Origin of the sequence: Bradyrhizobium sp. AUGA SZCCT0176 (assembly GCF_018130145.1) — a bacterium.
Lineage (GTDB): Bacteria > Pseudomonadota > Alphaproteobacteria > Rhizobiales > Xanthobacteraceae > Bradyrhizobium.
The window spans coordinates 1-57,671 of the sequence record NZ_JAFCMB010000005.1 but is presented as its reverse complement, the minus strand read 5'-3'; the positions used below and the strand labels follow the sequence as shown (position 1 = coordinate 57,671).

50 protein-coding genes (1 of these 50 running past the window's edge) are annotated in these 57,671 nt (G+C 63.0%); 22 read left to right on the top strand and 28 right to left on the bottom strand.

Annotated features, from left to right (window positions below; translation table 11 throughout):
• The 4 genes from JQ600_RS14155 to JQ600_RS14140 all read right to left on the bottom strand — a co-directional run.
• Positions 1–253, bottom strand: partial view of a wax ester/triacylglycerol synthase family O-acyltransferase gene (locus JQ600_RS14155; RefSeq protein ID WP_212385792.1) — the beginning only. Its footprint begins 1,295 nt before the window's first position; the window shows 253 of its 1,548 coding nt (coding positions 1–253); the start codon lies at positions 251–253; the stop codon falls past the left edge of the window.
• Positions 254–355: 102 nt separating this feature from the next.
• A complete protein-coding gene (locus tag JQ600_RS14150) occupies positions 356–1,153 on the bottom strand; it encodes a triacylglycerol lipase (RefSeq protein ID WP_212268439.1) in 798 nt (265 codons plus the stop codon).
• A complete protein-coding gene (locus JQ600_RS14145) occupies positions 1,153–1,407 on the bottom strand; it encodes a DUF6489 family protein (protein WP_209843454.1) in 255 nt (84 codons plus the stop codon). Before JQ600_RS14145 ends, JQ600_RS14150 begins: the two co-directional genes overlap by 1 nt.
• Positions 1,408–1,506: 99 nt before the next feature.
• The gene (locus tag JQ600_RS14140; RefSeq protein ID WP_212385793.1) at positions 1,507–2,760 is read right to left on the bottom strand and encodes an FAD-binding oxidoreductase; all 1,254 of its coding nucleotides are present in this window, start codon (positions 2,758–2,760) and stop codon (positions 1,507–1,509) included.
• Between the two features lie 194 nt (positions 2,761–2,954).
• Here JQ600_RS14140 and JQ600_RS14135 point away from each other — a divergent pair, with 194 nt between their 5' ends.
• The 12 genes from JQ600_RS14135 to JQ600_RS14080 all read left to right on the top strand — a co-directional run bounded on the left by JQ600_RS14135 (position 2,955) and on the right by JQ600_RS14080 (position 16,919).
• Positions 2,955–4,550, top strand: a complete 1,596-nt coding sequence (locus JQ600_RS14135; protein WP_212385794.1) for an ABC transporter substrate-binding protein — start codon at positions 2,955–2,957, stop codon at positions 4,548–4,550.
• A gap of 105 nt (positions 4,551–4,655) precedes the next feature.
• A complete protein-coding gene (locus JQ600_RS14130; RefSeq protein ID WP_212268443.1) occupies positions 4,656–5,636 on the top strand; it encodes an ABC transporter permease in 981 nt (326 codons plus the stop codon).
• Between the two features lie 14 nt (positions 5,637–5,650).
• Complete coding sequence (locus JQ600_RS14125; RefSeq protein ID WP_212268444.1) at positions 5,651–6,622, top strand: ABC transporter permease; 972 nt, start codon at positions 5,651–5,653, stop codon at positions 6,620–6,622.
• Positions 6,619–7,617 carry an ABC transporter ATP-binding protein gene (locus tag JQ600_RS14120; protein ID WP_212385795.1) on the top strand — a complete coding sequence of 333 codons (999 nt, stop codon included), beginning with the start codon at positions 6,619–6,621 and terminating at the stop codon, positions 7,615–7,617. Before JQ600_RS14125 ends, JQ600_RS14120 begins: the two co-directional genes overlap by 4 nt.
• Positions 7,614–8,612, top strand: a complete 999-nt coding sequence (locus tag JQ600_RS14115; RefSeq protein WP_212385796.1) for an ABC transporter ATP-binding protein — start codon at positions 7,614–7,616, stop codon at positions 8,610–8,612. The genes JQ600_RS14120 and JQ600_RS14115 overlap by 4 nt, the downstream gene beginning before the upstream one ends.
• Positions 8,613–8,700: 88 nt before the next feature.
• Positions 8,701–10,506 (top strand): gamma-glutamyltransferase family protein, encoded by a 1,806-nt coding sequence (locus JQ600_RS14110; protein WP_212385797.1) that lies wholly within the window; start codon positions 8,701–8,703, stop codon positions 10,504–10,506.
• A 28-nt stretch (positions 10,507–10,534) separates the two neighbouring features.
• Positions 10,535–11,257, top strand: a complete 723-nt coding sequence (locus JQ600_RS14105; protein ID WP_212385798.1) for a DUF1028 domain-containing protein — start codon at positions 10,535–10,537, stop codon at positions 11,255–11,257.
• Positions 11,254–12,306, top strand: coding sequence for an ABC transporter ATP-binding protein (locus JQ600_RS14100; RefSeq protein WP_249135892.1), 1,053 nt, complete (start codon positions 11,254–11,256; stop codon positions 12,304–12,306). Before JQ600_RS14105 ends, JQ600_RS14100 begins: the two co-directional genes overlap by 4 nt.
• Positions 12,303–13,394: an ABC transporter ATP-binding protein gene (locus JQ600_RS14095; protein WP_212385799.1), complete on the top strand. Its 1,092-nt coding sequence runs from the start codon at positions 12,303–12,305 to the stop codon at positions 13,392–13,394. The genes JQ600_RS14100 and JQ600_RS14095 overlap by 4 nt, the downstream gene beginning before the upstream one ends.
• 32 nt (positions 13,395–13,426) lie before the next feature.
• Complete coding sequence (locus tag JQ600_RS14090; protein WP_212268451.1) at positions 13,427–14,938, top strand: ABC transporter substrate-binding protein; 1,512 nt, start codon at positions 13,427–13,429, stop codon at positions 14,936–14,938.
• A 148-nt stretch (positions 14,939–15,086) separates the two neighbouring features.
• Complete coding sequence (locus JQ600_RS14085; protein ID WP_192737237.1) at positions 15,087–16,028, top strand: ABC transporter permease; 942 nt, start codon at positions 15,087–15,089, stop codon at positions 16,026–16,028.
• Positions 16,029–16,031: 3 nt separating this feature from the next.
• Positions 16,032–16,919 (top strand): ABC transporter permease, encoded by an 888-nt coding sequence (locus JQ600_RS14080; protein WP_212385800.1) that lies wholly within the window; start codon positions 16,032–16,034, stop codon positions 16,917–16,919.
• 141 nt (positions 16,920–17,060) lie between these two features.
• Here JQ600_RS14080 and JQ600_RS14075 read toward each other — a convergent pair whose 3' ends face one another.
• The 7 genes from JQ600_RS14075 to JQ600_RS14045 all read right to left on the bottom strand — a co-directional run bounded on the left by JQ600_RS14075 (position 17,061) and on the right by JQ600_RS14045 (position 27,313).
• Positions 17,061–17,804 carry a hypothetical protein gene (locus JQ600_RS14075; RefSeq protein ID WP_212385801.1) on the bottom strand — a complete coding sequence of 248 codons (744 nt, stop codon included), beginning with the start codon at positions 17,802–17,804 and terminating at the stop codon, positions 17,061–17,063.
• A gap of 19 nt (positions 17,805–17,823) precedes the next feature.
• The gene (locus JQ600_RS14070) at positions 17,824–19,074 is read right to left on the bottom strand and encodes an adenylate/guanylate cyclase domain-containing protein (RefSeq protein WP_212385802.1); all 1,251 of its coding nucleotides are present in this window, start codon (positions 19,072–19,074) and stop codon (positions 17,824–17,826) included.
• The gene (locus JQ600_RS14065; protein WP_212268458.1) at positions 19,071–19,460 is read right to left on the bottom strand and encodes a response regulator; all 390 of its coding nucleotides are present in this window, start codon (positions 19,458–19,460) and stop codon (positions 19,071–19,073) included. The genes JQ600_RS14070 and JQ600_RS14065 overlap by 4 nt, the downstream gene beginning before the upstream one ends.
• Positions 19,461–19,520: 60 nt before the next feature.
• Positions 19,521–22,103, bottom strand: a complete 2,583-nt coding sequence (locus tag JQ600_RS14060) for an ATP-binding protein (RefSeq protein WP_212385803.1) — start codon at positions 22,101–22,103, stop codon at positions 19,521–19,523.
• A 121-nt stretch (positions 22,104–22,224) separates the two neighbouring features.
• On the bottom strand, positions 22,225–25,320 hold the full coding sequence (locus tag JQ600_RS14055; protein WP_212268463.1) for a MexW/MexI family multidrug efflux RND transporter permease subunit: 3,096 nt from the start codon (positions 25,318–25,320) through the stop codon (positions 22,225–22,227).
• A gap of 96 nt (positions 25,321–25,416) precedes the next feature.
• Entirely contained in the window at positions 25,417–26,610 is a 1,194-nt protein-coding gene (locus tag JQ600_RS14050) for an efflux RND transporter periplasmic adaptor subunit (protein WP_212268481.1), read from the bottom strand.
• Position 26,611: 1 nt separating this feature from the next.
• Positions 26,612–27,313: a TetR/AcrR family transcriptional regulator gene (locus JQ600_RS14045; protein ID WP_212268483.1), complete on the bottom strand. Its 702-nt coding sequence runs from the start codon at positions 27,311–27,313 to the stop codon at positions 26,612–26,614.
• Between the two features lie 336 nt (positions 27,314–27,649).
• Here JQ600_RS14045 and JQ600_RS14040 point away from each other — a divergent pair, with 336 nt between their 5' ends.
• Positions 27,650–28,888 (top strand): cytochrome P450, encoded by a 1,239-nt coding sequence (locus JQ600_RS14040; protein ID WP_212385804.1) that lies wholly within the window; start codon positions 27,650–27,652, stop codon positions 28,886–28,888.
• Between the two features lie 12 nt (positions 28,889–28,900).
• On the opposite strand, the gene JQ600_RS14035 is transcribed toward JQ600_RS14040, so the two are convergent.
• Positions 28,901–29,092 carry a hypothetical protein gene (locus tag JQ600_RS14035; protein ID WP_211997564.1) on the bottom strand — a complete coding sequence of 64 codons (192 nt, stop codon included), beginning with the start codon at positions 29,090–29,092 and terminating at the stop codon, positions 28,901–28,903.
• A gap of 190 nt (positions 29,093–29,282) precedes the next feature.
• Between JQ600_RS14035 and JQ600_RS14030 the strand changes: the two genes are divergently transcribed.
• A complete protein-coding gene (locus JQ600_RS14030) occupies positions 29,283–29,420 on the top strand; it encodes a hypothetical protein (RefSeq protein WP_192737226.1) in 138 nt (45 codons plus the stop codon).
• Between the two features lie 194 nt (positions 29,421–29,614).
• Complete coding sequence (locus JQ600_RS14025; protein WP_212268487.1) at positions 29,615–30,103, top strand: hypothetical protein; 489 nt, start codon at positions 29,615–29,617, stop codon at positions 30,101–30,103.
• A 143-nt stretch (positions 30,104–30,246) separates the two neighbouring features.
• On the opposite strand, the gene JQ600_RS14020 is transcribed toward JQ600_RS14025, so the two are convergent.
• The 9 genes from JQ600_RS14020 to JQ600_RS13980 all read right to left on the bottom strand — a co-directional run bounded on the left by JQ600_RS14020 (position 30,247) and on the right by JQ600_RS13980 (position 40,394).
• Positions 30,247–31,110, bottom strand: a complete 864-nt coding sequence (locus tag JQ600_RS14020) for a sugar phosphate isomerase/epimerase (protein ID WP_212268489.1) — start codon at positions 31,108–31,110, stop codon at positions 30,247–30,249.
• Positions 31,110–32,303 (bottom strand): dihydrodipicolinate synthase family protein, encoded by a 1,194-nt coding sequence (locus JQ600_RS14015; RefSeq protein WP_212385805.1) that lies wholly within the window; start codon positions 32,301–32,303, stop codon positions 31,110–31,112. The genes JQ600_RS14020 and JQ600_RS14015 overlap by 1 nt, the downstream gene beginning before the upstream one ends.
• 9 nt (positions 32,304–32,312) lie before the next feature.
• Complete coding sequence (locus JQ600_RS14010) at positions 32,313–33,464, bottom strand: Gfo/Idh/MocA family protein (RefSeq protein ID WP_212385806.1); 1,152 nt, start codon at positions 33,462–33,464, stop codon at positions 32,313–32,315.
• Positions 33,461–34,864 carry a hypothetical protein gene (locus JQ600_RS14005; RefSeq protein WP_212385807.1) on the bottom strand — a complete coding sequence of 468 codons (1,404 nt, stop codon included), beginning with the start codon at positions 34,862–34,864 and terminating at the stop codon, positions 33,461–33,463. The genes JQ600_RS14010 and JQ600_RS14005 overlap by 4 nt, the downstream gene beginning before the upstream one ends.
• 9 nt (positions 34,865–34,873) lie before the next feature.
• A complete protein-coding gene (locus tag JQ600_RS14000) occupies positions 34,874–35,722 on the bottom strand; it encodes an ABC transporter ATP-binding protein (RefSeq protein ID WP_212385808.1) in 849 nt (282 codons plus the stop codon).
• A gap of 174 nt (positions 35,723–35,896) precedes the next feature.
• The gene (locus tag JQ600_RS13995) at positions 35,897–36,892 is read right to left on the bottom strand and encodes an ABC transporter substrate-binding protein (RefSeq protein WP_192737219.1); all 996 of its coding nucleotides are present in this window, start codon (positions 36,890–36,892) and stop codon (positions 35,897–35,899) included.
• 63 nt (positions 36,893–36,955) lie between these two features.
• The gene (locus JQ600_RS13990) at positions 36,956–37,765 is read right to left on the bottom strand and encodes an ABC transporter permease (RefSeq protein ID WP_212268505.1); all 810 of its coding nucleotides are present in this window, start codon (positions 37,763–37,765) and stop codon (positions 36,956–36,958) included.
• A gap of 871 nt (positions 37,766–38,636) precedes the next feature.
• On the bottom strand, positions 38,637–39,344 hold the full coding sequence (locus tag JQ600_RS13985; protein ID WP_212392379.1) for a TetR/AcrR family transcriptional regulator: 708 nt from the start codon (positions 39,342–39,344) through the stop codon (positions 38,637–38,639).
• 171 nt (positions 39,345–39,515) lie between these two features.
• On the bottom strand, positions 39,516–40,394 hold the full coding sequence (locus tag JQ600_RS13980) for a VOC family protein (protein WP_212392380.1): 879 nt from the start codon (positions 40,392–40,394) through the stop codon (positions 39,516–39,518).
• Between the two features lie 245 nt (positions 40,395–40,639).
• Between JQ600_RS13980 and JQ600_RS13975 the strand changes: the two genes are divergently transcribed.
• Positions 40,640–41,533, top strand: a complete 894-nt coding sequence (locus tag JQ600_RS13975) for a sugar kinase (RefSeq protein WP_212392381.1) — start codon at positions 40,640–40,642, stop codon at positions 41,531–41,533.
• A gap of 20 nt (positions 41,534–41,553) precedes the next feature.
• Positions 41,554–42,462, top strand: coding sequence for a ribokinase (gene rbsK / locus JQ600_RS13970; protein ID WP_212392382.1), 909 nt, complete (start codon positions 41,554–41,556; stop codon positions 42,460–42,462).
• Positions 42,463–42,506: 44 nt separating this feature from the next.
• Here rbsK and JQ600_RS13965 read toward each other — a convergent pair whose 3' ends face one another.
• A complete protein-coding gene (locus JQ600_RS13965) occupies positions 42,507–43,493 on the bottom strand; it encodes a sialic acid TRAP transporter substrate-binding protein SiaP (RefSeq protein WP_212392383.1) in 987 nt (328 codons plus the stop codon).
• A 97-nt stretch (positions 43,494–43,590) separates the two neighbouring features.
• Entirely contained in the window at positions 43,591–44,826 is a 1,236-nt protein-coding gene (locus tag JQ600_RS13960) for an NAD(P)/FAD-dependent oxidoreductase (RefSeq protein WP_212392384.1), read from the bottom strand.
• A gap of 269 nt (positions 44,827–45,095) precedes the next feature.
• On the opposite strand from JQ600_RS13960, the gene JQ600_RS13955 reads away from it, so the two are divergent.
• Positions 45,096–45,899: an enoyl-CoA hydratase/isomerase family protein gene (locus tag JQ600_RS13955; protein ID WP_212392385.1), complete on the top strand. Its 804-nt coding sequence runs from the start codon at positions 45,096–45,098 to the stop codon at positions 45,897–45,899.
• 16 nt (positions 45,900–45,915) lie between these two features.
• Here JQ600_RS13955 and JQ600_RS13950 read toward each other — a convergent pair whose 3' ends face one another.
• Positions 45,916–47,625, bottom strand: a complete 1,710-nt coding sequence (locus JQ600_RS13950; RefSeq protein WP_212392386.1) for an IlvD/Edd family dehydratase — start codon at positions 47,623–47,625, stop codon at positions 45,916–45,918.
• Between the two features lie 169 nt (positions 47,626–47,794).
• On the opposite strand from JQ600_RS13950, the gene JQ600_RS13945 reads away from it, so the two are divergent.
• Both JQ600_RS13945 and JQ600_RS13940 read left to right on the top strand, forming a co-directional pair.
• The gene (locus JQ600_RS13945) at positions 47,795–48,802 is read left to right on the top strand and encodes a Gfo/Idh/MocA family protein (protein ID WP_212392387.1); all 1,008 of its coding nucleotides are present in this window, start codon (positions 47,795–47,797) and stop codon (positions 48,800–48,802) included.
• The gene (locus tag JQ600_RS13940; protein WP_212392388.1) at positions 48,799–49,491 is read left to right on the top strand and encodes a GntR family transcriptional regulator; all 693 of its coding nucleotides are present in this window, start codon (positions 48,799–48,801) and stop codon (positions 49,489–49,491) included. Before JQ600_RS13945 ends, JQ600_RS13940 begins: the two co-directional genes overlap by 4 nt.
• Positions 49,492–49,625: 134 nt before the next feature.
• On the opposite strand, the gene JQ600_RS13935 is transcribed toward JQ600_RS13940, so the two are convergent.
• On the bottom strand, positions 49,626–50,444 hold the full coding sequence (locus JQ600_RS13935) for an NAD(P)-dependent oxidoreductase (protein WP_212392389.1): 819 nt from the start codon (positions 50,442–50,444) through the stop codon (positions 49,626–49,628).
• A gap of 106 nt (positions 50,445–50,550) precedes the next feature.
• Between JQ600_RS13935 and JQ600_RS13930 the strand changes: the two genes are divergently transcribed.
• The gene (locus tag JQ600_RS13930) at positions 50,551–51,516 is read left to right on the top strand and encodes an SMP-30/gluconolactonase/LRE family protein (RefSeq protein WP_212392390.1); all 966 of its coding nucleotides are present in this window, start codon (positions 50,551–50,553) and stop codon (positions 51,514–51,516) included.
• A gap of 27 nt (positions 51,517–51,543) precedes the next feature.
• Here the strand turns inward: JQ600_RS13930 and bla are convergent, their stop codons facing one another.
• The 3 genes from bla to JQ600_RS13915 form a co-directional block, all read right to left on the bottom strand.
• Positions 51,544–52,434: a subclass B3 metallo-beta-lactamase gene (gene bla, locus JQ600_RS13925; RefSeq protein WP_212265012.1), complete on the bottom strand. Its 891-nt coding sequence runs from the start codon at positions 52,432–52,434 to the stop codon at positions 51,544–51,546.
• A 155-nt stretch (positions 52,435–52,589) separates the two neighbouring features.
• Entirely contained in the window at positions 52,590–54,020 is a 1,431-nt protein-coding gene (locus JQ600_RS13920; RefSeq protein WP_212489956.1) for an aldehyde dehydrogenase family protein, read from the bottom strand.
• Between the two features lie 287 nt (positions 54,021–54,307).
• The gene (locus tag JQ600_RS13915) at positions 54,308–56,674 is read right to left on the bottom strand and encodes a transketolase (protein WP_212392392.1); all 2,367 of its coding nucleotides are present in this window, start codon (positions 56,672–56,674) and stop codon (positions 54,308–54,310) included.
• A gap of 138 nt (positions 56,675–56,812) precedes the next feature.
• On the opposite strand from JQ600_RS13915, the gene JQ600_RS13910 reads away from it, so the two are divergent.
• Entirely contained in the window at positions 56,813–57,274 is a 462-nt protein-coding gene (locus tag JQ600_RS13910) for an Lrp/AsnC family transcriptional regulator (protein ID WP_212392393.1), read from the top strand.
• Positions 57,275–57,671 lie beyond the last annotated feature (397 nt).

The window sequence follows — 57,671 nt, the reverse complement described above, 5'->3', positions numbered from 1 at the left end:
CGATGTCGAACTGGTCGTCCTCGACCCAGGACGGATGATCGATGTCGAGCGGCGCCTTTTCCAGGCGCGCTTTCAGGATCGGCGCAAGATGCAGCCGCGAGCCGATCATCGCCTTGAACTCTTCGAAGAAGTTGCCGTTGTAATTCTCGGGCAGGCGGAAGATCGCCATGCTTCCGACATGCATCGGCATTTCCGGCGTTTCCAGATACAGAAACGACGCGTCCATCGAGGACAGTTTCTTGGCGTCAGTCATGTTTTCCTCCCGCAGAGATCACGCGACGCCTTGATGGCGCTTCTGGCGTTCAGATGGTCCTGAATACGGGGGTTGGGTGTCCCCGGTCTTCAACGACATTGGTCAGGATAGTGCATTTTCCGGGGCCCCATATGCAATGGCAAACGGCCCCGATCGGTCAAATTGCTTAAATTCGCCTTCCGGCTGCGCCAGGCGGTCGGCCACCGCCCACAAGGCGGCCGGGTTGACGCCAAGGCCGATATGGCTTGCGAGATGCACCTCGATATTTTCGGCCTTGCTGGAGGGGCGCAGCAGGCTGGTACGCCAGTTCACGATGCCATCGGTGCGGGAATAGATCGAGGTCGCGGGCACCGGCAGGTCGCCGGCGATCGCTTCCCGGATCTCTGGATTGTCGTTGATGCCTTCCCCCGACAGCGCTTCGTACAGTCGCGTCGCATTGGTCGCGGTGATGTCGTTGGCGAACGGGCTGCCGAGCGTGATCACCGATCGCACCAGGTCCGGCAGTTGCAGCGCGAGATCGCGTGCGTAGATGCCGCCGAGACTCCAGCCAATGATGCTGACCTTTCGTCCCGCGGTCTCGTGGATTCGCCTGACGAGGTCGCGTAACGCACCGCGCTTGCTGGCGACGCCGCCGAAATTGCGGCCCATGTTCCAGGCATAGGTGTCGTAGCCGAGTTCTTTCAGGTAGCGCCGCATCGGCGCCATCGACAGGTCGCTGGCGAGAAATCCCGGCAGCGTCAGCACCGGATGACCGTCGCCCTTCGGGGCGCGCATCAACAGCGGCGACAGCAGCAGACTCGAATTCAGTTCGAACACGCTTCTGGCTTCGGCGAGCATCAGGAACAGGCTCGGCGGACGAAGCTTGCGTTCTGCCGCCGGCGAGTCCTCCGCGACGGCCACTATTTCTTGTCCTTCTTGGCCATGCCGCCGAGACCGGCCATGGTCACGAACATGTCCTGAAAGCGTTCAGCGATCTTGGGGTCGAAGGTGAACCAGGACTGCATCAGCGATTCCGGCGAGACCTTGTCGATGTTGGCCATCATCTGCTGCTGCAACTTGTCCATGACCGCGGTCTGCATCGGCTGAACGTCCGGAAGTCCGAAAAACTGCCGGGCCTCGAGCGGCGTGCAATCAATTTCGACGTTTACCTTCATGGCCGCTCCTTCATTAATGGCTTGCCGCAGTATCACCGTGACTGGCTGAGTCACGCAAGGACAAGACCGCCTTCCGGGGCCCCCATTCGCCCCCTATGGTCAACCAAAACGTTCGACAGCAAAAGGGGTAGTATCGGCAAACGGGGTCTCGCCGGTCATCATTTCCGCCAGCAGCCGGCCGGTTGCGGGTCCGAGCGTCAAGCCGTGGTGCTGGTGGCCGAAATCGAACCACAAACCGGGATGGCGGGGCGCCTTCCCGATCACCGGCAGCATATCCGGCAAACAGGGCCGCGCCCCCTTCCATGGCTGGGCGTCGACCGGCTCCCCCAGGGGAAACAACTTATGCGCCTTTGGCATGGCCCGTTCGACCTGGACCGGGGTCGGCGGCGCATCGCGGCGGGCCATCTCGGCGCCGGTGGTCAGGCGAATGCCGCGGTTCATCGGCGCCAGCAGAAAGCCCTGATCGGTGTCCAGCACGGGATGATTGAGCACGGCGTTGCCGCGCGGCGCCAGATGGATGTGATAGCCGCGCTTGACGTTGAGCGGGATCGAATAGCCGAGCGGGGCGAAGATCTGATCGGACCACGGCCCCATCGCGACGACCACTTCGCGCGCGGTGATTGAGCCATTCTGGGTTGCGACGCGCCAGCGCGCACCGGATTGTTCGAGCGTTCGCGCATCGCCGACCAGGAACCGGCCGCCCTTGCGGCCGAACAGCGCCGCATAGGCCTTGGTGAGGCCGCCGGGATCGGGGACAAAACCGGGATCGGGAAAATGCACCGCGCCGGCGAAATCGCCGGTCAAATTCGGCTCGCGCGCCGCGATAGCAGATGCGTCGAGGATGTCGCCCGCGACGCCATATTGCTTGGCGCGTTCGAGTTCCTTCACCGCTTTCGCCAGCGTCGCATCGGAGCGATAGAGCTTGATCCAGCCGGTCCGGCGCAACAGCTCCGGCACATCGGCTTCCGCGATCAACGCCTCATGCTCGACCAGGCTGCGCTGGATCAGCGGCAGTTCGGCCATTGCACTGTGCAGCGCACGCTCCGGCGAAGACGCCAGGAAGTAACGCATCAGCCAGGGCAGGAAGGACGGCAGATCGGCGAAATGATAACGCAACTGCGGCGTACGGTTGGTCGCATATTGCAGGATCTGGCGCAGATCGCGGGGAAACATGTAGGGAAAGACCGACGCGCATTCGATCAGTCCGCCATTGCCATAGCTGGTCTCCTCGCCGGCAAGTTCGTGCCGGTCGATCAGGACCGTATCGCGGCCCTTTTTCTGCAGGTGCAGGGCAGCGCCGACGCCGACCATGCCCGCCCCCAACACAAGAACGTCAGCCTTCAGTTCCGCCACCCGGCACTCCGAAAGTTTAATGTAACGCGGTCTCGCGCTCAGCTTAAGGTGAAGCTAGTCGTTGCCGCATCGCGGCGCAAACCGGCTCGCTGAACGAGATCGCGCTTGCGCGGCGGCTGGACTTTGGCAACATGGATCGGCAATATCCGCCGTTATTGCGGAATTGGGCTGATCAAAGCGGGGAAATCGAACAAATGTCGTTACGTCAGAGTTTGCTTGCAGCGGCTACGGTTACAATGCTCGGCTTTACGGTTGCGCCGGCATCGGCCCAGACCCTGCGCTACGCCAACCAGGGCGACCTCAAATCGCTGGACCCGTATACGCTGAACGAAAGCACCACGCATGCGCATCTAGGGCAGGTCTATGAAGGCTTGATTGCGCGCGACAAGGACCTCAAGATCATTCCGGGGCTGGCCGAACGCTGGGAAACCCCGGAGCCGACCCGCTGGCGTTTCCATTTGCGCAAGGGTGTCAAGTTCCAGAACGGCGACCCCTTCACCGCCGACGACGTGGTGTTCTCGGCCGACCGCGCTCGCGCCAAGGGTTCGAATGTACAGGCCCGCGTGGCCGCCGACGTAAAGGTCGTCAAGGTTGACGACAACACCGTCGATTTCATCCTGACCTCGCCCAATCCCATTCTGCACTACCAGTGGGATACCTGGTACATCATGGACAAGAAGTGGGCCGAGGCGAACAACGCCACGGCGCCGACGCCGGCCGCAGCGACGACGCCGAGCTTCGCCTCGCTCAATGCCAACGGCACCGGCGCCTTCACCGTCGAGAGCCATCAGCCCGGCGTCAAGACCGTGTTCAAGGCGAACCCGAACTGGTGGCGCAAGCCCGAGCACAATCTCAAGGAAATCGTCTTCACGCCAATCGGGTCCGACGCCACGCGCGTCGCTGCCCTGCTGTCGGGCGAAGTCGACATCATGGAGCCGGTTCCGACCCAGGACATCGGCCGCGTCGATTCCACCCCGACCACCCAGGTGATGAAGGGGCCTGAGCTGCGCACCATCTTCCTCGGCATGGACCAGGCCCGCGACGAATTGCTGTATTCGAACATCAAGGGCAAGAATCCATTCAAGGACATCAAGGTCCGCGAAGCCTTCTTCAAGGCGATCGATATCGAACTGATCAAGACCCGCGTGATGCGTGGGCTCTCGACGCCCTCGGCCCTGATGATTGCGCCGCAACTGTTTCCGCTTTCCAAGGACTTTACCCGCCCGAAATTCGATCCCGACGGCGCCAAGAAGCTCTTGACGGAAGCGGGCTATCCCGACGGTTTCCAGGTCACGATGGATTGCCCCAACGACCGCTATGTCAACGACGCCGCGATCTGCCAGGCGGTGGTCGGCATGCTGGCGCGCATTGGCGTCAAGGTCGATCTGCTGGCGCAGCCCAAGGCGCAGTATTTCGCCAAGATCCTGAAACCCGGCGGCTACCAGTCATCGTTCTATCTGCTCGGCTGGACGCCCGGCACGTCGGACTCGCACAATGTGCTCTATGACATCATGGGCTGCCGCGACGACCCGAAATCCTCACGCGGCGAAGCCAACGTTTCCGGCTACTGCAACAAGAAGATGGACGAGATCACCGACAAGGTGCTGGTCGAACCTGATCCTGCCAAGCGCGATCAGCTGATCAAGGAAGCGTTCGAGATCGCGGCGAAGGATTACGCCTACATCCCGCTGCATCAGCAGGCCCTGGCCTGGGGCGTGTCGAAAAAACTCAAAGTGGTGCAGCGCGCCGACAACCAGGTCCTGCCCTACTGGATGGTCAAAGAACCGTAGGCAGGCCCAACGACCCAGGTCCCGGTGGCTTCACGCCCCGGGACTTTTCGTTTCCGGCGGACAGTGGCGTCCGCCACAGCGTAAAGAGAGAAGTGAAAGGATCACATGCTCGCTTTCACTCTTCGCCGGGCGATCCAGGCCATCGGCGTCATGCTTGCGGTCGGGATCATCTCGTTTTCGATGTTCCGGTTCGCCGGCGACCCCGTCAACCAGATCGTCTCACTGGATACGTCTGCGGCCGAACGCGAAGCGGTGCGCAAGTCGCTCGGTCTCGACGATCCCGTGGTGATGCAGTTCGCGCGTTATTTCGGCAATGCCGCCCAGTTCAAATTCGGCGTGTCCTATCAATTCCGCCAGCCGGTCTCGAGCCTGCTCGCCGAGCGCATGCCGGCGACGCTGGAACTCGCGATCTGCGCCACCATCTTCGCGATGGTGTTCGGCATCCTGATGGGGGTTTATTCGGCGCTCAAACGCGACAGCGCGCTTGCCAAAATATTCCAGGCCGTATCGCTGATCGGAATTTCGCTACCGACCTTCCTGATCGGTATTTTGCTGATCTATCTGTTCTCGGTGACGCTGGGCTGGCTGCCCTCGTTCGGCCGCGGCGATGTCGTGCGGGTGGGCTGGTGGACCACGGGCCTCCTGACTCTTTCCGGCCTCAAGGCGCTGATCCTGCCGTCCATCACGCTCGGCCTGTTCCAGCTGACCCTGATCATGCGGCTGGTGCGTGCTGAAATGCTGGAAGTCCTGCGCACCGATTACATCCGCTTCGCGCGTGCCCGCGGCCTGACCACGCGGGCGATCCATTTCGGCCACGCGCTCAAGAACACGCTGGTTCCCGTCATCACGGTGGCCGGGTTGCAATTTGGCTCGGTTATTGCATTTGCCATCATCACCGAGACCGTATTCCAGTGGCCGGGCATGGGGTTGCTGTTCGTGCAGGCAGTGCAAAACGTCGATATCCCGATCATGGCGGCCTACCTTTTGATGGTGTCGCTGATCTTCGTCACCATCAACCTGGTGGTCGACATCCTCTATACCGTCGTCGATCCGCGGCTGCGCTCGACCATCCGCCGTCCGGCTTGAAAGAAGGATTATCAATGTCCGACGCCGTCGTTCCCCACCGAGCCGAGCCGAGCGCAGCGCCTGCGCGCGCCGGCACGGGCTGGTTCAGACGCGCGCTCGACAGCGACATCTTCTATTCGTTCCGCCGTTCCAAGCTGACGATGGTGGCGGCAACCGTTACCCTCCTGTTTTTCCTGCTGGCGATCTTCGCTTCGGTCCTTTCGGTTCAGAACCCGTTCGATCCGGCGCAGCTTCAGCTGATGAATTCGCGCATTTCGCCGTTGTGGACCGCCGACGGCCAAAGCCCGTTCCTGCTCGGCACCGACGAACAGGGCCGCGACGTGTTCTCGGCCATTCTCTACGGGCTTCGGATCTCGCTCGTCGTCGGCGTGCTCGGCGTCGTCTTCGCCGGCACGCTCGGAATTACGCTTGGGCTGATCGCTGGCTATGTCGGCGGCGCGGTCGATGGCCTGATCATGCGCATCGCCGACGTGCAACTCACCTTCCCGGCCATCCTGATCGCGCTCCTGGTCAACGGTGTCGCCAAGTCGGTGTTCGGCAACCGGCTGGACGCCATGAGTACGCTGGTGGTGCTGGTGATCGCGATCGGACTGAGTTTCTGGGTGCAGTATGCCCGCACCGTGCGCGGCTCCGTCATGGTCGAGAAGAACAAGGATTATGTCGCGGCCGCCCAATTGATCGGGCTCCCCGCCCCCATCATCATGCTGCGTCACGTGCTGCCGAACACGATGGGTCCGATCCTGGTGATCGCCACCATCAACCTCGCGCTCGCCGTCATTACGGAAGCCACGCTGTCATTCCTCGGCGCCGGGATGCCCGATACCATGCCGTCGCTGGGCACGTTGATCCGGATCGGCAACAACTATCTGTTTGCGGGCGAATGGTGGATCGTGGCCTTCCCCGGCTTTGCGCTGGCCGGACTGATCCTGTCCATCAATCTGCTCGGCGACTGGCTGCGCGACGCGCTCAACCCGAAGCTCCGATGACCAACCCTGTCCTTTCCGTGCGTAACCTCGAGGTGGAGTTCCACACCCGCCGCAGCATCTTGCACGCCATCAACGGTATCTCCTTCGACATCGCCAAGGGCGAGGTGCTCGGCGTGGTCGGCGAATCCGGCGCGGGAAAATCCGTGACGGGGCTTGCCGTGATCGGCCTGATCGATCCGCCCGGACGCATCTCGGGCGGCGAGATCTATCTGTCGGGGATGCGGATCGATCATCTGCCGCCGGAAGAAATCCGCCGCATCCGCGGCAAACGCATCGGGATGATCTTCCAGGATCCGCTCACCAGCCTCAATCCGCTCTACAAGATCGGTGACCAGATCGTCGAAACCATCCGGACCCATCTCAATCTCTCGGAAACCGCGGCGCGCAAGCGCGCCATCGACCTCTTGGCGGAGGTCGGAATTCCCGCGCCGGAAAAACGCATCGACGCCTATCCGCATGAATTCTCCGGCGGCATGCGCCAGCGCGTCGTGATCGCGCTTGCGATCTGCGCCGAACCGGATCTGATCATCGCCGACGAGCCGACCACGGCCCTCGACGTCTCCGTGCAGGCGCAGATCATCTCGCTGATCAAACGCCTTGGCCGCGACCATGGCACCGCCGTGATGCTGGTGACGCACGACATGGGCGTGATCGCCGAAACGTCCGACCGCGTCGCGGTGATGTATTCGGGCCGGATTGCCGAGATCGGCCCGGTTCAGGACGTCGTGCAGAACCCGCTGCATCCCTACGCCAAGGGCTTGATGGGCGCGATCCCGACACTGGCGGGCGAAGACAAGCGGCTGGTGCAGATACCCGGTTCGATGCCGCGGCTGTCCGCGATCCCGAATGGCTGCTCGTTCAACCCGCGCTGCGGCTTCGTCTTCGACCGCTGCCGCGTCGAGCGTCCGGAGCCGATCGCGCACGGTACGCAGGCCGTGGCCTGTCATCTCTATGATGCCGCGCCCAAGACGGCGATCAAGGAGACCGCGGCATGAGCGCGGTACCCTTCATCGACGTCAGGAATTTGCGCCGCGAGTTCGACGTCTCAAAGCCGTGGCTCAACCGCGTGCTTGAAGGCGGGCACCTGGAATTCCTCAAGGCGGTCGACGGCGTGACCTTCGGCATCAAGAAGGGCGAGACTTTTGCCCTCGTCGGCGAATCCGGTTCGGGCAAGACCACCGTGGCACGGATGGTGGTCGGATTGCTGCCGCCGAGCTCCGGCGAAGTCGTCATCGACGGCGTCTCGATGACCGATGCAAGGCAGGCGCAGGTACGGCAGAAGCTGCGCCGCCGCATCCAGATGATTTTCCAGGATCCCTATGCGAGCCTCAATCCACGTTTCCGGGTCGATGCCATCGTCTCCGAGCCGATCCGCGCCTTCGACCTGATCGCGGGCGAGCGCGACATCGCCGCACGCGTCGGTGAATTGCTGAGTCTCGTCGGCCTGCATGCCGACGACGGCCTGAAATTTCCGCATGAGTTTTCCGGCGGGCAGCGCCAGCGCATCGCGATCGCCCGCGCGCTGGCCTCGGAAGCCGAATTCATCGTTTGCGACGAGCCGACCTCGGCGCTGGATGTCTCGGTGCAGGCGCAGATCCTCAATCTGATGCGCGACCTGCAGGACAAGTTCGGCCTGACTTATCTCTTCATCAGCCACAATCTTGCCGTGGTGCGGCATATGGCGAGCCGCATCGGCGTGATGTATCTCGGCCGCATCGTCGAAATCGCGGAAGGGCGCGAACTCTTCAGCAATCCACGGATGCCTTACACCAAGATGCTGCTGGGTGCGGTTCCCGATCTCGCGATGTCTGGCCGCCAGCGGATTCCGGTCAAGGGCGAGATCCCCAATCCGATCAACCCGCCGCCCGGCTGCGCTTTCAACCCGCGCTGCCCGCTGGTCTACGATCTCTGCCGCCAGCAGGCGCCCACACTGATCAACGGCGTCGCCTGCCACGCCGTCAATTCGCCGGCCGAGGCCGTGCCTGCCTGATCACAGGGATGGTTCAACCAAACGGTTGGCAGCAGGCCTCGCCTGTGGTCAAGTGGCGCACCAAATACCAGCGCAGCATCGGATTCTCATGAGCAACATCAATCCCGATCCGTTCACGACCAGGCCTGAAATTGAAGGCACGTTCGGGGTCGTGACCTCGACCCACTGGATCGCCACTGCGGTCGGGATGGGCATCCTGGAAAAGGGCGGCAACGCATTTGACGCCGGCGTTGCCACCGCCTTCACGCTGCAAATCGTCGAGCCGCATCTGAACGGCCCGGGCGGCGATGTGCCCATCATCGTGCATGACACCAAGCGCGGCCGCACCGAAGTGATCTGCGGCCAGGGCCCGGCGCCGGCGGGCGCCACCATCGCGCATTACCGCAGCGAGGGGCTGGAGATGGTGCCCGGCACCGGGTTGCTCGCGGCCTGCGTGCCCGGCACGTTCGAATCCTGGATGCTGCTCTTGCGCGATTACGGCACGATGCGGCTGCGCGACGTGCTGGAACCTGCGATCGCCTATGCCCGCGACGGCTATCCCCTGGTGGAGCGCGCGGCGGCGACGATTCAGATCGTCGAAAAACTGTTCCGTAATCACTGGAAGACATCGGCTGCGGTCTATCTGCCGAACAATGAAGTGCCAAAACCCGGCACGCTCTTCACAAACAAGCAGCTCTCGGAAACCTACGCCCGCATCCTGAAAGAAGCCGAGAGCGCCGGCGGCGATCGCGTCGCGCAGATCGAAGCCGCGCGAAAAGCCTGGTCGCACGGCTTCGTCGCGGAGGCGATCGACAAGTTCTGCCGCACGCAGGACATCATGGACGTCAGCGGCTCGCCGCATCGCGGCGTGCTCCGTGCCGACGACATGGCGCGCTGGCAGCCGACGGTCGAGGCGCCGCTCACTTACGATTACGGCCGTTACACCGTGTGCAAGCCCGGTGTCTGGAGCCAGGGTCCCGTCATGCTGCAGCAGCTGGCGTTGCTCAAGGGTTTTGAACTCGACGGGCTTGATCCCGCCGGACCCGAATTCATCCATCTGCAGACCGAATGCGCCAAGCTTGCCTTCGCCGACCGCGAGAAATTCTACGGCGATCCAAAGTTTACCGACATCCCGATCGCGACCTTGCTGTCGGACGCCTACAACGACGAGCGCCGCAAGCTGATCTCAAGGGACAAGGCCTCGCTCGATTTCCTCCCCGGCTCCGTGGAAGGTTTCGGGTCGGTCGTCAAGATGCGCCGCGCCGAAGGCCATCGCGAGGCGGTTGGCGCCATGGGCGCGGGCGAGCCGACCGTCGGCCGCTTCGGCGAGGTGCGCGGCGACACCGTGCATTTCGACATCATCGACCAGGCCGGCAACATGATCTCGGCGACGCCGTCCGGCGGCTGGCTGCAATCCTCGCCGGTGATTCCCGAACTCGGCTTCTGCCTCGGCAGCCGCGCCCAGATGTTCTGGCTCGAGGAAGACCATCCCGCGGCACTGGCGCCGGGCAAGCGCCCGCGCACCACGCTCTCGCCGACCATGGCGCTACGCGACGGCGAGCCGTACATGGCCTGGGGTTCGCCCGGCGGCGACCAGCAGGATCAATGGACCACGCAGTTCTTCCTGCGCCATGTCCACGCCAATCTGAACCTGCAGGAAGCGATCGACGCGCCGGCATGGCACTCCGAACATTTCCCGATCTCGTTCTGGCCGCGCACCGCCCGGCCCGGCGTGCTGGTCGTTGAAAACCGCGTGCCGAAGGCGACTATCGATACCTTGAAGAGCCGCGGCCATGTCGTCGAGGTCGGCCCCGACTGGTCGGAAGGCCGCCTCACCGCCGCCTCCAAGGTCGGCCGCCGCCGCCGTGCGGCCGCCAATCCCCGGGGCATGCAAGGCTACGCGGCCGGACGATAAGGGCTTCAGATGACTTGTAAGGTTTGAGATGACTTGGTCGATCATCGCGCGCGATCCCGCAACCGGCCAGTTCGGCATCGCGGTCGCGACCAAATTCTTCGCAGTCGGCGCGCGCGTACCGCATGTCGTGGCCGGCATCGGCGGCATCGCGACCCAGGCGCTGGTTAATCCCTATTACGGCATCGACGGCGTGAAACTGTTGAGCCAGGGACGTGAACCGGACGACATCCTCAAGACCCTTGTTGCCACCGACGACGGCCGCGAAAGCCGGCAATTGCACATCATGGACGCGAAAGGCCGCATCGCCGCGCATACCGGCCGCGATTGCGTCGACTGGTGCGGACACATTCAGGGCGACGGCTTCTCGATCGCGGGCAACATGCTGGCCGGCGCCGCCGTGCTCGACGACACCGCAAAAGCCTATGTCGCCAATGCTGGCCTGCCCTTCCCCCGCCGGCTGATCGCCGCGATGCTTGCGGGCGAAGCGGCGGGCGGCGACAAGCGTGGCAAGCAATCCGCGGCGCTGCTGATCCATGGCGAGGAGGAATGGTCCGAGCTCAATTTGCGTGTCGACGACCATACCGATCCGCTGCGCGAGCTCGAGCGGCTGGAAGAAGTGAGCCGCGAGCGCTGGGTGCATTTCCGCGCATTCATGCCGACGCGCAAAAACCCGGCCGGAATCACCGATCGCGCGACCATCGACGCCGGCATCGAGGCCAGCATCAAAGCGGCGGCTGCAGGCAAGGCATGACCTCAAGAGCGTTTTCCAGCGAAGTGGAAACCGGTTCGCGTCAAGAAAACGCGTCAAATCCGGAATCCAGTCCGCTGATCGAGATCGAGGGCCTGCGCGTCGTGTTTCATGGCGACGACGGCCGCGCCACCCATGCGGTCGACGCAGTCGATCTCAGCGTGGCCAATGGCGCGACACTCGGACTGGTCGGCGAATCCGGCTGCGGCAAGAGCGTGACGTCACTGGCCATCATGGGACTTTTGTCGAAACATTCGGCCGAAGTGTCCGGCTCGATCCGCTTCGACGGTTTTGATCTGCTCGACGTCCCCGACGAGACCCTCCGCGACCTGCGCGGCAACCGGCTGGCGATGATTTTTCAGGAGCCGATGACCTCGCTCAATCCGAGCTTCACCATCGGCGACCAGATCATCGAGACCATCCTGCGCCATCGCGGCGGCTCGAAGCGCCAGGCGCGCGAACGCGCGATCGAGCTGTTGCGCCGCGTGCACATCCCCTCGCCGGACAAGCGCATCGACGAATATCCGCACAAGCTCTCCGGCGGCATGCGCCAGCGCGTGATGATCGCGATGGCGCTGGCCTGCGATCCACGTTTGCTGATCGCGGACGAGCCGACCACCGCGCTCGACGTGACCCTGCAGGCGCAGATCCTCGATCTGATGCGCGAGCTGAAAGCCGCGAGCGGTGCCGCGATCATCCTGATCACGCACGATCTCGGCGTCGTCGCCGAGGTCTGCGACGAGGTCGCCGTGATGTATGCCGGCGAGATCGTCGAGCGCGCGCCGGTCGATGAGCTGTTCGCCAATCCGCAGCACCCCTACACGGTCGGCCTGCTCGGTTCGATCCCGCGGCTGGGTCGGCGCGCCTCGCATCTGGCCACCATCGAGGGCATGGTGCCGAACATGGCCAATCCGCCGCCCGGTTGCCGCTTCTCGGCGCGCTGTCCTTTTGTCGCCGACATCTGCGTCGCGGCGCCGCCACCGCTGGCGATCCTCAGCCCCGGCCACGCCTCGCGCTGCATCAGGGCGCCGCTGGAGCGGCTGGTGTCATGACCGCGCTGCTCGAAGTTGAAGGACTCGTAAAACATTTCGTCGCGGGACGTTCGGTGTTCGGCCGCGCCACCGCCTTCGTCAAGGCCGTCGACGGCGTCAGTTTCCGCGTCGAGGCCGGCAAGACGCTGGCGCTGGTCGGCGAATCCGGCTGCGGCAAATCCACCGTGAGCCGGCTGGTGCTGCGGCTGATCGAACCGGACGCCGGCAGCGTTCGCTTCGAGGGCCGCGATCTGCTGGCGCTCGATGCCAATGCATTGCGCAACTTCCGCCGTGACGCGCAGATCATCTTCCAGGACCCTTACGCCTCGCTCAACCCGCGCATGACCGTCAGCCAGATCCTGACCGAGCCGCTGGCGCTGCACGACCTGGTGCCCGCGCCGCGCCGTCGCGAGCGGGTCGAGGAATTGCTGCGGCTGGTCGGGCTGGAGCCGCGCTTTGCGCGGCGCTATCCGCATGAATTTTCCGGCGGCCAGCGCCAGCGCATCGCCATCGCACGGGCGCTGGCGGTGGAACCGAAACTGATCATCTGCGACGAGCCGGTATCGGCGCTCGACGTCTCGATCCGCTCGCAAATCCTGAACCTGCTGCGTGATTTGCAGAACCGGCTTGGGCTCGCCTATATCTTCGTCTCGCACGATCTGGCCGTCGTAAAACACATCGCCGACCGCGTCGCGGTGATGAATCTCGGCGTCATCGTCGAGACCGCGGACGCACAGGCATTGTTTGCCGCCCCGCGGCATCCCTATAGCCGGGCTCTGTTGTCAGCTATTCCCGTACCCAAGCCGCAGGCCAAACGCAGCCGCATCGTGCTGCAGGGCGAGATGCCGAGCGCGCTCGATCCGCCGTCCGGCTGCCGCTTTCATACCCGCTGCCCCTACGTGGTCGAGCGCTGCCGCACCGACGTGCCGCAACTCTTGGCCGACAGCACGGGGCACGCGACGGCCTGCCATCGGATGGCGGAACTGCCGGCGCCTGATAGCATCGTTCCCAGTGATGGCGGCTTTTCACCGGTGCTGGAAAAACTGGTCGCCGCCTTTGGGCGGGCGGAAGGCGCGGGCCGTAACGGGGTTGATATATCAGGGACATGACCGGCAGCAGTGTAATCAAGGGGATTGTTGCGATGAAAATCTTGCGTTTGGCGGTAACTGCGGCAGCTCTGTTGCTGTCGTTCGAGGCGAGTGTTCAGGCCCAGACCACGCTGCGCATCGGCCTGGCCGAGGACCCGGACATTCTCGATCCGACGCTCGGGCGTACCTATGTCGGCCGCATCGTGTTCGCATCATTGTGCGACAAGCTGTTCGACATCGACGAAAAGATCAACATCGTGCCGCAGCTCGCGCTGTCGCATGAGACCTCGGCCGACGGCAAGGAGGTCATCATCAAGCTGCGGCCGGGCGTGAAATTCCACGACGGCGAGCCGCTGGACGCCGAGGCCGCGAAATTCTCGCTCGACCGCCATCTGACCATGCCGACCTCGTTCCGCAAGCCGGAACTGGCGCAGCTCGACCGTGTCGACGTGGTCGATCCCCTCACCATCAAACTGGTGTTGAAGACGCCGTTCTCGCCCCTGATCGCCCAGCTCACCGACCGCGCCGGCATGATGGTTTCGCCAAAGGCCGCGAAGGCCGAAGGCGACAAGTTCGGCTTGAAGCCGGTGTGTGCAGGGCCATACAAGTTCGTCGAGCGCGTGCAGCAGGACCGCATCGTGTTCGAGAAATTCGCCGATTACTGGAACAAGGACGCGGTCAAGATCGACCGCATCGTTTATCTGCCGCTGGTCGACGCCACCGTGCGTCTTGCCAACCTGAAATCCGGCGGCCTCGATCTGATCGAACGCCTGCTCGCCACCGACATCAAGGCTGTGCAGAGCGACCCGAAGCTGAAATTATCCAGCGCCATCGAGCTCGGCTATCAGGGCGTGACGCTGAACGTCGGCAAGGACAAGACCAAGGGACCGCTCAGCCAATCCGCAAAGGTCCGCCAGGCGCTCGATCTGTCGCTCGATCGCGAGGCCATCAACCAGGTGGTGTTCAACGGCGAGTTCAAACCCGGCAACCAATGGGTCAATCCCGACCATCCCTATTACCAGAAGGCATTTCCGGTCCGCGGCCGTGATATCGCCAAGGCCAAGGCGCTGTTGAAGGAAGCCGCCGTCACGGCGCCCGTCAGTGTCGATTTCATGGTGCCGAAGGGCGCGGAAACCGAAGCGGTGGCGCAGGTGATCCAGTCGATGGCCTCCGAAGCCGGCTTCGACATGAAGATCAGGGTCACCGAATTCGCAACCTCGCTGAAACTGGCCGAGTCAGGCGAATACCAGGCGTTCATGCTGGCCTGGAGCGGACGAATCGATCCCGACGGCAATTCCTACGTGTTCCAGAAATCCAACGCGCCACAGAACTACAGCGCCTGGTCCAATCCCGAAGCCGACAAGGCGCTCGACGACGGGCGTCTTGTGACGGATCAGGCGCAGCGCAAGGCCATCTATGAGAAGCTGGCCAAGCTCGTGCTGGAGGAAAAGCCGCTGCTCTACATCTATCACCGCAAGATCCTGATTGCGCATAGTACAAAACTCGAAGGCTACAAGCAGATGCCGGACGGCCTGGTGCGCGTGACCGGGTTGACGCTGAAGTGAGAGGCCGACCCATGCTCACGTGTCCCGGACGCGGTGCAGCGTTATTACGCTGCTCCGCAGAGCCGGGATCTACCGTGCGGCCAGACTGGGTCCCGGTTCAGCAGCGCAACATTGCATGTTGCGCCGCGCCCGGGACACGGGGAAAACCATGCTGAACTTCCTCGGCCAGCGTATCCTGCAGCTGATCCCGACGCTGTTCTTCGTGTCGGTCCTGATCTTTTCACTGCAGCATCTGTTGCCCGGCGATCCCGCGCTTGTCATGGCCGGCGAGGAGCGCGATCCCGAAGTGATCGCGCAAATCCGCGCGCAGTACCGGCTCGATCAGCCGATCCCGATCCAGTACGTCTATTGGGTCAAGGGCGTGCTGTCGGGGGATTTCGGCGAGTCGCTGCGCATCAAGGTGCCGGTGCTGAGCCTGATCGCGCAGAAACTGCCGGTGACGATCCAGCTCGGCTCGATGGCGATCGTGATCGCCTTCCTGATCGGAATTCCCGCCGGCATCGTATCGGCCGTCAAGAAAGGCACGGCGTGGGACTACGGCGCCAACCTGTTCGCGCTGTGGGGCATCTCGACGCCGAATTTCTGGCTCGGCATCATGCTGATCTTCCTGTTCTCGATCGAGCTCGGCTGGCTTCCGGCCTCCGGCTATGTGCCACTGTCGGAAAACTGGCGCGCCAGCCTCGCCTCCACCATCATGCCCGCCTTCGTGCTCGGCAACGCCATCGCCGCGATCCTGATGCGGCACACCCGCAGCGCCATGCTGCAGGTGCTGGAAAGCGACTACGTCCGCACCGCCCGCGCGAAGGGCCTTTCCGAACGTTCTGTGATCCTCAAGCACGCCATGCGCAACGCGCTGACGCCGGTGATCACGCTCGGCGCGCTCGAACTCGGCACGCTGCTGTCGGGCGCGGTGCTGACCGAGCAGATTTTTTCGATTCCGGGTTTTGGAAAATTGATCGTCGACGCGGTGTTCAACCGTGACTACGCGGTCGTGCAAGGCGTCGTGCTGACGACGGCGACGATCTACATCACGCTGAATCTCGTCGCCGATATCGCCTATGTCCTCGTCAACCCGCGGCTGAGGGCATAACCCATGACCGACGTCGCTCTCGGCACCCTTCCAAAAGTCGCCTCCGATGAACTGGAGAGCCCGACCCGGCGCGCGCTGCGGCGGCTGTTCAAGCGCAAGGGCGCCGTGGTCGGCCTCGTCGTGATCGCGCTGTTCGTGGTGCTCTCGCTGTTCGCGCCGCTGATCGTGCCCTATGACCCGATCGCAACCAGTTGGTCGCTGGTGCGCAAGCCGCCGACGTGGCAGCACTGGTTCGGCACCGACGATCTCGGCCGCGATATCCTTGCCCGCGTGGTCTATGGCGCGCGGGCCTCGCTGATGGCCGGCGCGATCTCGGTCGGGATTGCGCTCGGCATCGGCGTGCCGCTCGGCTTACTGTCAGGCTATCGCGGCGGCTTTATCGACGGCCTGATCAGCCGCATCACCGATGCGATGCTGGCCTGCCCGTTCCTGATCCTCGCCATTGCGCTGGCGGCGTTTCTCGGACCGAGCCTCGGCAATGCCATGATCGCGATCGGCATCTCGGCGACGCCGATCTTCGTGCGGCTGACCCGCGGCCAGGTGATGAGCGTCAAGGTCGAGGATTATGTCGAGGCCGCGCGCGCGATGGGCAATCCGCGCTGGCGCATCGCGCTGTTCCATATCCTGCCGAACATCATGCCGGCGCTTCTGGTGCAGGCGACGCTGTCGATCGCGGCCGCCATCATTGCGGAGGCCGCACTGTCATTCCTCGGCCTCGGCCAGCAGCCGCCCTCGCCGTCCTGGGGCAGCATGCTCAACGCCGCGCAGCGCTTCCTGACCAACGCGCCCTGGATGGCGATCTGGCCGGGCCTTGCGATTTTCCTAGTGGTGCTGTCGTTCAACCTGGTCGGCGACGGCCTGCGAGACGCGCTCGATCCACGGGAGCGGTGATACTGAGGATCGGCGGCTCTAACCCCGTCATTGCGAGCGAAGCGAAGCAATCCATCTGTCCACGCGGAGGCATGGATTGCTTCGTCGCTGCGCTCCCATGCGCAAACGCCTTGCGTTTGTCGCAGGCAATGACGACAATTGTTAAACCACAATCTCCCGCAACACCCGCCGGCAATCCATCTCGTATTCGAGGTCGATCACCGGGGGCCTTGCAAAATGCCAGGTCAGGCCCGAACGCGCGGCGCCGCGGCGGACCAGCTCTTCGGCAAACACCGGATGGAAGTCGTGGATCGTGTAGGTCTGTGCCGCCGTCGCATCCTTCCAGCCGAAGCCGAACTCACCCATGCGCTTTTCCATGGCGCCGACCACGTAGCTGACTTTCTCCTTCAACCCGTCGGGGCTGAGGTCGCGGTAACGCACGGTGCGCTCGGCATAGGTCGCACCACCTTCGAGCGATTCGCCGCTGCCTGCGATCACGAAGCTCGGCGTCGTGTTCGCGCTCGGACGCGTGAACGAGAAGGCATAGAATGACGGCTCGGCGGGCGGGTCGATCTCGGGACAAACATTGCTGCGCGCCACCGGGTTGGTGGTGCCGTCATAGATTTCCCATTCGGCGAGCGTTTTGACATAGTGCAGGTTGAAGTTACGGAAACCCTCGTCGGTGAAGGCGGCCGGCGAACGCAGCTCGCAGGCGCAGAACGACATCAACGGCCTGCCCGCGGCCTGAATGTATTTGGCGATCCGGGAAAAGCCTTCGGCCAGCGCCACCGGTTTGTCGAACCGCACCCGCTCGATCTCAAAACCGGGATTGGCTGCTGCGCCGGCCGAATACTGAAACACCGCCGGGATGAACCGGTAATTGCCTGCCACAAAGTCGGTCGTCATATCCGCTCTCCGTTTCTTGTTATTCCAATTGCATGCGGACGCCCTTGGCGCCGTTGAGCAGCCGCTTCAAATGAAAGCCGGCGAGCGCATCGTCGGCATGCGCGCCGACCAGCGCCGCAAAGGCCGGCATTGCCGCCGGGTCACCGGCCTCGAGCTTGGTGAAGGCTTCGGAATATTGCGACGTCGCGGGGCTCTCAAACGCTGCCGCCGTCAACGGCTCATAGGCGCGCAGCGGCTCGCTGCGTCCGCGCAGCACGAGGTCGCCGACCGGCCGGCCGCGGAAATCCCCGGCGCCATCAGCGGCGACCGCGCTGACGCAAATCCGCGTGCCCAGGAACTTGTTGGCGGCCTCCAGCCGCGCCGCCGTGTTGATGGTGTCGCCATAGGCGGTGTAGTCGAAAAACCTGCTGCCGCCGAAATTACCGACCAGCGCGGGACCGGCGTGGACGCCGACGCGCGTGACCCCGAAATTCACGCCCTTTTCCTTCCAGCGCAGGCGAAACTCCTGCGCCCAGCTATCGAGATCGTGAGCGCAGGCGATCGCGCGCCTGGCGTAATCAGGCTGATCCCCCGGCGCGTTGAACAGAACGTGGATCGCATCGCCGATGATCTTGGCGACCGTCCCCTCATGCGCGAACACCACGTCGGTCATGCCGCCCACATAGTCGCCGAGCAGCGTACCCAGCACGTCGGGTGCGGCGGTTTCCACCAGCGAGGTGAAACCGGTGATGTCGGTGAAGATCGCCGCGACCTCGCGCCAATGCACCTCCATGCCGTCGCTGTCGCCGATGGCGGCAAGACGGCTCGCAATCTGCGGCGAGAAATAGCGCGACAGTGAGGCGTGCGCGCGCTCGGCCTCGGCCTGGCGGCGGCGCGCCTCGCGCATCATCTCGACATGGCGGATGGTCTTGTCGATCGTCATTTCCAGATCGCCGAAATCGATCGGCTTGGTTAGGAAATCGAACGCGCCGCGGTTCATCGCGGTGCGGATGTTGCTCATGTCGCCATAGGCGGACACGATGATGGTGGATTTCTTGTCTTCGGCCTCCTGCAGCCTGGCGAGCAGCGACAGCCCGTCCATGCGCGGCATGTTGATGTCGGATACCACCATGTCGACATGCGGGTTCTGCTCGATCGAGGCCAACGCTTCGATCCCGTCATGGGCGAACACAAAGGCTACGATGCCGTCGCGGATCTGACGACGGAATTTCTGCAGCACCAGAGCCTCGAGATCGGGCTCGTCGTCGACGACGAGGATCGTTGCGGTCATGCGGCTTGCCCGAGCCGGGTATCGATCTCGTGGCGCAGCAGCGCAAAATCGATCGGCTTGGTCAAGAGGCCGATCGCGCCGCGCTCGATCGCCTTGCGGCGGGTTTCGGCATCGCCATAGGCGGTGATCATGATGACGGGCACATCAGGCCGCGCCGCGCGCACCTTCGGCAGCATTTCAAGCCCGCTCATGCCGGGCATGTTGATGTCGGACAGGATCAGGATCAGCGACGGGTCACGAACTTCCGCAGCACGCTCCAGCGCCGCAGGCGCCGACGGCGCGAACTCCATCGTAAAGCGACCGGATTTGAGGTCGCGCCGGAACTGCTGCCGAAACAGCGTTTCGACATCGGGCTCGTCATCCACGACGAGGATGTAAACGCTCAATTTTGCCTCCAGTATCATTGGGCATGATCTTACCCGAAAACCGGTCTCCACTTTTCGGGATCATGCCTGCGCTACGCCTTTTCGCGGCAGCGTGATAATGAATTCGGTGAATACATCAGGCTCGGTCCGTACGTCGATCTTGCCCCCGTGCTGTTTCACCACGATGTCGTGACTCATCGATAATCCGAGCCCGGTTCCCTCGCCCGCGGGTTTCGTCGTGAAGAAGGGATTGAACATTTTCTCCTTCACTTCCAAGGGGATACCCGTGCCATTGTCACGAATCCGGATTTCCACCTTGTTGCCGAGGTTTTTCGTCGTCGCCGTCAGAACGGGCTCGAAGCCCTCCTCGCCCGTCTCCTTGCGCTTGGTCGCGGCGTAAAAACCGTTCGAGATCAGATTGAGGAAAACCCGCGTGATTTCCTGCGGATAGAGATCGACCATGCCGGCCTCGGGATCGAAATCGCGCTTGAGCGTGATGTTGAATCCGGATTTTTCCGCCCGCGCGCCGTGATAGGCGAGGTTGAGGCTCTCCTCGATGATCGCATTGATGTCGGCGGAGCGGAGTTCGCCTGATCCCTCGCGCGAATGCAGCAGCATGTTCTTGACGATCGAGTCGGCACGCTTGCCGTGCTGCACGACCTTTTCGAGATTTCCCTTCAGCATATGGGTGAGTTCGTCGATCTCCTCGCGGGTCTTGTCGTCGAGCGCGGCGGGCTTCAGCACATCGTTCAGCTCGTCGATCAGTTCCGCCGACAGCGCCGAGAAATTGTTGACGAAATTGAGCGGGTTCTTGATTTCGTGCGCGATCCCCGCGGTGAGCTGGCCGAGCGAGGCCAGTTTCTCGGTCTGCACCAGGCGGTCCTGCGCGGTGCGCAATTCGTCGAGAGACTCGCTCAGATCCTTGGTGCGTTCGCGCAATTCGCGGAGCAGCCGCGTGTTCTCGATGGCGATCACGGCCTGGTTGGCGAAATTGCTGACAAGCGCGATCTGCTTGTCGGTAAACGGCCGGACCTCCTGGCGATAGATCGCAATCGTGCCGATCAACTCGTTTTCCTTGAGCAGCGGCACGATGACAATGGTCCGGGCCCCTGCAAGATCGGACATTGCAACAACGGCTGGATGGCCTTCGAGATAGGGCTGTTGTGTCCGAAGATCCTCGATTTGGACCGCCTGATGCGTTCTTACAATCGTGCCGAGACCGCTCTTGGGGTGCGGATAGATTGGCTCATCCGCCTGTGCGACATACGCTTGCGGTACATTGAAGAGCGCAACGTTGCGGAAGCTCTTCCCGTCGTACTGATTCATCGTGCCAAAATGCGCGCCGCAGATATGCGTAGCGTTTTCGAGCATCTTCTGGAACACCGGATCCAGTTCGCCCGGAGATGAGCTGATGACTTCCAATACTTCCGACGTCGCGGTTTGCTGTTCGAGCGTCTCTCTCAGTTCCGCAGTCCGTGTCTCGACCTTCTTCTCCAGGTCGGCATAGGATTCCTGCAGCCGCGCGCCCATGTCGTTGAACTGATTGGCGAGGCCTTCGAGTTCGTCGCCGGTCTTGATGTTGATGCGCTGGGCGAAATCGCCGCCGCCGATGCGTTCGGCGCCGGCCCGCAATGCCTGGATCGGGCCGACCATGCGACGTGCCAGGAAAATTCCGGCGAGCACCGCAAGGATCGATGCCGCCGCAAGCAGCAAGGCAAGCCGCTGCAGCGCCTGGTACAGCGAGGCGTAGGCCTCGTTGACCGGCAGTTCGACGAACATCGTCCATCCCAGCGGGGTGATCGGCGCGGATGCTGTCAGCACTTCCTGCCCCTGGATGTTCAGCGCGCCCTGCAATTCAACGGCTTCGCTGGTTCTGCCGGTGCGGGCGGCCTGCACTTGCGTCAGCTTCGACATGTCGGTGTTGCGCAGCACCAGGCTGATGTCGGGATGGGCAATCAGACGTCCCGCCGAGCCGACGACATAGGCGTGGCCGCGCTCGCCGACCTTGATCTGCGAGACAACGTCCCAGATCAGCTTCAGATTGACCTCGGCGATGCTGACACCGGCATCCTTGCGAGTGCCGGCCAGCGATAGCGTCATGTAGGGCTCGGACTCCCGGCGAAAATACACCGGCCCGTAAAACACCTTGTTGGCGACGGCTTCCGTGAATTTCGGGTCCTTGGAAAGGTCGAGGCCGGAGTCGACGACATCCATCGCCAGGCGCGACACCCGCAGGCGTTCCTTGCCGGTGGAATCGACCTGCGACAGCTCAGTGATCGCCGGCACCTGCCGCAGCAGGCGGAGTGCGTCGAACCGGCGATCCTGCAGCGATCCGGCCGACCAGGGCAATTGGGTGGTCCAGCCCAGCTGGCTTTCGATTTCCTTGATGAACTGGCCAATCTTGGCGGCGGCGGCTTCGGCCTGCTCGTGCTGGATCCGGATCAGGGAGGTTTTGTGCTCCCGATAATAGAAGAAAACCTCGAAAATCCCGTTGGAAAGCAGCGCCACGCCCACCACGGCGACGAACAGCGCGACGTATTTGGTGAACAGCCGGCTGCGGGTTTTGGTCCCGGGCGCCCCCTGCGCGGGCACAGCATTCTCCGCGGGCGAAGCAGTCGCCAGCGTGCGCCCCTCAGGAGTGCCGGGATGCAGGGAAATGCTCATCCCGGCCAAGGTATCAAGAAGCCTTGCGCTTGTCTCTTGCCGCACCGCGGCAAGCCGGAGCTCATAACGAAACGGCGGCGATCAGGACCGCCGCCGTCTTCGTCCTATTCGCCTGCCATGCTCAGGTCGGTTTGAGCCCAGGCGTTCCCAGATCGAAATCCGCGATTTCCTTCGTCCGCTGCGAACCAGCCTTGGCCTGGTGGTCGGTGGCCATCCAGACATAGACCGCCGGCAGCACGAACAGCGTGAACAGCGTACCGATCGACATGCCGGAGACCACGACGAGACCAATCGAGAAGCGGCTCGCCGCACCTGCGCCCGTTGCGGTCAGAAGCGGGATCAGGCCGGTGACCATCGCCGCCGTCGTCATCAGGATCGGACGCAGCCGGATCCGGGCCGCCATTTCGATCGCCGAACGCTTGTCGAGACCTTCCTTGAGCTGCAGTTCGTTGGCGAACTCCACCATCAGGATGCCGTGCTTGGTGATCAGACCGACCAAGGTGAGCAATCCGACCTGGGTATAGATGTTGATCGTCGCCATGCCGAAGAACAGCGGGATCAGCGCGCCGACGATCGCCATGGGAACGCTGATCATGATCACCAGCGGATCGCGCAAGCTTTCGAACTGCGCCGCAAGCACCAGGAAGATTATGATCAGCGCGAAACCGAAGGTGATCGCGAGCTGATTGCCCTCCTGCACATATTGGCGGGAATCGGCCAGGTAGTCGTGACCGAAGCCGGCGGGCAACTTCTTGGCTTCACCTTCGAGGAAGTCCACCGCCTGCCCAACCGTCACGCCCGGCATCGGCACCGCCTGGAAGGTCGCGGAGTTCAGCTGGTTGTAATGCGTCAGCGAATTCGGATCGGTCGCGGTCTCGATCGACACGATGGTCGACAGCGGCACCAATTGCCCCGTGTTGGTCGGGACATAGTAACCGCCGAGCGATTCCGGCGACAGCCGCATGCCGCGGGGCACCTGCGGGATCACCTGATACGAGCGCCCCTCGAGGTTGAAGCGATTGACGTAATTGCCGCCCAGCAGAGTCTGCAACGTGGCGCCGACCTGCGCCATGTTGATGCCGAGATCGCTTGCCTTGGAACGGTCGATGTTGACCCGCACCACCGGCTGATTGAAGTCGAGGTCGCTGTCGGAGACGATGAACAGGCCGCTCTTGCGCGCCGCGTCCTTTAGCTTGTTCATCTCCTCATAGACGGCCTGGAAGCCCGCGGTCGAATTGATCACCATCTGCACCGGCAGACCACCGGGCCCGCCCGGGAGCGGCGGCAGGTTGAACGCGAACGCCTGGACGCCTTCGATCTTGCTGATCTCCGCCTGTACCAGCGGCTTCAGCTTGATCGAGGAACGTTCACGCTCGTCCCACGGCTTGAGCAGCATGCCGGCGATCCCGCCCTGCGGCCCATTGATGCCATTCAGGACGAAGCGCAGGTCGGTTTCGGGAAATTTGGCAAACGCCTTGTCGAGCTTGTCGCCGTAGAAGTCGACATAGTCGATGTTGGCGTATTTCGGCGCCTTTGTCACCGAGAACACAATGCCCTGGTCCTCTTCGGGCGCGAGTTCCTTGGCCGTGTTCATATACAGGAACCCGACCAGACCGAGGATCGTCAGCGCGAACACGCCGGTGATCGGGCGATAGTCGAGCGAGCGATCGAGTTGCCTTCCGTACCAGCGCGTCATCGCGCCGAACACCCGGTTGACGATCCTGGCGAAACGCCCCTCTTCGGCGCTCTTGAGCAGGACCGAGCACATCATCGGCGACAGTGTCAGCGCAATCACGCCGGACACGATCACCGAGCCCGCGAGCGTGAAGGCAAATTCACGGAACAGCGAGCCGGTCAAGCCGCCGAGGAATCCGATCGGTGCATACACCGCCGCCAGCGTGATCGTCATCGAGATCACGGGACCGACGATTTCGCGCGCACCCTGCAGTGACGCCTGTACCGGTGTTTTCCCCTCTTCCAGATGGCGATGGATGTTCTCGACCACCACGATGGCATCGTCGACCACGAGCCCGATGGCGAGCACCATCGCCAGCAGCGTCAGCAGGTTGAAGCTGAAGCCCAGCGCCAGCATCAGGCTGCAGACGCCAATCAGCGACAGCGGAATCGTGACGACGGGAATGATGACCGAACGGAACGATGCCAGGAACAGGAAGATCACGACCACGACGATCAGCATCGCCTCGATCAGCGTGTTCTGCACCTCGTCGATCGACGACTGAATGAATTTGGTGGAATCGTAGGCCACCTTCATCTTCATCGAAGGCGGCAAGTTGCGTTCCAGCTCCGGAAACAGCGCACGCACGCCTTTGACCAGCGTCAACGGGTTGCCTTGCGGGGTCGCCTGCACGCCGATGAAGATCGCGCGCTCGCCGCTGAACGCGACACTCGCGTCGGTGCTTTGCGCCGCCAGTTCGACGGTCGCGATATCCTCGACCCGAACAAAGCCGCCGTCCTTGGACTTGACGATCATCCGCTTGAACTGATCAAGGCTCCGCAAGTCGGTATTGGTCGTAATGTTGGAGACGATGAAGTAGCCCTTGGCCTGGCCGGCGGCAGCCTGGAAGTTGTTGGCCTGGATCGCCGCCTGGACATCGCTCGGCGATACGCCGCGCCCGGCCATCTTGATCGGATCAAGCCACAGCCGCATCGCGAATGTCTGGCCGCCCAGAATGTCGGCCGACGCCACGCCGTCGACGGTCGACAGCACCGGCTGAACCACGCGCGTCAGATAGTCCGAGATCGCCGAACCGGACAACTCCTCGCTGGAGAAGCCGAGATACATCACGGCCGTTGTCTGACCGGTTGTCTTGGTCACGATCGGATCGTTGGATTCTTTCGGGATCAGATATTTGACCGAGTTCGTCTTGGCGAGAACTTCGGTCAGCGCCTGGTTCGGATCGAAATTCAGCTTGATGTAGACCTGGATCGTGCTCGTGCCCTGCACCGACGATGACGTGATGTAGTCGACACCTTCGGCGGAGGCGATCGCCTGCTCGATCGGCGTCGTGATGAAGCCCTGAATCAAATTCGCCGACGCGCCCGGATAGACGGTGGTGACGTTGATCACCGTGTTCGACAGCTTCGGATACTGCCGGATCGGCAGGACGCTGGCGGCCCGCAGACCGAGCAAGAGAATCAGCAGGCTGACGACGACCGACAAAACCGGGCGCTTGATGAAAATATCAGTTAAGGCCATCGCTGGTTATCCAGTTCAAACATGTGGGCACGGTCCCTTCACGAGACCGATGCCTGAATCCTGATGTTGCAAACGCGGCCTTCGGCCCCGTCACGTTCAATAGCGCGGCGGCTTCGCCGGAATCACAGGCGCCGGATCGGCCGAAATCGTCACCGCGGCACCCGATTGCAGCTTGAGCTGTCCGACCGCAACGACACGATCGCCGGACTTCAGCCCTTTCAGGATCTCGGCACGCCCGTCGATGCGGTTGCCGGTCTGCACGAAGGTGCGCACCGCCGTCAGGCTGGTCTTGCCGTCATCCTCTTTCTTCTCGGTGAGGAGATAGACGGAGTCGCCATACAGCGTGTAGTCGACCGCGGTTTCGGGAATGGTGACGACCGGCGGCTTGTCCGGCAGCACCACGGTGGTGGTCGCGAACATGCCCGGCTTGAGGATGCGGTCCGGGTTGTCGATCGTCGCCTGCACGCGAATGTTGCGCGTGTCGGTAGCGATCTGCGGCTCGATGGTCGTGATCTTGCCCTCGAACTTGCGGCCCGGATAGGCGTCGACCGCGATACGAACGATCTGTCCGACCTTGAGCGCGCCGCTGTCCTTTTCCGTCACGGTGAAGTTGGCATAGAGCCGCGACAGATCGGTCAACGAAACGATCTGCGTTCCCGCCGTCAGATACTGACCGACCTCGACCCTGCGAACGCCGAGTTCGCCGTCGAACGGGGCCCGCACCTGCTTTTGCGAGATGATGGCCTGGGTCTTGGCGATGCCGGCATTGGCCTGGTCAAACGCCGATTGCGCCTGGTCGACGGTTGCCTGCGGCCCGAATTGGCGGCTTGCCAGTTGCTTGGCGCGCTCGAGCGAGAGCTGCGCCATCGTCGCCTGCGCCTTGAAGCTGGCGAGGTCGGCCTGCTCGGGACCATCGAACAACTGCACCAGCGGGGTGCCTTCCTTCACGGCAGCACCCGCGGTGAACATGATCTCGGTAATACGGCCGTTCAAATCCGAGGTGACATTGACCTGATGCACGGCGGCGAGATCGCCGACCGCGGTCAACAGGTTCGGTATGACCTCGGACTTCGCGTCGGCAACGCTGACGCTGGTCGGCGGCGGTTTGTTGTTCGCGAAGAACTGCGCGATCATCTTGCCGCGGAAATAATTGAACCAGACCAGGCCGCCGACCAGCAGGCTCAGCAACAGCCCGACGACGATGAACCAGCGCACCATCCGGACCGGACGCTTGCGCGCCTTGTCGCCGATCGGCTGACCCTTGAGGTGGCTTTCGGTTACGATATTCATTTCATGCACTTTCTGCAGTTACCGATTGTCCCGAATTCGGCGACGGCTCGTGGTCCAAATGCGTAGCAATTGCGGCTTCGTTGAGTCCGATGCCGCGAAGGATGAATTGGCAAAGCTGCCGTTCGAGATCGGCGGCGTTGCCATAAGTAAGAACAGGCACCGCCGGAAGCCGCGACAGCGCGGCCATCAGCACGGTGTGGTGCGCAAACCAGAACAGGTTGAGCGGTTCATCGCCGATCTTCGACGCATCGCCGGCCGCCACGGCGCTTTCGAGCGATGCCGTGAACACGGTGCCGATCAGATCGCTGACCTTGGCGTAAAGCAGCCGCGCGAATTCACCGTCGTCGAGATGGCTCGTCGTCATCAGCCGCAGCCGCTGCGCCTCTTCCTCGTCGGGGCCGTCGGAGATCTGCATGAAGTGCCCGACCATGCCCTTGATCAGTTCAACCAGCGTCGCGGTCGAGGGCGCCTGGCCTAGCAGATGGGCCAGATCCGGATCGGCCTCGCACTCCTCCGCCAGGATTTCCGCATAGAGCGCCGCCTTGGATGGGAAGTGCTTGAACAGCAGCCCTTCCGAAATGGCAGCAGCCGCCGCCACGCTCTTGGTCGTGGTGCCGGCAAAGCCGTTGCGGGCGAAGCACCGCTTGGCGGCGCTCAATATCAATTGACGCCGTAAATCACTCGTCATGCGAAGGCTGGACATGGGCGTGTGAGTAATCACTCACCTTGACCAAGTCAAGGATTTATTGCAGCGCAAACCGGACATTTCGACCTAAATCGGCTGCAATCCAAGGCCCCTCGGGTGTTCTCTCCCGGGGGGCATCGGCGCCGGAATGCATTTGCCTGTCAGGGTGCATATCAGACAGGACTGTAGACCGCAGGCCGCCTGACAAGAGCGCCTAAGCCGCCTACCCGCTTCAATTTGAGTTGACCCGGACCCGGGGACGGAGTTTAAATTAGTTGCAGATGCGACTAATTTAATGCACGCGACCTCGCTGGGCTTCACACCTTCTCTGTCTCGCAAAGAGCATGACGCGCCATGAACTGGGATGCACGGGAGCTGTCGGCGAATTTCGACCTGGAGAAACTGACGCCGGAATTCTATGCCAACCCTTATCCGACCTATCGGGCCCTGCGCGAGAACGAGCCCGTCAAGCGGCTGCCGAACGGCTGCTACTTCCTGACCCGCTATGACGATCTGGTCGCCGCCTACAAGGCGACCAAGGTGTTCTCGTCCGACAAGAAAAAGGAGTTTGCGCCGAAATACGGCGACAGCCTGCTCTACGAGCACCACACCACCAGCCTCGTCTTCAACGATCCCCCCGCCCACACCAGGGTGCGGCGGCTGATCATGGGCGCGCTGTCACCGCGCGCGATCGCGGAGATGGAGCCCGATTTGATCAGGCTGATCGACCGCCTGCTCGACGGCCTCGCCGCCAGGGGCGACGTCGAACTGATCGAGGATTTCGCCTCCGCCATCCCGATCCAGGTGATCGGCAATCTGCTCGACGTGCCGATGGAGGAGCGCGAGCCGCTGCGCGACTGGTCGCTCGCCATCCTCGGCGCGCTGGAGCCCGTGATCAGTCCGGAGGCGTTTGCGCGCGGCAACAAGGCGGTGAAGGATTTTCTTGGCTATCTCGAAATCCTGGTCGAGCGGCGGCGCGCAAAACCCGGCAACCCCGAACGCGACGTGCTGACACGCCTCATTCAGGGTGAGGACAATGGCGAGCGGCTGACCTCGAAGGAACTGCTGCACAATTGCATCTTCCTGCTCAATGCCGGCCATGAAACCACCACCAATTTGATCGGCAACGGGCTGGTGGCGCTGTCGCATTACCCGCACCAGAAGGCGCGGCTGATCGAAAACCCCGCCCTGATCAAGACCGCGGTCGAGGAGATGCTGCGCTTCGAAAGCTCAAACCAGCTCGGCAACCGCATGACGGTCGAGCCGGTCGAACTCGGCGGCATCGCAATGCCATCAGGCACGCCGGTGACGCTGTGCATCGGCGCCGCCAACCGCGATCCGCAGCAGTTCGCCGACCCTGAAAACCTCGATATCGGCCGCACGCCGAACCGGCATCTCGCCTTCGGCACCGGTGCGCATCAATGTGCCGGCATGGCGCTGGCGCGGTTAGAGGGCGCGATCGCGATCTCGCGCTTCCTGGCGCGGTTTCCGGACTATGCGCTGAACGGCGAGCCGGTGCGCGGCGGCCGCGTCCGCTTCCGCGGATTTCTGAGCGTGCCGTGCCAGGTCGGCGAAAGCACGCGGGCGTCGTAGGCGGCAGCCTGCTTACGCCGTCGCCGGCTCTCCAGCGATCGCGCGGTCGATCGCATCGATCAGCACCTGCATCTCCAGGAATTTGGCGCGCGCCCGCTCGGCCTTGTCGCGGTCGAACGGCGCCGCGAGCACCTTGGCGTGCGCATCGCGGTCTTCGAGCATGCGATCCCTCGCCTTCTTCAAATTGTCCAGTCGGTCGCTCATGCGGGCTCGCTTTGCTGTTGGCTGTATCCGGCTCTGCCAGGGATTCGCGGCGTGACCATAGGGCATGGCAAGGCCAATGGACCCAAATTAAATCAGCTTTCGGACGATCGCCCTGTATCTATCCTTCGCCAAGTTGCTACCCTCGCCCGGCACGATGCTTTCGAAGCATCAACTCCAGGGAGTGACCGGCATGGCCAAGGGCGAGCAAAAGAACAATCGCGAGGCGAAGAAGCCCAAGAAGGAAAAGATCAAGACGATCGCGGCGGCGCCGAGCCAGAAGGGCGTCGGAAGCCTGCAGTCGGGTTTTGGCTCGGGCAAAAAGAAATAGTCAGCAAGGCTGTCTGACAAGCTTCGGTGTTGGACCGATCTTCCTCACCTGCACCTGCACCGGCGTCGGGGTTTGCGCCGCCCCGATCAGCGATTCCGGCCTCCACCGTCTTTGTCCTGGGCCGGTAATTAACCCCCGGTTTACCATGTTTGCGTACCTTTTTCGCACCGGCGTTTCGAAAAAGGGCCTCCCGTATGGCGTACCGCGCAAATCAGCAGCTTCGTGAGGACATCTGGGATTACCGCTACCCCTCCGCGCCCGCCCCGCTGCCCGACGAAGAAGAGAAAGTCGTCAGTTTTGCCCGGCAACCCGCGAAAGGACCCGGCACCACCGCGCTCAGCCTGATGCAGCAGGCCACTGAGATGTTCGAAGGCATCGAAAACCAGGCCCGCGAGACCGAAGCCCGCGCCCAGTCGTTGTGCAAGAGCGCCACCGAGCGGCTGCGGCTGGCCGAAAAGCAACGCGACGCTTCCGAGCGCGCGCGACGCGAACTGATCAATGATTTCAATGCCCGGCTCGAGGAAATGGCGAAAGCCATGCAGCGGGCCGAAAAGCGTATCGTAAGCGCCGAGGATCATGCGATCGGAGCCGAGTTCCGCGCGCAGGCCGCCGAGGCCCAGCTTCACAAAGCCAACCGCGAACTCGCCGCCATCGAGGACATGATCCGCAAGCGGCTTGTTTGAGATACTCTCCGCCGTCGTCCCGGCGAAGGCCGGGACCCATAACCACAGGCTTTCGTGGTTAGACCAGCTGGCATTCCAGCCACCCTCCTCAACAATCAACATCGGTGGCTATGGGTCCCGGCCTTCGCCGGGACGACATAAACCTAAACCACCGACCGGTGCCGTTCGATGCAGGTCAGCAGCACCTCATCCATCGGCTTGCGCCACCACTCCTCCGAAAAAATCTCGATCTCGGAATACCCTTCAAAGCCCTGCGCCTCGACGGCTGCACGCACCGATTTGATGTCGATGACGCCGTCACCCATCATGCCGCGGTCGTTGAGGATGTCCTTGGTCGGCACCAGCCAGTCGCAGACGTGGAACGCCAACAGGCGGTCCTTGCCGGCGCGCGCGATCTGCGGCAGCAATTCCGGATCCCACCAGATGTGATAGACGTCGAGCGCGACGCCGAGCGCGCCTGATCGTTTCGGATCGAGCGCGTCGCAAATATCGAGCGCCTGCTTTGTCGTATTGACGCAGGCTCGGTCGCCAGCATAGGCGGGATGCAGCGGCTCGATCGCCAGCGGCATGTTTGCGCTTCTCGCATAGTCCAACATCTCGGCGATGCCGTCCTGCACCTGGCTGCGGGCTGCCAGGATATCCTTTGAGACCGCACTGCCCGGCCGCGAATATTGCGGTAGTCCGCCGACGACCAGCACGATGCAGGGCGCGCCCAGCGCCTTGGCCTCGTCGACGGCGCGGCGGTTGTCGTCGCGCGCCTCGATGCGACGGGCAGCATCCGCCGTGAACATGCCGCCGCGGCAATAGCCGGTCAATTCCAGCCCGGCATCGCGCACCGCCCGCGCGGCACGCTCGAGGCCGACGGCGGCGACCTGATCGCGCCACGGATCGATGGCGCGGATGCCATGCCGCGCGCAGGCCTCGATGATCGCGATGAGGTCGCCCTGCTTGCGGACCGTTGCCGTGTTCAGCGACAGCCAGCGATGGTCTTTCGAAAAATCCCGCATCAGGCCTCAACGCCGCGTGTCGCGAGCACGGTCTTCATCCGCCGTGTTGCCAGTTCCGGATTGGCGAGCAGGCCCGCCTGGTCGGCCAACCTGAACAGTTCGGCCAGATGCAGCGTCGAGCGCGTGCTCTCCTGCCCACCCACCATGGTGAAATGGTCCTGGTGGCCGTTGAGATAGGCCATGAACACGATTCCCGTTTTGTAGAACCGGGTCGGCGCCTTGAAGATATGCCGCGACAGCGGCACCGTCGGCCCGAGCACGTCGTGAAAGCCGGCCTCATCGCCGGCCGCCAGCCGCGACAATGCGTAGGACGCCGCCGGCGCAATCGCATCGAAGATGCCGAGCAGCGCGTGCGAAAAGCCCTTGTCGTCGCCGGCGATCAGTTCGGCATAGTTGAAATCGTCGCCGGTATACATTTTTACATTCTTGTCGAGCCGGCGGCGCATGTCGATCTCGCGCTGCTTGTCGAGCAGCGAAACCTTGACGCCATTAACCTTGGCGGCGTTGGCGTTGATGATGCCGACCGCGATGTCCATGGCCTCATCGAGGCTCGAGGTGCCCCAATAATTTGCCAGCGCCGGGTCGAACATGTCGCCGAGCCAATGAATGATCACGGGCTCGCGGACTTGCGACAGCACGCGATTGTACACCTTGGCGTAATCGTCGGCATTGCGGCCGATCTTCGCCAGCGCGCGCGAGGCCATCAGGATGATGCGCCCGCCGGCTTTCTCGACCGCCGCGATCTGCTCCTCATAGGCGCGGATCACGTCGTCGATACTCTCAGCATCCTCGACCGCGAGGTGGTCGGTGCCGGCGCCGGAGAACACCAGCGCATTGCTCCTCGCCCTGGCAGCCCTCACCGAGCGCTGGATCAATTCCAGCGAGGTCGGCCAGTCCAGCCCCATGCCGCGCTGCGCGGTGTCCATCGACTCGGCAACGCCGAGACCGAGGTCCCAGATGTGTTCGCGGAACGCGATGGTCTTGTCCCAATCGATCGCCGCCGTCAGCCACGGATCATTGTCGGCAAAGGGATCGGCGACCACATGCGCCGCCGAAAACGCCACGCGGTTCATTGTGCCTTCGAGCCGCGCCGGGAAAATCCGCGACGCCGCCAGGCGATAGGTTTCGATGCTGCGGTTCGCGGTCGGCAGTTTCAGCGACAGCGACGAGACAGGCATTACCGGCTTGTTCATGGCTTCACCTCACACCTTGATCGGAGCGACGTCGATCCAGCGCCGTTCGCGCCAGCTCTGCAAGGCGCATTCCGCGAGCTGCACGCCCTTGGCGCCTTCCAGCAGCGTATACTTGTAGGGCGCGTCCTCGCAAACGTGCCGAATGAACATTTCCCACTGCTCCTTGAAGCCGTTGTCGTAGACGACGTTCTCGGGGAGCGTCTGCCAATCGGCATAGAAATCATGCGTGCGCTTCTCGTCCGGATTCCACACCGGCCGTGGCGTCGCCTGCCGCGCCTGAATGACGCAATCGGTCAGCCCCGCGACCGCCGAGCCATGGGTGCCGTCGACCTGGAAGGTGACGAGATCGTCGCGATAGACCCGCGTCACCCAGGACATGTTGATGTGCGCGATCACCCCGCCCTTGAGGCGGAAGGTGGCGTAGGCGGAATCGTCGGCGGTCGCCTTGTATTGCTTGTTCTTCTCGTCGAAACGTTCGGGAATGTCCGTGGTGCCGGTGCAGCTCACGCTCTCGACCTCGCCGAAGAGATTGTCGAGCACGTAACGCCAGTGGCAGACCATGTCGAGGATGATGCCGCCGCCGTCCTCGCTGCGGTAATTCCAGGACGGCCGCTGCGCCTCCTGCCAGCCGCCTTCGAACACCCAATAGCCGAACTCGCCGCGCACCGAGAGCATGCGGCCGAAGAAGCCGGAGTCGCGCAGGAAGGCGAGCTTCTTGAGGCCCGGGAGGAACAGCTTGTCCTGCACCGTGCCGTGCTTGACGCCTTTTGCAGCAGCGAGGCGCAGCACCGCAACGGCCTCCTCGAGATTGGTCGCGATCGGCTTTTCGCAATAGACGTGCTTGCCGGCATTGATCGCCTTGGTCAGCAGCGTGGGCCGCGCCTGCGTGGTCGCAGCATCGAAGAAGATGGTGTCATTCTTGTCGGCCAGCGCCTTGTCGAGGTCGGTGGACCAGCGCTCGACGTTGAAGCGCTTGGCGAGACGCTCCACTTTATCTGCATCACGGCCGATCAGGATCGGGTCCGGCATCATGCGGTCACCATTGCCAAGCACCACGCCGCCCTGGTCGCGGATCGCGACGATGGAGCGGATCAGATGCTGGTTGAGCCCCATGCGGCCGGTCACACCGTTCATGATCAGGCCGAGGCGTTTGGTCGTCATATCGCTTGCTCCCTTGGAATGCGTGGCTTTGGCCGCTCCAGCGGCGACATCGCGGACCAGCCCGGATGCACTGACGTGGCAAAGCCTGGTGTCGTCAGCGATCCCGTCAGGAGATCGCCGTCATGGATCGCGAGGCGGATTTTCTTGCCGTCGCGTAAATAGAGATCAGGATGGGCGGTTAGAAACGCTTCCGCCTCAGGAGCGGGCGTATCACCAAACCCATCAACATAATGATGGCCGTTGCGCTCGGCGTGGGTGACGCCGATCAGCGCGCCAAGCGCCAGATCCTGCTGCACGGCTAGCCCGGCCTGACAGGTCAGGTCCTCGCCGGCGATAAAGGCCTTGTCGCCATCCGCGCTCCATTTGGCGGCGCGGGTCGCGTTGATGACCGATTTGTAGATGCCCTTGCAGGATTTCGAGGAGATGCCGCGATAGCCCAGCGCGCGCGCCGCGGGGAACGCGTCATAGGAATCATCGGCCTCATCGACGATGAAGTCGCGGCTGGCGAGCGCGCGGAGCGGCGACTGCCGCGTGATATCGCGCGGCATCGGCTGCTCGATATAGAGCAGTCGTGATGCGATCGGCTTCAGGGCACCGTCGCGGTCGAGGCGCTCGACCAGCGCGCCCAGCACGCTGAGATCGGCATATTGCTCGTTGGCATCCAGCGTGACGCTGTAATCATACGGCAGCGTGGCAAGTTCTCTGCCGATGCGGGTCAGGCGCTCCGCATCATGGACGGGATCGCCATTGAGCTTGAGCTTGAAGTATCGTGCGCCGGAATTTTCCCTGACATCGGCAACACCGCCCTCGCCTTCGACATGATCATCCATGCCGACCGTATGCCGGATCGCGACGCGCGCCAGCCGCTGACGGCGGACAAGGAAGCGCGAAACATCTTCATCGCCGAGGTCGCGCGACAGCCGCGCATCGACGCCGGCGATATTATCAGCCATGCCGTCAAAGAAGTTGGCGCCGGTCGCGCGCAGCAGCGCGTCGAGGATCGCCTTGTCGATTTCGGCAGGGCCATAGGCGGCCGCAAGCGGCGGGATGTCTTCCTTGGCGCAAGCGGCGATCTGCGAACCGATGCAGGCCGCATGCAGGCCGAACGCGGTCTCGTAGCCCGATTGCGCCAGATAGAGTTCGCGCGCGATCAGCAGCGAGCGCCGCAACTCCGTGATCGTCTCCTGTGGTGAGAGATGCGGCCGCTTGTCGAACCATTTTGCCACGAGAAACTCGGCACTTGCACCTGTCGCCTTGCCTTTTCCCTCAACCTCGATCTCGACCCGCACGAACATCTGCGGCGTCGCGTTGATGACGACGGCGCCGAACCGGAACGGCCGGGCAAAAGTCACCGGGCGTTCAAAGAAAGCGATATCTCGGACGGTCAGACGTGGCGGCATCAGCCCGGCTCAATCCAGCGCGCTTTGGGTGAAGAAGTGCTTTCGAATTCGCTGCACAAGTTCGGTGAAGGCGGGATCGGCCATCGCGTCAAGCGAACGCGGGCGCGGCAGCGGCACGTCATAGATCGCCGCGATCGCGCCGGGGCGCTCGGTCATGACCAGCACGCGGTCAGCGAGGAACACCGCTTCCGGTATTGAATGCGTAATCAGCAGCACGGTCTTGCCGGTCTCGCGCTGGATCCGCATCAGCTCGACATTCATCTTCTCGCGCGTCATGGCGTCGAGCGCGCCGAACGGCTCGTCCATCAGCATGATTTTTGGATCATGCACCAGCGCCCGGCAGATCGAGGCCCGCTGCTGCATGCCGCCCGAAAGCTGCCAGGGCAGCTTCTTCTCAAAGCCTTCGAGCCCGACCATCTTGAGCAGCGCCTTGGCGCGCACGAGATATTCCTCGCGCGGCAGCTGCTTCATGTCGATCGGCAGCATCACATTGCCGAGGATATTGCGCCATGGCAGCAGCAGCGCGTTCTGGAACACGATGCCGACATTGCCGTGCGGTTTTGTCACCTGTTCGCCTTCGACCAGGATTTCACCGGTCGAGGGCGCCAGCAGGCCCGAAATCATCTTGAGAAGCGTGGACTTGCCGCAGCCGGACGGGCCGACCACGACAAAGAACTCGCCCTCGTTGATATGAAAATCCAGCGGCTTCAGCGACGGCACATCGCCGTCGCGCGACCGATAGGTCTTCGACACGCCCGACAGCGTGATCCCCGGCGTGCCGGCGCCTGCCCGATCGGACACCAGGCGCAGATGCGCAGCGGGCTGATCGGGGTTGGTTGCTTTGGTCGCTGCGCTCATTCAGTTTCCCTCCACCCGTCGTCCCTGCGAACGCAGGGACCCATACGCCGTGCCCTTTCGTTCGGGCACGGAGGTAGAGACCTTCTGCAACAACGCAGGCCGGTGGCTATGGGTCCCTGCTCCGTGCGCAACCGCGCACTCGGCAGGGACGACGATGGATGTGTCATCAATGGCTCAAGATCCACCCTTCGGCAGATAATCATTGGTATAAAACGCCTTCGGATTGTCCTTGGCCTTGGCTTCGAGGCCGCCATACTCGACCATCAGATTGACCGTGTCGGTCATGTTCTGGTCGGTGACCTCGAACGGCCGCTTGCCCTTGGTTTCGGCCGTGCGGTAGAGCGGGATGGTCAGCTCAAAGCCTTGCGTCAGCGTTTCGATCTTGCCGCCCTTGGGGTTGGCGTCGAGGATCGATTGCGCCGCGGCCTTCGGCTCCTTCTCGGCGGCTTCGACGGCCTTGGTCGTCGCCGACATGAAGCGCTTGACGAGGTCGGCATTGGCCTTGACGAACTCGGTGTTGGCGACGACGCCCGAGCAGACCATGTTGATGCCGTAGTCGGCGAACTTGATCGCGTTGACGTCCTTGCCGGTGGCGTCCTTGATCTTCATCGACTGGTCCATGACGTAACCCAGCAGGAGGTCAGCCTGGCCGTTGATGACGGCGTTGAGCTTGGTCTGGCCGTCACCGGCCACCGTCTGGAAATCGCTTTCCTTCAGGCCGGTCTTCTTCAGGAACAGCGGCCAGATCTGGGTCATGGAATCGGCGGGCGTGATCGCCACCGTCTTGCCCTTGATGTCTTCGGGCTTCTTGATGTTCTTCTCGACGAAACCCATCGCCGACATCGGGCTGGTCTGCAGCAGCACGCCGGTAGCGACGATCGGCGCGCCCTTGACCGCCGCGCGCATCATGGTTGGCACGTCGACATAGCCGAAATTGGCGGTCTTGGCCGCAACCGCCTGCGTGGTCGCCGCCGAACCGCGGCCTTCCTGAATTTCGAGATCGATGCCTTCGGCGGCATAGATGCCCTTGGCCTTGCCGTAATAGAACGGCGCATGCTCGCCATAGACGTACCAGTTCAGCATCAGCACCACCTTGTCGGCGGCGGATGCGGGGACTGCCAGCGCAGCCCAGATCAGCGCGGCCGAAACCGCTGTCATCGCTCGTATCATTGTCGTCCTCCCGTTGGTGTTGGCTTGCGGTCCTTGGGTGAACCGATTTTTTTGGGTTACAGTTTACGAAGCAAAGATGATGTCCTCGCGCTGGCTGACATGCCAGGGAATGACGAGGCTTTCGATCCGGTCGACGATCCAGAACAGGATCACGCCCAGCAGCGCGAGAATCACCAGCGCGGCGAACATCGTCGGCAAATCGAAGGTGCCGATCGAGCGCTGCAGCACATAGCCAATGCCGGAATTGGAACCGACAAATTCGCCGACCACCGCGCCGACCACAGCCAGCGTGATCGACACTTTCAATCCGGAGAAGATCGCCGGCATCGCATGCGGCAGGTTGACGGCGCAGAATACCCTAAAGCGGCTGCCCTGCATCGCGCGCGCCAGATCGACCATGTCAGGATCGACCGATTTGAAGCCCTGCACCGCCGACACCACGACCGGGAAGAAGCCCAGCAGAAACGCCGAGATCACTTTCGGGATGATGCCGAAGCCGAACCAGACCACGAACAGCGGCGCGATCGCGATCTTGGGCACGGACTGGGAGAACACCAGCAGCGGATAGACGTAGCTTTCCACCGTCTTCGATCCCGCGATCAGCATGGCGACGGGAATGCCGAACACGGCCGAGAGCAGGAACCCGCAAATGGTGGCGTAGGTGGTGGGCCAGGCCTGCCGCAGCAGTTCCGGCCAATCGGTCCACAGCACGGCGACGACATCGCCGGGCGCCGGGATCTGGTAGGCGGGAATCCGGAACACGCGGATGGTCAGGTCCCAGATCACGACGATGAAAATAAGGAACAAAAACGGCCGCACCCACGCCGCGTTAAGCGCTTTGGTCACGCCGCTGGGGCCCTTCGGTTCGGCCACGTCTCGCTCCCTGATCAGGTTCTTGTCGGCGAGAAATTAACCCGTTGGATAAATACTGTCCAGTGGCATCCCTGTGACATTTTCTCCGTCATTCCGGGGCGCGCCAAGCGCGAACCTGGAATCCATCAAGCCGCATGCGCCGCCGCCCAATGGATTCCGGGCTCGCCGCGTTGCAGCGCCCGGAATGACGGAGGGAGGTGCGACAAAATAGCCCGACAGGCAAATCAGTTCCGATTATCGGAAATCATGTCAAGCCTCGAAATAAAAAATATTTCTGTTTACCAGAAGGCAAATCAGGTGCATATGTTTGGCCATCCCGTCCTACTCAGAAGGGCGTCGGCCGTCGTCACGGACGTTGGGCGGGTTGCGGTGGACGCTGGTTTACGCCTCGACGACGGCGTGGATAAGCGTACGGCAAAACCGTGTGGTCCTGGCACCCGTTGCAGGTGGCAAGCTGTCGGGTAGGCGAGAGCTGAACGGCGGCGACGGAGTCAACCAAGAACTCGTCTCCGGGGAGAGCACGGCATAAGCCGTAAAGCCATTGCGCAGGGAAGGCCGGGTGTTCTCCGCTGCCCTGTATGCTCGTGTGCATTTTGTTTGTGCAAACCGCACGCGAGACCGCGGGTGCAGCGCGCACCCGGTCTTCCCTGCGCCCTCTCATTTTGGGGGCAAGGAATTTCTGGCAAAGCTCGGGCGCAATGCGTCGCGAGAATGCGAAGCTGTGTTTGCGATGACCCATCCACGTCGTCCCGGGCTTGACCCGAGACCCATACGCCGCGGCCCATCGGTGAGAGCGCAGACGTTAGACACCTTTCGCAAAATAACCGCCGCGGAGTATGGGTCCCGGCTCAAGGCCGGGACGACAAAAAGTTCACACAGGCTGATGCGCCGGAGCCCGCAATCCCGCCGCCTTGACCTTACCGAAATCCGCAGTGGATTTCCCCGTCAGGGCCGCCAGCACCAGCGCGACCATGTGGGCGAGGCGCTCGTCCCGCGCCTCCTTCTTCAGGAGGTCGCGGCCGAAAATCACGCTGAGCGTCGCGCTGTTCGACAGATAGAAGAAGCACAGACCGGCGATCGAGATATAGAGCTGGACCGGATCGACCGCGACGCGGAAGTCACCGCTTTCGACGCCGCGATTGACCACGGTGCGGATCATCTCGACGAACGGCGAGTGCATCGATTTGACCTTGGTCGAGCGCTTGAGGTGGCGCGCTTTGGCAAGGTTTTCCGTATTGAGCAGCGCCAGGAATTCCGGATTGCGGATGAAGTAGTTCCAGGTGAAATCGATCAGCCGTTCGATGGCTTCCGGCGGATCGAGATGTTCGAGATCGAGGCCGCGCTCCTCGGCGCGGATCTGCTCATAGGCGCCTTCGAGCACCTCGAGGTAGAGGTCCTCCTTGTTGCCGACGTGATAATACAGCATGCGCTTGTTGGCGCCGGCATTGGCCGCGATCCGGTCGACGCGCGCCCCGGCAAGGCCGTGGGCGGCGAATTCCTGCTTGGCGGCCTCGAGAATGCGAATCCGCATGCCCTCGGGGTCGCGCTGCCATTTCAGAACACGTTTTGCCTTTGCCAAATCAGTCGCTCAATGATCGCATGGATAGGATTTAGCACGCTATCCCCGTCATTGCGAGGAGCGTCAGCGACGACTTGTCCGCCGAAGCTCGAAGAGCGAAGGCGGAAGCAATCCATGTCTCGGCAAGTGGCGACATGGATTGCTTCGCTCACGCTCGCAATGACGGTTGGATCAATCGGCGGCGCCCGGCTTCACCGAAGGCTGCACCAGCAGCGTCGGCACGCCGCAGGTGCCGTTGCGCACGGTCATCACCCGCGTCCCCGGCTTGCGGCCGGTGCGGATTTCGGAGACGTCGACGCCGGCAGCCGTCAGCCGCGCATGGGTGGCGTCGATATCTGCGACGCGCCAGCACAGGCCCCGCAGCCTGTCCCGGAGTTTATCTTGGAGTTTATCTTGCGCCCCGTCCGCCGGCTTGCCCGGCCGGTGCGTCACCTCGACGATGAGATCGCCGCAGCGGAAGAACATCAGCCGGCCCCAGTCCGGATGCGACCGGTCGAGCGCCATGTCGAGCCCGAGCCGCGCCCCATAGAGCGCGGCGGCCCGCTCGGGATCGGGCGTCGAGACCACGACATGATCCATCGCGGTGATCGATGCCGGCCCGGTTCGCACCGACAGCGGGCGCTCCTTTGCCAGTTCGAGGAAGAACATGCGGATGCCACGCGTCGCATCTGTGGCGGCGCGGGTGCGCTTCCACGACAAGGTCGCCTCCGTGACCGCATCGCGGCTTTCGACCTCGGCGACCGGCTCCGGCTTCAGGGTCAGCCGGTCGAGCCTGCGATGCAATTTCGTGATGTCGTTGGTGCGAAAACAAAGGCTCGCCAGCCCCTCACCCTGCGCCGCGAGCACGGCGCGAATGCGCTCCGCGGCCTCGCCGTCGCCGCTCGGCGCCATCAATTCCAGCGTCACGTTATCGAGGGTGAACAACACGCGCTCGGCGCCGTCGCCACTGTTGCGCCAGGCCGGCGTCCGCCCAAACAGCGTCTGATAGGCCGCCTCGCCCGCCGAAATATCGCCGGTGAGAACGACCACATGATCGAGACCTGTAATCACGGCAAAAGCCCTCCCCCTTTTGTCGCACCGTCCGGAACCCCGGGCAGCGGTCAGCCGTTATGGCCCGGCATCCTGACGATCCCTCAAGGACGGTCCTAATCCCCTGACATGCCCTTCTCAAGCCGCAAACACGGCACGGCTGCGAATAATTTCAGCGAATGCATCCGACAAGCGGTGCTAGTGTAGCGCGCCGGGCCGGACCCACCCTTCAGCCCAAGACTCTGAAGTACAATGACGGAAAACGAATGCAGGCCCTCTTCATCGGACAGACCTATATCGACGTCACCTTCATCACCGACCACATGCCGACCGGCGATGAAAAGCATGTGGCCTCGGCCTACGCGGTGTCGTTTGGCGGCAACGCCGTCACGGCGGCGTTCTGCTGCGCCAAGCTCGGCATCGTGCCGGACCTGATTGCGACGGTCGCCAACGACTGGCTCGGCCGCATGTTCTGGGACATGAGCGCGAAATACGGAATCTCGATCCATCCGCGCAAGGTCAACGCCTCCTCGCTGTCCTTCATCATGCCAAAGGACGGCAAGCGCGCCATCGTGCGTTGCCGCGACGACGAACACATCCATCCCTTCCCCATCCTCAATATCAAGGGATGCCGCGCGCTGCATATCGACGGCCACCAGCCGGACGCTGCCATCCATTACGCCAAACTATGTCGCGAAGCCGGCATCCTGACCTCGCTCGACGGCGGCGGCCTGCGCAGCAACACCCATGAGCTCCTGGAATTCATCGACGTTGCCATCGTCGCCGAGCGGCTGTGCGAACAGATGGACAAGACGCCGGAGACAATGCTGGATTATCTCAAGAGCCGAGGCTGCCGGGTCGGCGGCGTCACGCTCGGCGAAAAGGGCCTGCTGTGGTACGACGAGACCGGCTCGGTTCGCAGCCTGCCCGCACTGCCGATCCCGCGCGAGCGCGTGATCGACACCAACGGCGCCGGCGACGTCTTCCATGGCGCCTATGTCTATTCCTATTTGAGCAACCCCGGCAAAAGCTGGCGTGACCATTTCGAATTTGCGCGCGCCGCGTCGACCTTCAAGATCCAGCGGCTCGGCAACGAGGCGGGATTGCCGACGCTGACGGATATCGAAGTGGTCAAGATGGCGTTTGCGGCCAGCTCGTGACCGGATGAATTGGAGCTAGTATGGGGCGCGTCTTCGTCGCCGGCAGCATCAACATGGATGTGGTGGCGACCGCCGACCGGCATCCGCTTGTCGGCGAGACCGTCGCCGGCAATGCGGTGCTGTATTTCCCCGGCGGCAAGGGCGCCAACCAGGCGGTGGCGGCCGCCAAGCTCGGGGGATCAACCACGCTGATCGGCCGGCTGGGTACGGATGCCTTCGGGCAGCAATTGCGGGCGTTTCTCGCCGCGCAAGGCGTTGACCTCGCGCATCTCAAGGACACCGCCGAGGCCCATACCGGAACGGCGCTCATCACGATTGCCAATGCCGACAACACCATCGTCGTCGTGCCCGGTGCCAATGCGCTTGTGAGTGCCGAGGATGTCGGCACGCCCGTTCTCGCCAGGGGCGACATCGCAGTCAGCCAGTTCGAAATCCCGCTGCCCACGATCGCTGCATTCTTCGAGCGCGCCCGCGCTGCCGGTGCGACCACGATCCTCAACCCCGCGCCCGCGACCAGGTTCGGACAGGAATTGCTCGATCTCGTCGACATCCTCGTTCTCAACGAGACTGAGCTTGGGTTTCTCACCGGCACTGAGCTTCGCGACACGGATGAGCCTGCGCGCTTCGTCGAGGCGGCCCGGTCGCTCCGCACGAGCTCGGATCGGATGATCTGCGTAACCCTCGGCAAGCGCGGCGTGCTCGCACTGAGCGGCGGCGATGCGTCTGTCATCGCCGGCCGCGCGGTCAAGGCCGTCGACACGACAGGCGCCGGGGACTGCTTTGTCGGCGCGCTGGCAGCACAATTGTCCGACGGGCGCGCGATCCGGGACGCGCTCACTTACGCCAATGCCGCCGCGTCGATCTGCGTGCAACGGATGGGCGCAGCACCCTCAATGCCGACGGCGGCGGAAGTGGCAGCCATCATCTGACCCCTCTCCGCTACGTTCGCGTCAGGGCCGGTGAAACGCAGCCGTCACTTCAACGACTGCAATTCGTCGTATTGCGCCCGCGTCCATCCGGCGCCGGCGGCGGCATCGTTGTGCAGCGGAACCGCTGCTTGCCGGAAAGCTTCGCGATCCGGCTCGACCACGGTCATGCCGAGCTTCTTGAGCTGTGTCGCCAAAACCCGTTCCGAAGCCTCGATCGCCTCCGTCGCCTTCGCAGCGGCCTCCTTCATCGTATCCGCAAACAGCTTCTGCTCGTCCGGCTTCAGCTTGTTCCAGACGTGGCTGCCGACCACCGTCACCATCGATTCCGTGATGTGGCCGCTCAGCACGATGTGACTCTGCACCTCGTAGAATTTCTTGGCCATGATCGTGGGCAGCGGATTCTCCTGACCATCGACCAGACCTTGCCGGAGCGCATTATAGACGTCGGAGAACGCGATCGGCGTTGCGTTGGCGCCGACGGATCTGGTGAACATCAGGACCAGCGGCGCCGGCGGCACACGCAGCTTCATGCCCTTCATGTCCTCGGGCTTGCTGATCGGCTTGTTGGCGGTGACATGACGCTGCCCGTAATAGGTCAGCGCGACGATCTTGTGCCGGGTCTTGTCTTCATAGTCCTTCGCAAGGTCGGCAAACAGCTTGCTGGCGCGATAGGCCTTCCAATGGTCGAAATCGCGCAGCATGAACGGCGCGCCGGTGATGCCGAGCGGCTTGTAGGTTGCCGCGACGAAGTTGTTGCCGACATAGACGATATCGACGGTGCCGAGCCCAAGCCCCTCATTGAGCTGATTCTCGTTGCCGAGCCGGGAAGCCGGAAACACCTCGATATCGAATTTGCCGTTGCTACGTTTCCTGATCTCGCCCGCCGCCCACAGCGCTTCGGTGTGGTAGGGCTCGGTGATCTCGTAGACATGCGCCCATCGCAGCTTGGTCTGGGCCGAGGTCGGGCCGGCCATGACCATGGCAAGGATGACGGCGCTGCTTAGCATCAGACAGCGTGTCCAGGCGGACATGCTACCCTCCCCGATTGACTCCCGGAAGCCTCTGGCGAGCTTTCTACAGCGTTGCCGAAATGGTCCGCCGATGCAAGTGGACTGGCGGCACTCCGATTTAAGTCAGCGCGCTCTTCAGATCGAAGCTGCTATCAGCCGCCTGCTCCGGCCCAATCGAGCCGTTGGCGGCCAGCAGGCGCCGTCCGAACATGTGATCCCCGGCACGGTTGACGGATTCGATGCCGACGAGTTGCCCGGACTTGTAGCAGAAGGCGGAGAACGCTCCCGCCCCTTGATCGCCGCGCACCGCCACCTGGTCATAGCCCGTCGTCAAACCCGCGATCTGAAGCTTGTGGGGACCCTGGTCGCTCCAGAACCACGGCAGCCCGTCATAGACTTTGGCATCGCCGGTGAGCCGCGCCGCGACACAGCGCGCGTGGTCGGTGGCGTTCTGCACGGATTCAAGCCGCAGCGACCCGCCAAAGCGCGGGCTGGCATAGAGCGCGCAATCGCCGACCGCCGAGATATCCGGATCGGCCGTCAACAGATGTTCGTCGACGATGATACCGGCCGCCACCGGCAGGCCGGCCTGGGCCGCCAGTTCGACATTCGGCAGGACACCAACCCCGACCACGATGAGGTCGGCAGGCATATGCCGGCCATCGCTGAGGCTGACGCCGGTGACATTGCTGCCGTCGCTTTCGATGCTCGTGACCTGCACGCCCAGATGAATGCGAATGCCGGCCGCAGTGTGGCTCGACTGGAAGAATTCGGAGATTTCAGCGGTCACCGCGCGCGCCATCACGCGGGTGCCGAGTTCGACCACGTCGACTTCCAGGCCCTTGCCCCGGGCGGTCGCGGCGAATTCCAGTCCGATGAAGCCGGCCCCGATCACGACCACGCGCTGGCCGGATCCGATCCGGTGCCGCAACGCCTCGCTTTCGTCGAGGGTGCGCAAATAGCGCACGCCCTCCAGATTCGCGTTGGGGATGTCGAGCAGGCGATTGCGCGCGCCGGTCGCCAGCACGAGGTGGCCGTAGTCGAGGAAGGAACCGGAGGCGAGCAACAATTTATGCGCCCCGCGGTCGATCGACACCGCCCGGTCGGAAATCAGCTCGATCTTCTGGTCGGAAAAGAATTTTTCCGGCCGGAACATCAGGCTATCAGGCCCCCCGGTTCCCTTCAGATAGGCCTTGGACAGCGGCGGCCGCTGGTATGGCAGATGGCCTTCGTCATTCAGGAGCACAATGCGCTCGGCAAAGCCGTGCTGGCGAAGCGAGGCCGCAACCTGAAAGCCGGCATGTCCGGCGCCGACGATTACGACAGGCCCTTGCAAATCCGGTCCTTGCGTCATCGGGACAACCCAATTGCAGGCGCACAGGAATTACCCATGTCGTCTCCTCTCACTGCTGATGTTGGCTTGCTCGCCTCGTGAGAGCGGCGCTCGTGTCCGCGTCCCGAACGATGGGCACCCCCATTAGGCCTCAAGGTTCGGCAACGCGCAAGGGCACCCCTGCCCCGGAAGCACGGATAAGGCCGCATCCTGCGGCCGGGTCCGGGATTGTCTCCCCCGGGCTTCTGCGATTTAAATGCGGGCGTCCGTTCCGCCCGGAGGATTTTCCGATGACGACACAAGATCATACCGCTGCCCCATCCGATGAGCCGGCACGGCTCACGATCGAAGGTCCGATTGCGACCATCACGCTGAACCGGCCCGCGGCGTTCAACTCGATCGACCTGTCAATCGCGAAAAAGCTGGAACAGCTTGGCGCCGAGGTCGAGGGCAATGACGCGATAAGAGTGCTGGTGATCCAGGGCGAAGGCCGCGCCTTCAGCGCCGGCGGCGATCTGCAGACCATCGGTGCTGCCGCAGCCGCAGACACCATTGCGCCCGTGGTCGGCGAACTCTTGAAGCACTATCACGCCTTCATCGAAACCATCCGGCGGATGCCGAAGATCGTGCTGTCGAGCGTTCACGGCTCGGCGGCGGGCGCCGGCATGGGCCTCGCCTTCGTGACGGATCTTTGCATCGCCGCTGAAGACGCCCGCTTCACGCCGGCTTACGCCAAGATCGGCGTGTCGCCGGATGGCGGCAGCACCGTCGGCATGGTCGGCACCGTCGGCACCCGCCGCGCGCTGCAGCTGTTTCTCGCTGAAGACAGTTTTTCGGCGCAGCAGGCTTACGATTGGGGTTTGGTCGCCAGGGTTGTTCCGGCCGCAGAACTGAAAGCGGCGACGCAAAAATTCGCCGAGCGATTGGCGCAAAACCCGCCAGCGGCGATCAGCGGCACCAAGTCGCTGGTTTACCAGGCCGCGGTCACCCCCACCAAACAGCAACTTGATGCCGAGGAACAGAAGATCATCGACGCCATGCACACCGATGATTTCCGTGTTGCGGTGAAGAAGTTCACCAGCAAGGGGAAGTAGAGGCGGCAACCGAAGCCTAGCCCTTCCCCTCGCCGCGCATGAAATCGAAATCGCAGCCTTCGTCGGCCTGCAGGATGGTCTCGTTGAACAGATGCGCGTATCCGCGCCTGGCCCATTCGGGTGTTGCTGGCGGCGCCAGCGCGGCGCGGCGTTTTTCGAGCTCGGCATTGTCGACCAGGAGATCGATGCTGCGTTTGGCGACGTCGAGCCGGATCATATCGCCATTCCTCACCAGCGCCAGCGGACCGCCGACGGCGGATTCCGGCGTGATGTGCAGCACGATGGTGCCGAACGCCGTCCCGCTCATGCGCGCGTCCGATATCCGCACCATGTCCTTGACGCCTGCGCGTCCGAGCTTTTTCGGGATCGGCAGATAGCCCGCCTCCGGCATGCCCGGCGCGCCCTTCGGCCCGGCATTGCGCAGCACCAGCACGTCGTCGGCGTTGACGTCGAGTGCGGGATCGTCGACCCGCAGCGTCATGTCCTCGACCGACTCGAACACCACGGCGCGGCCGGTATGCTGCAAGAGCTTGGGGCTTGCCGCTGAATGCTTGATCACGGCGCCGCGCGGCGCTAGGTTGCCGTGCAACACCGCCATCGCGCCTTCCGGCTTGATCGGATTGCTGCGGGGACGGATCGCATCCTGCCCCGGCACTTCTTCGGCGTCAGCCACGACATCGCGCAGCGTCGCACCGGTGATGGTCTTTGCATCGAGATCGATGAGATCGCCGAGCTGCGCCATCAGCTTCGGCAGGCCGCCGGCATGATGGAAGTGCTCCATGTAATGCTCACCCGACGGCTTCAGGTCGATCAGAACAGGCACCTCGCGGCCAAGCTTGTCAAAACCTTCGAGATCGATGCGATGTTTGGTGCGGTTGGCAATCGCGGTCAGATGAATGAGGCCGTTGGTCGAGCCACCGATCGCCTGCAGCACGACTTGCGCATTCCGGAACGACGACGCGGTCAAAAACTCGCTCGGCCGCGGCCCCTTCGCCTTGGCCAACGCGGCGGCGACCTTGCCGCTCGCCTCCGCGGAACGGAAGCGTTCGGCGTGTGGCGCGGGAATGGTGGCGCTCATCGGCAGCGACAGGCCCAGCGCTTCGGTGATGCACGCCATTGTGGACGCCGTGCCCATCACCATGCAGGTGCCGACCGATGGAGCGAGGCGGCCGTTGACGGCTTCGATCTCGACATCGTCGATTTCACCGGCGCGGTATTTTCCCCATAGCCGCCGGCAATCGGTGCAGGCGCCCAGCACTTCGCCCTTGTGATGCCCGACCACCATGGGCCCTACGGGAATGACGACGGTCGGAAGGTCCGCACTGACCGCAGCCATAATTTGCGCCGGCAGGGTCTTGTCGCAACCGCCGATCACGACAATGGCGTCCATCGGCTGGGCGCGGATCATCTCCTCGGTATCCATAGCCATCAGGTTGCGCAGATACATCGAAGTCGGATGCGAAAAACTTTCGGCGATCGAGATGGTCGGGAACACCATCGGCATCGCGCCGGTCAGCATCACCCCGCGCTTCACCGCTTCGATAATCTGCGGCACGTTGCCATGGCAGGGATTGTAGTCGCTGTAGGTGTTGGTGATGCCGACGATCGGGCGGTTGAGCGCGTCGTCGGAATAGCCCATCGCCTTGATGAAGGCCTTGCGCAGGAACAGCGAGAAGCCAGCATCGCCATAACTTGCCAGTCCCTTGCGAAGTCCGTCATCAGCCATCTTGTTCTTCCCTGTTGCAGCAGACTCGCACTAAAGGAGCCTGAGAAATTATTGTCAATATTTGATATTCGGCGCCAAAATTACGCTGTTTCGTCACCAATCATGTGGCATTATTGACAATAATATCCGCGCGTGCTGACTTCCAGCGATGATCGGAAGCGAGCATCCCATGAACAAGCCGTTGCGCGTTGGCCTCGTCGGCGCCGGCATGGTGAGCCGCCATCATCTGATCGCATGGGCCAGTATAGCAGATCAGGCGCGCGTTGTTGCGGTCGCCGATCCCTCGGCCGACAACTCCGCACGCCGTGCAACCGAATTCGCAATATCCAACACCTACGCCAGCGCGGAAGCGATGCTGGCCGAGACCGAACTTGACGCCATCGACATCGCGGCGCCACGCGAGATGCACGCGCCGCTGGTGCGGCTCGCGGCAGCTAAGCGCCTGCCGGTGCTCTGCCAGAAGCCGCTGGCACCGAACCTGCAGCAAGCGACCGACCTCGCTGCCGAGGTCCGCGACCTGACGCGGTTGATGGTGCACGAGAACTGGCGTTTTCGCGGATATTATCGTGACGCCGCGGCCTGGCTGCGAGAGGGCCGTATCGGCAACATCAAGCAGGCGCAACTCACCTTGCTCACGTCGGGTGTGCTGCCGGGACCCGACGGGCTTTGTCCGGCCCTGGAGCGACAGCCCTTCATGCGGCGCGAGAAGCGCATGCTGGTCGCGGAGGTCTTGATCCACCACCTCGATACGCTGCGGATGCTGCTCGGGCCGCTGCGCGTGACGGCGGCTGCGCTTTCGCGCTCGAGCGAGCAGCTGGTCGGCGAAGACGGCGCGGTGATCCAGCTCCAGACCCAGAACGGCGCCGGCGTCACGGTGTTTGCGAGCTTTGCCGCGCACGGGCATCCGGCCACCCAGATCGACCGGCTCGAAATTCTGGGCGACAAGGGCGCCATCAAGCTAGACGGGCCACAACTCATCTGTTCGGGCGTAACGCCGCAGCAGAGGGTCTACGATCTCGCTACCGAGTATCAGGGGTCCTATAACCGGACGATTGCGCACTTCGTGCAATCACTACGGGACAACACGCCGTTCGAGACCGCGCCGCAGGATAATCTGGAGACGTTGCGGCTGGTCGAGGATTGCTATCGGATGTCAGGCTGGGAGGCTTTGCAATGAAGCCGCAAGAAGCATTGACCGAGATTTCCGCGCTGACGCGAGAGGAAGAGCAGGCGGAAGTGATCCGCCGGCTGGAAGAGGACATCATCTTCGGCCGCTTCGCGCCGGGTTCGCGGCTGGTCGAAGACACGCTGATGACGCGCTACCGCGCCAGCCGGCATTTCGTGCGCCAGGGGCTGTTTCAACTTGAACGCCAAGGCATCGTGCTGCGCGAGAAGAACATCGGCGCCACCGTGCGGTTCTATTCGGCCGAGGAAGTGCGGCAGATCTACGAGGTGCGGGAAATGCTGACGCGGCAGGCGGCGCTGATGATCGCGTTGCCCGCACCCTCAAGCCTGATCGAGCAATTGAGCGAATTGCAGCGGCAGTACTGCGCCAGGGCTGACGCCCAGGATCTGCGCGGCATACATGAAGCCAACGACGCCTTTCACGTCGCGCTGTTCTCCGCTTGCGGCAATCCCTATCTGGTGCGTTCGCTGCAGGACTACATGAACCTGACGCTGCCGATGCGCGCCAAGAATCTGGCCGACAAAGAGGGGCTGGCGCTGTCACGGCGCCAGCACGAATTCATGATTGAACTGCTGAAAGGCCGCGACAACTGGGCGCTGGCGCAGCTCTGCGTCGATCACATGCAGTTCAGCAAGTCGGATTATCTCGACCGCATCGCGGGGGATGAGACCGCGAGATAGCAGCTGTCATTCCGGGGCGATGCGAAGCATCGAACCTCAGATGCGCAATTGCGCATTGGGGAATCTCGAGATTCCCCGATGTGCCAGTGCACATCTGAGGTCTGCGCTTCGCGCATCCCGGAATGACGTAAACGTCACTTCCAGTCCACGATCCTGCTCTTGTCGCCGTCGAACTCCATGCCGCAGAACGTGCCGCCCTGGTAGAAATCGCTGACGGGATCAGGCTTGAGCTTGGCCTGCTCGGCCATCGCATGCTCGCGATGATCTTCGCCGCGGCCGGTCGGGCGGTAGCCGAGTTCGTAGGCGCGATGATTATCCCACCAGGCGCGCTCGTTGTAGGACGCGCCGTAGAAGATCTCGAAATGAATGTCGGGATGGTCGAGCCCGATCCGGCAGAGTTGCACCAGATCTTCCGGCTTCAGCCAGATCGCGAGCCGGCGCTGGTCCAGCGGCTTTTCGCCGAAATTGCCGATGCGCAGACACGTTACCCCAAGCCCGTGCTTGTCGGCATAGAGCGAACCGACCGCCTCACCAAATACCTTGCTGACGCCATAACGGCTGTCCGGGCGCGCGGTGACGTCGGTGCCGATCCGGTGGTGGCGGGGGTAGAAGCCGACCGCGTGGTTGGATGAAGCGAACACCACGCGCTTGACACCCTTCTTGCGCGCCGCCTCGAACAGATTGTAGCAGCCGATGATGTTGGATTGCAGGATAGAGTCCCACGGGCCCTCGACCGAATAGCCGCCGAAATGCAGGATGCCGTCGACACCTTCGCAGATCGCCTCGACCTGCGCGGGATCGGCCAGATCAGCCGCTTTGAATTTTTCATTCGCGCCGAGATCCGCAGGCGTCGCAAGGTCGCTCAGCAGCAAATCCGGATAGATCGGCGGCAACAGTTTGCGCAGGCTGGTGCCGATTCCACCGGCAGCGCCGGTCATCAATATGCGTGGCATTTATTTCCTCTTGTCTTTCCTCTTCGTTGCGACCGATTTGCGGTCGCTGGCCGACAATGATAGCAAAACATTCTGCGAGGAAACGCAACAGCAACGAGAACAGCAAATGTCCGAGGCAACACCCCGCGCCGGCTGGCAGCCGGCGACCTGTTATCCCGATCCGGCGATCCACGCGCTCGATCCGCGGTTTGAGAAATACTGGCTCAAGCTTTCGGCGGTGGAACGGCTGACCACCGGCCTGCGCTGGGCCGAAGGCCCGGTATGGTTCGGCGACGGGCGCTATCTGTTGTGCAGCGACATTCCCAACAACCGCATCATCAAGTGGGAAGAGGAGACCGGCGCGGTCAGCCACTACCGCAAGCCGTCGAATTTCGCCAACGGCCATACCCGCGACCGCCAGGGCCGGCTGATCACCTGCGAACACGGCGGCCGGCGTGTTACCCGCACCGAATATGACGGCTCGATCACGGTGCTGATCGATTCCTTTGGCGGCAAGCGGCTGAATTCGCCGAACGACGTCGTGGTGAAATCGGACGGTTCGATCTGGTTCACCGATCCGATCTTCGGCCTGCTCGGCAATTACGAGGGCTACAAGGCCGAGCCCGAACTCGACATGAACGTCTACCGCCTCGATGGCACCACCGGAAAGGCGACCATCGTCGCCGAGGGCATTTTGGGGCCGAACGGGCTTTGCTTCTCGCCGGACGAGAAGATTCTCTACGTGATCGAATCCCGGGGCGTGCCGACCCGCAAGATCCTCGCCTACGACGTCTCGCCCGGCGGCGACACGCTTTCCGACAAGCGCGTGTTCGTCGACGCCGGTCCCGGCACGCCCGACGGCATGCGCGCCGACATCGATGGCAATCTGTGGTGCGGCTGGGGCATGGGCGATCCCGAACTCGACGGCGTCGTGGTATTCGCGCCCGATGGCGTGATGATCGGCCGCATCGCCCTGCCCGAACGCTGCGCCAATCTCTGTTTCGGCGGCTTGAAGCGCAACCGGCTGTTCATGGCAGCGAGCCAGTCGATCTACGCGCTGTATGTGAACACGCAGGGCGCGCTCGGGGGATAAGTCAGCGCCATCCCTGCCCGCGCCGGTTCAGCCCTTCTTTTCCTGCGCGGCGGCGGTCTGCTTGGCGAGCCCCTCCTCGAACGCCTTTTCCAGCGTCGCGGCATAGTCGTTGAACTCGCCGGGATTAACGAACGGATTGGGTCCGCCCTCGGCGAGTTTGGCGCGCTTCTCGGCCATCTTGTACATTTCCGGATGCGGCGCGAGCAGGACATCCACCTTCATGCCCCGGGCCCGCGCGAACGTCTTGCGGTAGTCCGCGACGATGCCCGGATAGGTCGGGTTGGTGACAAGTCGGTTCAGCGCCACGGTGCCACTGCAGAAGATCAGGACCGAGCGCGTGACGTTGTTGTCCTTCACCGAAAATTCCCAGCTGGTGCAGCCCGGCGAATGGCCAGGCGTTTCGCGCGCGGTGATCTTCACATCGCCGAGCGTAATCGTGTCACCCTCGCGCATGGTGCGGTCCACTTTGACCGGCGGGAAATTCAGCAACGTTTCCTCCCGCGCGCCCGGATAATAGCCGCCTTCGAGCAGCGGCTTGTCTGCCTCACCGGCGACAAGCTGGGCACCGCTCGCCGCTTTCATTTCGGCCAGACCACCGGTGTGGTCGATATGGGCGTGGGTGTTGAGGAGGTATTTGATGTCGGTGACCTTGAAGCCGAGCTTTTCGATGTTGCCTTTGATCTGCGAGGTCGCCTCCGGCATCACGGTGTCGACCAGGATGTGCCCCTGCGGCGTGGTGATCAGGTAGGACGCGAGCCCATGGGTGCCGACATAATAGACGTTACCGATGATCTTGAACGGCTCAGTCGGCTTGTTCCAGGCAATCGTAAGTGTCGCGAGCAGACCCTTGAGGTTCTGAGCCTGCGCTGCGCCAGCGAGCGACAGCAAGGCGACCAACATCACGATCAGCTTTTTCATTTCCACCCTCCGTTCTTGCTCTTGTATCGTCTCGCCATGGCGGCTTTACGGCGAGGCACGGCCAACACGCTATGCGAGGTCCCTCAACGGAAAATGCCGGCTGCTTTAGGGCAGCCGGCACTCTTTCGAATAGACGACGCTAGCGCCGCATCAGCTTACGCGGCGTTGTAGCCGGCGACCGCCTTCACTTCGAGATATTCTTCCAGGCCGTACTTGCCCCACTCGCGGCCGTTGCCGGACTGCTTGTAGCCGCCGAACGGCGCGGTGCGATCGTTCGGAACGCCCTGCAGGTTGACGTTGCCGGCGCGGATCTGTCGGCCGACGCGGCGCGCGCTTTCGACGGTGTCACCGGTGACGTAACCGGCCAGACCATACGGCGTGTCGTTGGCGATCTTGACCGCCTCGGCTTCGTCCTTGGCACCGAGGATCGTGAGCACCGGTCCGAAGATTTCCTCACGGGCAATGGTCATGTCGTTGGTGACGTCGGCGAAGATGGTCGGGCGCACGTAGAAGCCCTTGTTGACGCCCTCGGGCAGACCGGGACCACCGGCCACGAGGGTTGCACCTTCCTCGATGCCCTTGTGGATCAGCGCCTGGATCTTGTCCCACTGGATGCGGGACACGACCGGGCCGATGGTGGTGCCGTCGGCACGGGGATCGCCGGCCTTGGTCTTGTCGGCGACCGCCTTCGCGATGGCGGCGACTTCCTTCATCTTCGACAACGGCACGATCATCCGCGACGGCGCGTTGCACGATTGTCCAGAGTTGTTGAACATGTGCATGACGCCGCCGGTGACCGCCTTGGTGAGGTCGGCGCCTTCGAGGATCACGTTCGGCGACTTGCCGCCGAGTTCCTGGCTGACACGCTTCACGGTCGGCGCGGCGCGCTTGGCGACATCGACGCCGGCGCGGGTCGAGCCGGTGAACGAGATCATGTCGATATCCGGATGCTCGCTCATCGCGGCACCCACCTCGGGGCCGAGGCCGTTGACGAGGTTGAACACGCCCTTCGGCACGCCGGCTTCATGGAGGATTTCCGCGAAAATCAATGCCGAGGTCGGTGTGAATTCCGACGGCTTCAGGATCATGGTGCAGCCGGCGGCAAGCGCGGGCGCGACCTTGCAGGCGATCTGGTTCAGCGGCCAGTTCCACGGCGTGATCATGCCGATGACGCCGACGGGCTCGCGCAGCACCGTGGCGGTGCCGAGGTTTTCCTCGAAGTGATAGTTCTTCAGCACTTCCAGCGTGGAAGCGATGTGGCCGAGGCCGGCGCCGGCCTGCAGGCGCTCTGCCATCGGCAGCGGCGCGCCCATTTCGTCGGAAACGGCAGCGCCGATGTCCTTCATGCGGCCCTTATAGATCTCGATGATCTTTTCCAGGAGCGCGACGCGCTCCTCGCGGCTGGTCTGCGAGAAGGTCACGAAGGCGCGCTTGGCGGCAGCGACGGCCTTGTCGAGATCGGCCTTCGAGCCGAGCGCAACCTCATACATCGCCTCTTCGGTCGCCGGATTGACGACGGGCGTGGACTTCTTGACGGCGGGATCGACCCAGGCGCCGTCGATGTAGAATTGCATACGGTTGACCATCGGAAACCTCGTTATTTCACAGGACGGAAGGATTAAGGGAACGGGGGCGTTCGGCAGGCATCCTTGCACGAAAATCCCGGCAATTGAACCCGCCATATGCGGGATACCGCGTCGCGGCAGGCACCGGATATAAGGTCAGGCGCGTGACGGATGCAAGACGGTAACCGTCGCCCCGGCGAAGGCCGGGGCCCATACGCCGTGAACTCTCATTTTGGCACTCCCGCCGACACCGATTAACACAACCACTGCTGCGGAGTATGGGCCCCGGCCTTCGCCGGGGCGACGCGTCACACCGCCATCTTCCGATGCCGCACCGGCGCCCCCACCGTGAGGCTTTCCGCCGCATCGATGATGGCGTTGGCGTCCATGCCGTGGTGGCGGTAGAGGTCGGCGATGGTGCCGGTCTGGCCGAACTGCTCGACGCCCAGCGCCTCCACCCGGTGGCCGCGCACGCTGCCGAGCCAGCCCAGTGCGGCCGGGTGGCCGTCGATCACGCTGACGATGCCGCAGTCGCGCGGCAGCGGCGCCAGCAATTGTTCGATATGGCTGAGATGCGCCGCGCCGCGGCGGTCGCGGCGCAGTTTTCGCGCCGCGGTCCAGCCTGAATGCAGCCGGTCCGCCGAGGTCACCGCCAATAGTCCAACGTCCCGGTGGCTCTCCCCGATGAAGCCGACCGCCTCGATCGCCTCGGGCGCGACCGCGCCGGTATAGGCGATCACGACGTCGCAGTTCGCACCCGGCTTGCGCAGCCAATAGGCGCCGTCGGTGATCTCGCGCTGCAGGTCCGGCGTCATGATCCGCTGGGGCTGGTCGATCGTCCGCGTCGACAACCGCAGATACACCGACCCGCCCTCACCGGCTTCGCGCTGCATGTGCTGGAATCCCCAGCCCATGATCACGGAGAGTTCATCGACAAAGGCCGGCTCGAATGAGGCCAGGCCGTCCTGTGCAATGCCGATCAGGGGCGTGGCGATCGACTGGTGCGCGCCGCCTTCTGGTGCCAGCGTAATGCCCGACGGGGTCGCCGCCACCATGAAGCGCGCGTCCTGGTAGCAGGCGTAATTCATCGCATCGAGGCCGCGCTGGATGAAGGGATCGTACAGCGTGCCGATCGGCAGCAGCCGCTCGCCGTTGATCTGGTGCGACAGACCCAGCGCCGAAAGCATGATGAACAGGTTCATCTCGGCGATGCCGAGCTCGAGGTGCTGGCCCTTGGGCGAGAAATCCCAGTTGAAGGTCGAGGGAATTTTCTCCTGACGGAACAGATCGTGATTTTCCGCCTTCGCAAACAGCCCGCGCCGGTTGACCCAGGCGCCAAGATTGGTCGACACCGTCACGTCGGGCGACGTGGTGACGATGCGCGAGGCCAGTTCGGTATCGCCGCGCGCGAGTTCGTTGAGCACGAGGCCAAAGCCCTGCTGGGTCGACATCTGCGCCGCCGGCTTGAAGGCGAGTCGCTCGGGCACCTCGATTACGGGCGCGGTGAGGCGCCGGCGTCCCTCGGCGTTGAACGGCGCTTCGGTGAGGAACGCTTCGAGATCAGCTGCATCCTGCGACAACCCTTCGAACTTCTCCCATTCATGGCCGGGGCGGATGTTCTGCGCCGCACGCCATTTTTCCATCTGCGCGACCGTCATCAGACCCGCGTGGTTGTCCTTGTGGCCCTGCATCGGCAGCCCGACGCCCTTGATGGTGTAGGCGATGAAGCAGACCGGGCGATCATGGTCGATCGACTCGAAGGCATCGATCATGCTGGTCATGTCGTGGCCGCCGAGATTGGACATCAGCGCCAGCAGTTCCTCGTCACTGCGGCGATCGATCAGTTGGGTGACCTGCCCCTGATCGCCGATGTCGTCCTGCAGATGCTTGCGGAACGCGGCACCGCCCTGGAAGCACAGCGCGGCATACATCTGGTTCGGGCAATTATCGATCCAGCGCCGCAGCGCCTCGCCACCGGGCTCGGCGAACGCCGCCTGCATCAGCGTGCCGTATTTCACGATTCTGACGTCCCAGCCGAAATTGCGGAACATGGATTCGAACTTTTCCCAGAGCCCTTCGCGCACCACGGCGTCCAGGCTCTGGCGGTTGTAGTCGACCACCCACCAGGTGTTGCGCAGCCCGTGCTTCCAGCCCTCGAGCAACGCCTCGAAGATATTGCCCTCATCCATTTCGGCGTCGCCGACCAGCGCGATCATTCGCCCCTCGGGACGATCTTTCATCCAGCCATGCGACTTGACGTAATCCTGCACCAGCGAGGAGAACAGGGTTTGCGCCACGCCGAGGCCGACCGAGCCGGTGGAGAAATCGACGTCGTCGGCATCCTTGGTGCGCGACGGGTAGGATTGCGCGCCCTTGAAGCCGCGGAAATTCTCCAGCTTCTCGCGGGTCTGATGGCCGAACAGATACTGGATGGCGTGGAACACCGGGCTCGCATGCGGCTTCACCGCGACGCGGTCCTGCGGCCGCAGCACCGAGAAATACAGCGCCGACATGATGTTGGCGAGCGAGGCCGAAGAGGCCTGATGGCCGCCGACCTTCAGGCCGTCGGCGTTGGCGCGGATGTGATTGGCGTGGTGGATGGTCCACGACGACAGCCAGAGTACCTTGCGTGCCAGCGCGGACAATAATTCCAGGCGTGCGGGCTCGATGGGCATGGCGTTGCTCCGGACTTCAAGGATTCTAGCCAAATTTTACCGGGACTGGCCTCCCCAGAAATCTCAATTTCCCGCGACATACCGTCTCAAATTGGGATAAAATACCAATCCGAGCCCCATTATCCAGAGTTCGTTCCAATGCATACCCTCGACGCCATCGACCGCAAGATCCTCAGCCTGCTGCAATCCGACAGCCGCATGACCATGCAGGAGCTCTCCGAGAAGGTCGGACTCTCGGTGTCGCCCTGCCACCGCCGGGTGAAATTGCTCGAGGAGCGCGGCGTCATCACGCGCTATATCGCCACCGTTGACCAGAAATCGCTGGGCCTGCACGTCAGCGTCTTCATCTCGATCAAGCTGGCGCGGCAGAAGGAAGAAGACCTCAACCGGTTTGCCAAGGCGATCTCGAAATGGGACGAGGTGCTGGAATGCTATCTGATGACGGGAAATCGCGACTACCTGCTGCGTGTCGTCGCCGCTGATCTGTCGTCCTACGAGGCGTTCTTGAAGAACAAGCTGACGCGGCTGGATGGGATTGCGTCGATCGAGTCGAGTTTTGCGCTGAGCCAGGTGAAATACTCGATCGCGCTGCCGGTGTGAGGAAAAGCACTCATCTCTCGTCGTCCCGTCTTTCGTCGTCCCGGCGAACGCCGGGACCCATACTCCGCGGCGGTTATTTTGCGAAAGGTATCTAACGTCAGCGCTCTCACCGATGGGCCGCGGCGTATGGGTCCCGGCTCAAGGCCGGGACGACAGGGGTGTATGTTGTTGCACCATCATCCAAAACGCAGTTTCGCATTCTCGCGACGCATTGCGCCCGAGGTTTGCTGGAAACCTCCCGCCCTCTCATCAAGAGGGCGCAGGGAAGACCGGGTGCGCGCTGCACCCGCGGTCCCGTGTGCGGTTTGCACAAAACAAAGTGCACACGAGCATACAGGGCAGCGGAGAACACCCGGCCTTCCCTGCGCAATGGCTTTACGGCTTATGCCGTGCTCTC

Coding starts and splice junctions, on each gene's coding strand:
- JQ600_RS14145 (WP_209843454.1), bottom strand. CDS start 1,407: ATGAAGGTAAACGTCGAAATTGATTGCACGCCGCTCGAGGCCCGGCAG.
- JQ600_RS14135 (WP_212385794.1), top strand. CDS start 2,955: ATGTCGTTACGTCAGAGTTTGCTTGCAGCGGCTACGGTTACAATGCTC.
- JQ600_RS14130 (WP_212268443.1), top strand. CDS start 4,656: ATGCTCGCTTTCACTCTTCGCCGGGCGATCCAGGCCATCGGCGTCATG.
- JQ600_RS14125 (WP_212268444.1), top strand. CDS start 5,651: ATGTCCGACGCCGTCGTTCCCCACCGAGCCGAGCCGAGCGCAGCGCCT.
- JQ600_RS14120 (WP_212385795.1), top strand. CDS start 6,619: ATGACCAACCCTGTCCTTTCCGTGCGTAACCTCGAGGTGGAGTTCCAC.
- JQ600_RS14115 (WP_212385796.1), top strand. CDS start 7,614: ATGAGCGCGGTACCCTTCATCGACGTCAGGAATTTGCGCCGCGAGTTC.
- JQ600_RS14110 (WP_212385797.1), top strand. CDS start 8,701: ATGAGCAACATCAATCCCGATCCGTTCACGACCAGGCCTGAAATTGAA.
- JQ600_RS14105 (WP_212385798.1), top strand. CDS start 10,535: ATGACTTGGTCGATCATCGCGCGCGATCCCGCAACCGGCCAGTTCGGC.
- JQ600_RS14100 (WP_249135892.1), top strand. CDS start 11,254: ATGACCTCAAGAGCGTTTTCCAGCGAAGTGGAAACCGGTTCGCGTCAA.
- JQ600_RS14095 (WP_212385799.1), top strand. CDS start 12,303: ATGACCGCGCTGCTCGAAGTTGAAGGACTCGTAAAACATTTCGTCGCG.
- JQ600_RS14090 (WP_212268451.1), top strand. CDS start 13,427: ATGAAAATCTTGCGTTTGGCGGTAACTGCGGCAGCTCTGTTGCTGTCG.
- JQ600_RS14085 (WP_192737237.1), top strand. CDS start 15,087: ATGCTGAACTTCCTCGGCCAGCGTATCCTGCAGCTGATCCCGACGCTG.
- JQ600_RS14080 (WP_212385800.1), top strand. CDS start 16,032: ATGACCGACGTCGCTCTCGGCACCCTTCCAAAAGTCGCCTCCGATGAA.
- JQ600_RS14075 (WP_212385801.1), bottom strand. CDS start 17,804: ATGACGACCGACTTTGTGGCAGGCAATTACCGGTTCATCCCGGCGGTG.
- JQ600_RS14070 (WP_212385802.1), bottom strand. CDS start 19,074: ATGACCGCAACGATCCTCGTCGTCGACGACGAGCCCGATCTCGAGGCT.
- JQ600_RS14060 (WP_212385803.1), bottom strand. CDS start 22,103: ATGAGCATTTCCCTGCATCCCGGCACTCCTGAGGGGCGCACGCTGGCG.
- JQ600_RS14055 (WP_212268463.1), bottom strand. CDS start 25,320: ATGGCCTTAACTGATATTTTCATCAAGCGCCCGGTTTTGTCGGTCGTC.
- JQ600_RS14050 (WP_212268481.1), bottom strand. CDS start 26,610: ATGAATATCGTAACCGAAAGCCACCTCAAGGGTCAGCCGATCGGCGAC.
- JQ600_RS14045 (WP_212268483.1), bottom strand. CDS start 27,313: ATGTCCAGCCTTCGCATGACGAGTGATTTACGGCGTCAATTGATATTG.
- JQ600_RS14040 (WP_212385804.1), top strand. CDS start 27,650: ATGAACTGGGATGCACGGGAGCTGTCGGCGAATTTCGACCTGGAGAAA.
- JQ600_RS14035 (WP_211997564.1), bottom strand. CDS start 29,092: ATGAGCGACCGACTGGACAATTTGAAGAAGGCGAGGGATCGCATGCTC.
- JQ600_RS14030 (WP_192737226.1), top strand. CDS start 29,283: ATGGCCAAGGGCGAGCAAAAGAACAATCGCGAGGCGAAGAAGCCCAAG.
- JQ600_RS14025 (WP_212268487.1), top strand. CDS start 29,615: ATGGCGTACCGCGCAAATCAGCAGCTTCGTGAGGACATCTGGGATTAC.
- JQ600_RS14020 (WP_212268489.1), bottom strand. CDS start 31,110: ATGCGGGATTTTTCGAAAGACCATCGCTGGCTGTCGCTGAACACGGCA.
- JQ600_RS14015 (WP_212385805.1), bottom strand. CDS start 32,303: ATGAACAAGCCGGTAATGCCTGTCTCGTCGCTGTCGCTGAAACTGCCG.
- JQ600_RS14010 (WP_212385806.1), bottom strand. CDS start 33,464: ATGACGACCAAACGCCTCGGCCTGATCATGAACGGTGTGACCGGCCGC.
- JQ600_RS14005 (WP_212385807.1), bottom strand. CDS start 34,864: ATGCCGCCACGTCTGACCGTCCGAGATATCGCTTTCTTTGAACGCCCG.
- JQ600_RS14000 (WP_212385808.1), bottom strand. CDS start 35,722: ATGAGCGCAGCGACCAAAGCAACCAACCCCGATCAGCCCGCTGCGCAT.
- JQ600_RS13995 (WP_192737219.1), bottom strand. CDS start 36,892: ATGATACGAGCGATGACAGCGGTTTCGGCCGCGCTGATCTGGGCTGCG.
- JQ600_RS13975 (WP_212392381.1), top strand. CDS start 40,640: ATGCAGGCCCTCTTCATCGGACAGACCTATATCGACGTCACCTTCATC.
- rbsK (WP_212392382.1), top strand. CDS start 41,554: ATGGGGCGCGTCTTCGTCGCCGGCAGCATCAACATGGATGTGGTGGCG.
- JQ600_RS13965 (WP_212392383.1), bottom strand. CDS start 43,493: ATGTCCGCCTGGACACGCTGTCTGATGCTAAGCAGCGCCGTCATCCTT.
- JQ600_RS13960 (WP_212392384.1), bottom strand. CDS start 44,826: ATGACGCAAGGACCGGATTTGCAAGGGCCTGTCGTAATCGTCGGCGCC.
- JQ600_RS13955 (WP_212392385.1), top strand. CDS start 45,096: ATGACGACACAAGATCATACCGCTGCCCCATCCGATGAGCCGGCACGG.
- JQ600_RS13950 (WP_212392386.1), bottom strand. CDS start 47,625: ATGGCTGATGACGGACTTCGCAAGGGACTGGCAAGTTATGGCGATGCT.
- JQ600_RS13945 (WP_212392387.1), top strand. CDS start 47,795: ATGAACAAGCCGTTGCGCGTTGGCCTCGTCGGCGCCGGCATGGTGAGC.
- JQ600_RS13940 (WP_212392388.1), top strand. CDS start 48,799: ATGAAGCCGCAAGAAGCATTGACCGAGATTTCCGCGCTGACGCGAGAG.
- JQ600_RS13935 (WP_212392389.1), bottom strand. CDS start 50,444: ATGCCACGCATATTGATGACCGGCGCTGCCGGTGGAATCGGCACCAGC.
- JQ600_RS13930 (WP_212392390.1), top strand. CDS start 50,551: ATGTCCGAGGCAACACCCCGCGCCGGCTGGCAGCCGGCGACCTGTTAT.
- bla (WP_212265012.1), bottom strand. CDS start 52,434: ATGAAAAAGCTGATCGTGATGTTGGTCGCCTTGCTGTCGCTCGCTGGC.
- JQ600_RS13920 (WP_212489956.1), bottom strand. CDS start 54,020: ATGGTCAACCGTATGCAATTCTACATCGACGGCGCCTGGGTCGATCCC.
- JQ600_RS13915 (WP_212392392.1), bottom strand. CDS start 56,674: ATGCCCATCGAGCCCGCACGCCTGGAATTATTGTCCGCGCTGGCACGC.
- JQ600_RS13910 (WP_212392393.1), top strand. CDS start 56,813: ATGCATACCCTCGACGCCATCGACCGCAAGATCCTCAGCCTGCTGCAA.